Source organism: endosymbiont of Acanthamoeba sp. UWC8 (genome assembly GCF_000730245.1).
Lineage (GTDB): Bacteria > Pseudomonadota > Alphaproteobacteria > Rickettsiales > Midichloriaceae > Jidaibacter.
The window spans coordinates 1,211,103-1,266,039 of the sequence record NZ_CP004403.1; the positions used below are offsets into that span (position 1 = coordinate 1,211,103).

Below are 54,937 nucleotides of genomic sequence, written 5' to 3' on the forward strand. Positions count from 1 at the left end.
CCGGAGAGAAAGAGGAGCTAAGCTTAGAAGCTGCAATTAATAAATTAAGGCAATGTTAGTACTCGGGATTGAAAGCAGCTGTGATGAAACATCAGTTGCAATAGTAAACCATAATAAAGAGATTTTATCACTGTTTACACTCTCTCAACTTGAGGAGCACCGACCGTTCGGCGGTGTAGTGCCGGAAATTGCTGCAAGAAGCCATATAGAACAAATCATCAATCTAGTACAAAAAGCTCTTATTAATGCGGCTATTTCACTCAAAAATATCGATGCTTTCGCAGTAACCGCCGGCCCCGGGCTTATCGGGGGTGTACTGGTCGGAGTGATGACGGCAAAAGCTCTGGCAAGCGTAGCTAAAAAACCGTTTATTGCGGTAAACCACCTGGAAGGGCACGCATTAACGGTTAGGCTTACTTTGGATATTGAGTTCCCCTACCTTATGCTGCTGGTTTCCGGTGGGCATTGTCAAATATTGGAAGTTTTAGGGGTAGGTAAATATAAAAGATTAGGTGCAACTTTAGATGATGCAGTTGGCGAAGCTTTTGATAAAGTAGCAAAGATGCTGGGGCTCGGTTATCCGGGAGGGGTCGAAATCGAGAAATTGGCTAAGCTCGGTAACCCTAATGCTTTCAACTTCCCCAAGCCTTTACTTAATCAAAATAATTGTGATTTTTCCTTTGCCGGTTTAAAGACGGCAGTAAAGCGAACTATCGATCAAACGGATAATATAAATAAAGCTGATGTTTGCGCCTCATTTCAGCATGTGGTAGCTGAGATCCTTTGTAAAAAAGCGGAAAATGCCATAAAGATTTTTAGAGAAAGCCATCCTTATTCCAATAGTTTTGTGATTGCCGGAGGTGTTGCTGCTAACTTATATATTAGAGAAAAGTTACAAGTAGTTTTAGAACAGTATAATTTCAATTTATACGCCCCTCCAGTTCATTTGTGTACGGATAATGCCGCGATGATTGCCTGGGTAGGGGTTGAAAGATTTAAGCTCGGCATTACTGATTCTCTTAACTTTGAACCTCGCTCAAGATGGCCGCTTGAAGAGCTTAACGGCTTTTAACATAACCATTTAACATTATTCAAATTTTTATATTTTGTAAGTAAGCTTAAGGGTTTTTTACCGAAAGCTCACTTACATTATATCAATATTTATAACAGTCTTTTTTATTTAAAATCTTTCATATGTCGGGGCTCTTTCGCTATATGATGCATTATTAATAAATCTATTAGTTATTTCTTTAATATCCGATATAAAGGCTTTCGTTATCTTTTCTTCTTGAGCATTAGCATTGTAAGAAATCACTCCTATTAATGCCGCAGTTGCTAGAGTAGCAAAAAATGCACTACCAAGTAATGCTGCACCGGATAAGAACAATGACGCCCCTCCTATACACACTGCTCCTAATCCTAAAACTATAGGCGCAGCCGAAGGCTCTTTTATTACGCTTAAAACTTTATATAAGACGGTTGGTGACTCATTATGCTTATTTGCAGCAATTTCAATTATTTTTTTGCTATAATAATTTACACATTGAGCAAAATCTTCTAAAGCATATTTTTGCCGCTTGCAAGATTTTTTCAGTTCAGGGTCATCGGCCAGCTTTTCTTTGAACTCATCAGGGTTATGAATAAATGATATTGCATCATTATAGGTAATATTAATGTTAATTCTTTTGCTCCTCATATAGAAAGACATAGCATCATATGTTTCCTGACCTAAAATATTTTCTATATCCATATTATCTAAAACTGTAGAAATATCTACATTTAGCTGCTCGCCACATCTCTTTAATGCTGATTGTATGGCTTTATCTATTTTTGCTGAAAACTCCGAATTTGCTGGGGAAGTTAAGTTTTTCCTTTTACTCTCTAATTTTTCATGCAACATAATATCTCCTGATTAATTTGTGGTCATAAAAAAGAATTGTACAGTGTTTTTTTACTATATCAAATTAAATATTACATTGCCTTACAAGCAATATAGCTAATTTTTATACTAAAAGTAACTTTATATTAAATTTAAACATTAAGATATTAATTAATATAATAAATCATATTAACATAGGTAATAATCAATAAGAATTTTAAAGTATAAAAGCAAATATAATAATAAGTTAAGTTTAATATGATTATATATCCTATAACTGAGAAACCAGGTAATAAGAAGCACGCGCTTTGCCGCCATTTATGGCGTGTGCTCGTATAAATGGCATAGTCATTTATAGTAAACTTAACTTAATTTTTTATAGCTCAACTATGCTCCCTATATGTAAGATCTTCCACTTAATTTACTATATAATAAATTAGTTTTTATATTATAGCTCTAATACCATTGCATACTCATCATAATATTTATTATCTACTTTAAGAGCTCGTGGTTCAGTACCGCAAATTTTGAAGCCATGTTTTTGATAAAGCTTAACCGCGCTGTGATTAGCAGTAACACACTTTAAGTTTAATTGCTCAACTGATGACTTAACATAAGAGATAACAGCATCAACTAAACTACCTGCTATGTTTTTGCCTCTATGTTCAGGCGTAACATACATACCCCATAGTACACCTCGGTGCTGTGTTTTAAGTGAATTTAAAACATAAAACCCTACACAACCAATAAGTTGCGCATTAAGAAAAGCACCAAAAATTTTATTTTTACTAAGGAGGGTTTGAAAGTCTTTTTTATCTAAAGTATATACTTCTTCAATAGAAGCTCCAAAAGTATGTGGAGCATTTTGGAGCGCTTCTAATCTTAAATTTTTCCAAGACTGCCAATCATCTTGATCTAATATTTTTATGTTTACCATATTGCACTTTAATTAGTATGAGGGTAATAAAAGGGCTTAGGCAGCACCCTTAGCATTAACATCTCTATCAACTAACTCAATAACTGCCATCGGGGCAGCGTCACCATATCTGAAACCGGCTTTAAGAATTCTGGTATAACCGCCATTTCTTTCTTTATAACGACCTGCAACCGCATCAAACAGTTTTCTGACCTCAGGTGCATCCCCCAGATAAGCAATAGCTTGTCTTCTGGCATGTAAGTCGCCTCTCTTGCTGAGTGAGATTAATTTTTCAACGATAGGTCTTAAATCTTTTGCTTTAGGTAGAGTTGTAGTAATTTGTTCATGCTTGATAAGAGCTTTGCAAAGGTTAGCAAATAATGCTCTTCTATGGCCGGTAAACCTACCAAACTTTCTTCCTTTAATTCCATGATTCATCTTATTGCTCCAAACTGATTTTCACAAAAATTATATTAATTTTGCTCTTCATATTTTCTAACTAGCTCTTCAACATTTTCAGGAGGCCAGCCAACTATATCCATACCAAACTTTAGCCCCATTGCAGATAAGACTTCTTTAATTTCATTTAATGACTTACGGCCGAAATTAGGAGTCTTAAGCATTTCACTTTCAGTTTTAACTACAAGATCACCGATATAACGAATATTATCATTTTTAAGACAATTATGCGATCTCACCGAAAGCTCAAGATCATCAACTTTCTTAAGTAGTTGAGGGTCAAACGGCAATTTCTCTTCTTCAATTTCAATTGCTTCTTCAACTTCATCAAAATTAACAAAAATTTGTAATTGGTCTTGAAGAATTTTTGCAGCTAGCGATAAAGCTAGATCAGGAGTTATCGAGCCATTAGTTTCAATAGTGAGGAATAGTTTATCGTATTCGGTCTCGGAACCTACACGGCTGTTTTCTACCTTAAAAGTTACTTTCTTAACCGGTGAAAATATTGAATCGACAGGAATAACGCCGATCGGCATCTCCATGTACCTATTTTCACTCGCAGTTATATATCCTTTTCCGGTACCGACGCTGAATTCCATATCAAGCTTAGCATCTCTATCAAGATGGCAAATTACTAAATCTTTATTAATAATTTCCATATCATCAACAGTTTGAATCATTGCCGCAGTAACTACACAAGGCCCAACTGCAGATAATCTCATCCGCTTTCTTTCATTACCGCCATACTTAACAACAATTGATTTTATATTTAAAATCATGTCGGTAACATCTTCTCTAACACCTGGAACGCTTGAAAATTCGTGGTCAACACCTTCAACCTTAACAGAAATTATTGCTGCTCCCTGAAGAGAAGATAGTAAAATTCTTCTAATTGCATTGCCAAGAGTAACACCAAACCCCCTCTCAAGAGGCTCCACCTTAAACACTGCAGTATTATTTGAAATACTTTCCAAAAAGTACTGCGTAGGTTTAATTAAAGATGTCCAATTGCCTGAAATGATGTTCTTTGCTCCCTCTGCCATTGTATTCCTTTATTTATGTTATTAATAAAACACTTTATACTCTTCTTCTTTTCGGTGGTCTGCAACCGTTATGAGGAACAGGTGTAACATCCTTAATTGAAGTTACGGTTAAGCCTGCACTTGTCAAAGCCCTAACAGCTGATTCCCGCCCCGTACCCGGACCTTTAATCTTCACTGAAACAGTTTTTAATCCGCATTCCATAGCTTTTTGGGCTGCTTTTTCAGCTGTAATTTGAGCTGCATATGGAGTTGATTTTCTGGAACCTTTAAAACCGTTTGCTCCGGCAGATGAAGATGCAAAAACATCACCTTGCATATCAGAGATGGTTACGGTTGTATTATTAAAGGTAGCTGCAATGTGTACTACACCTACTACTACTGCTCTTTTTTTCTTTACTGGTTTTGTTGCCATCTAAATGCCTACTTATTATTTAGTTACCTTTTTCTTGCCCGCAATTGCTACAGCCTTACCTTTTCTGGTACGAGCATTAGTATGAGTACGTTGTCCTCTAACCGGTAATTTTTTCATATGCCTTAATCCCCTATAGCATTTAGTATCCATAAGGTTTTTAATATTCATAGAAACTTCGCGACGTAAATCACCTTCTACTTTATAACCGGCATCTATAACTTCTCGTAATTTAATAACCTCATCTTCGCTGAGATTATTAACCTTTTTAGTAAAATCCACCCCTGCTTTTTGGCAAATTTCAACTGATTTCTTTCTTCCGATCCCATAAATATAAGTCAAACTAATTTCAACTTTTTTATTTGCCGGGATGTTAATACCTGCGATACGCGCCACCTATAACCTCATTAATTTAGTACTTTTTATCATATGAGTGATCGTGAATAATAACCAATTTTGCATGCAAGTCAATAGTTGTTTATCCTTCTTATCATCCAAATTTAGTAGAACTAAGCACCTTTTCAATTGAAGCTGTAATATTTTCAATTGAATCCATAGCATTAATTCTTTTTAATCTCTTTTGCTCATCATAATAGCCGATCAATGGAGAAGTTTGCTCATTATAAACTTGCAACCTTCTTTTTACTGATTCCTCATTATCATCCTTGCGGAAAGTAAACTCTTTCGCTCCGCAATTATCGCATATACCTTCCTTTTTCGGAGGATTAGATAATTTATGATATCCGGCTCCGCAATTAGCGCAATTAAACCTGCCGCTGATCCTTTTAGTTAATTCTTCGGTATCAGCATCCAAGAAAAGTATAATCGTATTATTGAATTTTAAATTTGTAAGCAGCGCATCTAAAGCCTCCGCCTGGGGGATAGTACGTGGAAACCCGTCTAATATAAACCCTTTACTGCAATCGAGCTTCTGTAATCGCTCTTCAATAATTTTAATCATTATGTCATCGGAAACCAAATTACCGGAGCTCATAATACTATCGACAATTTTTCCGATCTCAGAACCGGACTTGGTAGACTCTCTAAGCATATCCCCGGTAGAAAGCTTAGGTATATTATACATCGAAGCAAATATTTGAGCTTGTGTACCTTTACCAGCCCCTGGGGCACCTAAAAATATTATCCTCATTTAACTCCTCGGAGCTTAGATTTTTTTATAAGTCCTTCATATTGCTTTGTAAGCAAATGTGTTTGTATTTGCGAAAATATATCTATTACAACATTCACTACAATCAGCAAGCTAGTCCCGCCGAGATAAAACGGTATAGAGTATTTTGAGATTAAGATTTCCGGTATTATACATACGGCACATATGTAAGTTGCTCCGATTACTGTAAGCCTTGTTAAAATATAATCAAAATATTCAGCTGTATTTTTTCCTGGTCTTCTGCCTAAAACTATGCCGCCGTTTTTTCTTAAATTTTCAGCAGTTTCATCAGGGTTAAATACTATTGAGGTGTAGAAAAAGCTAAAGAAAACTATAAGTAATATATTAAGCACTATGTAGATAGGCTTACCATGTGAGAAGTTTTCAGCAATAAATTGCCTCCAGCCGCCAACTTCCATTGATTGAGAAAACCCTGCAATGGTAGCCGGAAATAACAGTAAAGAGCTTGCAAATATCGGAGGTATTACTCCGGAAGTATTAATTTTTAAAGGCAAGTGGCTGGACTCCCCGCCATAAACTTTATTACCTACCTGCCTTTTCGGATATTGTACTAAGATCCTTCTTTGAGCTTTTTCCATTAAGACAATAAGAAAGATTAAGCCGAAAACTAATCCGATTATTAACAAAATAACAAATGTTGATAAAGCACCGGTTCTGCCCATTTCAAAAAATGCAGCTATTGCAGTAGGAAGACCGGAAACAATTCCTGTAAATATTATTAAGGAGCTTCCGTTACCGATTCCTTTTACCGTAATCTGTTCGCTAAGCCACATTACAAATAATGTACCTCCTACCAAGCTAAACATCGCAACTACCCTGAAGAAATAACCCGGAAATACTACCACCGAACCATATGAAGTAGTCATCTTCTCAATACCTATTGCAATTCCGTATCCTTGAAACAAAGCAAGGCATACAGTCAAATATCTCGTATATTGAGCAATTTTTTTCCTTCCTGATTCCCCTTCTTTTTTAAGTGCACCGATTTCAGTTGAAATTACCGTCATCAATTGCATAATAATTGATGCAGTTATATAAGGCATAATATTTAGAGTGAATATTGAGAGCCTACCAACAGCACCGCCGGTAAACATATTAAACATACCTAATAATCCACCTGACTGTGAATCAACTAGCTCACCTAATGCAAGAGGATCGATACCAGGAAGCGGTATGTAGCTTCCTATCCTATAAATAACTAAAATAAGAAAAACAAAAAAAATTCTTTTTTTTAGTTCTGCTGCTTTTGTAAAATTATTTAAACTTACATTTCCGGCAAGCTTAGTAGATAATGAGGACATATTGTATCTATAAAAAAATTAGTATATTTACTTTTTATTTTTTGATACTAAAACTACCTTACCACCAGCTTTAGTTAGAATTTCTTCAGCAGATTTAGATACTGCATCAACTTCAATATTAAATTTATTTTTAAGTTCGCCATCGCCGAGTAATTTAACTTTTAATGATGACTTACCTTTCACAAGGCCTGCTTTTCTAAGTGCATCAAGAGTGACATTATTCGGGTCAATAGCATTTTTTTCTACTAACTTTTCTAAATCATCAAAATTGATCGCAAAAAACTTATCATGCAAGCTATTAAACCCTCTTTTCGGCAGCCTTCTATATAAAGGCATTTGACCACCTTCAAACCCGGCCAGCGCTACACCACTTCTCGCAGTTTGACCTTTGCCCCCGCGTGCACAAGTTTTACCTTTGCCTGAGCCTATTCCTCTGCCAAGTCTTTTACTTTTTCTTCTTGCACCACTACTATCTCTTAACTGATTCAACATGACTCTTACCTTTAAATTCCAATCAAATTACTTTAATTAAATGCTTAACTTTATTGATCATACCTCTAACTGCAACCGTATCTTCTAACTCTACTTCACGATTGATTTTATTAAGCCCCAAGCCTTTTAAGGTGGCGATTTGCTTTTTCAGCCTTCCTGCACCGCTTGCAATTTGCTTAACTTTAACTGTACTCTTAACTAAAGCTTTATTATTTTTAGCCTTTACTTCTTTATCTGGAGCATTTTGCTTTACAGCTGCGCTCACTGAAGTATCTTGCTTTACAGCTGTCACTTTAGCGGTTTTAGAAGCACTTTCTTTTGTATTATTTTTTTTTGAAGCCTTAGCTTTCACTTCTGTATTATTTTCCTTAACCATTATAAGACCTTTTTACAAAGTTATTCTTGTGTATCTTTTTGTTGTCTATCTCTTCTACTAACTATTTCCCCGATCTTCTTACTTCTTTTTTCTGCAATGAATCTTGGAGATTTAATCTCTATAAGTGCTTTTAAAGCTGCTTTAATCATATTATGCGGGTTTGTAGTTCCAACAGACTTAGCAACAACATCTTTAATCCCTAATACCTCTAATAACGCCCTTACCGGCCCACCAGCAATTATTCCCGTACCCGCAGGAGCTGACCTCATTACTATATTACCTGAGCAAAAAGTGGCCGTAATATCATGGTGAAGAGTTCTACCGTCTCTAAGGGGTATTTTAACCATATTTTTTCTAGCTACTTTAACAGCTTTTTCTTTTGCATCCATAACTTCAGTTGCTTTCCCAAGCCCAAGTCCAACTTTACCTTTTCCGTCGCCGGTAACTACAATTGCTGCAAAGCTGAATCTTCTACCGCCTTTAACAACTTTTGCACATCTGCCGACGTATACTAGTTTATCACTTAATTCTTGGTTACTTGTTTCTGCTCTTACTGACATAGTTTATAATCCTTTGTTAAAACTTCAATCCGCCTTCTCTTGCTGCGTCAGCAAGTGCCTTTATTCTTCCTTGAAATAGGTAGCATCCGCGATCAAAAACCACTGTAGAAATATTTTTATCAACCGCTCTAGTTGCAATTAATTTCCCGACTTCCGCAGCTGACTCTTTAGTTACCCGCATTTTTTTACCTTTAAACTCTTTATCTTTAGTAGATGCTGCAGTTAAGGTTACACCATTAATATCATCTATAATTTGTGCATATATATGATTATTTGATCTAAAAACAGAAAGCCTAAGTTTACAATTCGCTCTTTTCTTAAGAGCAAATCTTACCCTGTTTTTTCTTTTATCTAAACTTTTCTTACCTTTTAACATTTTACCGCCCTATTACTTCTTCTTACCTTCTTTGCGTCTTATCTTCTCATTTTCATACTTAATACCCTTACCTTTATAAGGCTCAGGCTTCTTAAGCGATCTAATTTCCGACGCAATTTTACCTACCAACTCTTTATCACAACCTGAAATCGATATCAGGGTAGGTTTTTCACATACTACTGCGATATCTTTCGGTATTGCATAAATTATATCATGACTGAATCCAAGCGAAAGAACTAACACACTATCAGAAAACGATGCTTTAAAACCAACACCGCTAATTTCAAGTTTTCGAGTAAATCCCTCAGAAACACCTTTTACCATATTAGATATAAGTCTTTGCGTTAAACCCCACATAGCTCTGGCTCTGGAAGTATCTTCAATCGGAGCTACCTGGACTTGATTCTCACTATACTTAATGCTAACCTCAGGAGCAAAAGTTCTTTTTAAACTTCCCTTAGGACCACTAACATCAAGCGTCAAATGATCTAAGTTAACTTTTACACTACCTGGGATAGTTACTGGTAATTTACCTACTCTAGACATAAACAATCCTTAACTAAAACACATTACAAAGAATCTCACCACCAACATGGTGTTTTCTTGCTTTATCATCAGACATAACACCTTTAGGAGTTGAAACAATACAAATCCCTAAACCACCAAAATATTTCTTCATTTTTTTAATTTGAGTATATATTCTTCTTCCGGGTGTAGAAACTTTTACAATTTTATTTATTACAGGCTGACCTTGATAATACTTAAGATCAATCTTAATTAAATTGATTCCTTTTTTCTGTTCAAACTCTTCATAACCAAGGATATAACCCTCATCCTTCAACACTTCTAAAACATCTTTAACAAGCTTAGATGACGGAACCGTTGCAAATGCATGCTTTGCTAATTGTCCGTTTCTTATCCTAGTTAATGCATCTGCTAATAAATCTGTTAATGCCATATCAAACCATACCTATATAAAAATTACCAACTAGCTTTAACAACGCCAGGAAGCTTGCCTTCATTTGCTAAGGCTCTAATACAAATTCGAGAAAGTTTAAATTTACGATAATAACCTCTCGCTCTTCCTGTTAGCTCACATCTATTTCTGATTCTAGTCGGAGCTCCGTTCCTTTGCAATTTAGCAAATTTAAGGGTAGCTTCAAATCTCTCAGCAATAGGAAGAGATTTATCCATAACAATGGCTTTTAATGCTTGACGCTTAGAAGCATCTCTTTTTGCCATTTTCATTCTTTTTAAATTTTTTTGTATTGAACTTAGCTTTGCCATAAATACCTTTAAACGCTTATTTTGTAAATGGGAAATCAAATGTTTCTAATAAAACTTTTGCTTCCTCATTTGTTTTAGCTGTTGTTATAATCGCAATATTCATTCCACGAATTTTATCAATTTTATCATAATTGATTTCCGGAAATACAATTTGCTCTTTTAAACCTAATGAATAATTACCTCTTCCATCAAATTGCTCCGCATCTAAACCTCTAAAATCTTTTACTCTAGGTAGAGCAATATTTACCAGCCTATCAACAAATTCATACATCATATGTCTTCTTAAGGTAACTTTGCAGCCTATCGGCATACCTTCCCTAAGTTTAAATGTAGCAATTGATTTTTTTGCTTTTCTTATAATGGGCTTTTGCCCGGTAATCAACATTAATTCTGCTGCTGCCTGCTCAGGTATCTTAGAATCCTGCACAGCATCTTTAAGCCCCATACTTACAACAACTTTAATTATACGTGGAACTTCCATCGGGTTATGATACCCAAATTTTTCCTGTAGAACTTTACGTCCTTGTTTTTCATAATTTTCTTGCAATCTACTCTTGTACATAGCTATACCAAATTATTTCAAATTATCAATTACTTCACCGGAGCGCTTGGCATACCTAATTTTTTTGCCGTCAGCCAAAAACTTAAATCCTACTTTAGTCGGCATATCTGTCTTTGGATCAATATGCGCAACATTAGAAATGTTTAAAGGCATTTCTTTAGGAATAATTCCACCCTGAGGATTTGTTTTCGATGGCTTAACATGCTTGTGAGCAATATTCAACCCTGAAACGACAACTTTATTATCAGTAGGTAATACTTTTATAACTTCGCCTTTTTTTCCTTTATCTTTTCCGGTGATAATAATTACCTTATCACCTTTTCTCATTTTTAATTTTAACGCCATAATTATAATACCTCAGGAGCTAAAGAAATTATTCTCATAAAATTTTTAGACCTCAATTCTCTTGGAACAGGACCAAAAACACGAGTTCCTATTGGTTCGTGCTGCTTATTTAGTAACACTGCGGCATTAGTATCAAACTTAATAACACTGCCGTCAACGCGCTTAATTTCTTTTCTGGTTCTAACTACTACTGCTCTGTGCACATCACCTTTTTTCACTTTACCTTTAGGCATAGCATCTTTAACAGAAATAACTATAACGTCACCTACTCTTGCCGTGTTGTTATGGGTTCCACCTATAACTTTAATACATTGAACCTTACGGGCTCCTGAATTATCAGCAACTTCCAGGTTAGTTTTCATCTGAATCATAATCTTCTCCTAACTAAAATCTATCTAGCATCTATTTTTTTTACAAGGTGCCATCTTTTAGTTTTAGAAATTGGTTTACTTTCAACAATCTCAACACGGTCACCGATGGCGCATGAATTTTCAGGATCATGCACAGCATATTTTTTGCTTTTCTTAAAAATTTTGTGGTAAAGGGGATGCCTATAAGTTTTCTCTACCAAAACAGATATAGTTTTATCCGTTTTATCACTTACAACCAATCCTTCTAATACTTTTCTAGGCATTCTTATTTGCTCCAATCACTTAATTAGCAGTATTTTTTCTTTGGGTTATTACAGTTTTATATCTGGCAATTAGTTTGCGCACAACTTTAAATCTCGAGGGGTTAGTAAGCTCACCGGTTGCTTTATGAAACTTTAAATTCATCGATTCTCTTTTCAGATTATGAATATCAATTAAAATTTCTTTATCAGTTTTTGCAATTATTTCAGACATTTTCATATTAACTTTCCTCGCCAAGTCGCTTAATAAACTTTGTCTTAATAGGCAGCTTAGCAGAAGCTCTTTCAAAGGCTCCTCTTGCTAACTCTTCATTTACACCATCAAGCTCAAACATAATTCTACCGGGTTTAACACGCGCAGCATAAAATTCCACCGCACCTTTACCGCTACCCATTCTTACTTCAGCTGGCTTTTTTGATACAGGAATATCCGGAAACACTCTTATCCAAAGTTTACCGACTCTTTTCAAGTGCCTGGTTATTGCCTTTCTAGCAGCTTCAATTTGCCTTGCTGTAATTCTTTCAGGCTCCAAAGCTTTTAGGCCGAAAATACCGAAGTTTAACTCAGTACCGCCTTTGGCAGCACCATGAATTCTACCTTTAAATGCTTTTCTATATTTTGTTTTCTTAGGAACCAACATAAAAATCAACCTGCTGTATTAGTATTTCTTTCTTCTTTCTGCTTTTCGATTTTATCGCCTTTGTATACCCATACCTTTATACCAATAACACCATAAGTAGTATTAGCTCTCGCTATACCATAGTCTACATCAGCTCTTAAAGTATGTAATGGCACCCTTCCTTCTCTGTACCACTCGGTTCTTGCAATCTCTGCTCCACCTAGTCTTCCCGATACATTAACCCTAATACCTTTAGCTCCCATTCTCATCGCAGTTTGAACCGCTCTTTTAGCAACTTTTCTAAATGCTGCACGCTTAACTAACTGTTGAGCAATTGATTGAGCTATAAGAATCGCATTAGTTTCCGGCTTTCTTTCTTCAACAACATTGATAGAAACTTCATTATTGGTAATCTTCTCAATATCTTTCTTGATCTTCTCAATACCTGAGCCTTTATTGCCGATAATTACGGCAAGCCTGGAAGCATAAATTATCACTCTTGTTTTATTAGCAGGACGCTCGATTTTAACATTACAAACGCCGGCATGAGCTAAGTTTTTTTCAACTTGTTCTTTTATCTTTAAATCCTGAAGTAACTTATCAGCATAGTCCTTCTTTGCATACCATAAAGAATCCCATGTTCTAATAATACCTAAACGTAAACCTAATGGGTTAACTTTCTGTCCCATACTAATTAACCTCTCTCTGATACAAAAATTGTCATTTTACTAAAAGGCTTAAAAATCTTTCCTGCTCTTCCTCTTGCTCTTGCGTGAAATCTTTTAAGAGTAAAAGCTTTCCCAACCAAAACTTCAGATACAAACAGTCTGTCAATATCTAAATTATGATTATTCTCAGCATTAGAAACAGCAGAATTGAGAACTTTACTAACTTCTCTAGCTATACGTTTCTTGCTGAATTGCAATTGCATGAATGCCTGATTTATATCCATACCTTTAATCAAATCGACTACCAAACCTAACTTCTGTGGACTTGTCTTAAGAGCCGCAGCTTTAGCATAAGCAGTTTTACTTTGATCCAAATGTCTTCTTCTAGTTACTACTGTCATCTTATTTACGCTCTATTTGCCTTTCTGTTAGCACCATGCCCCATAAATGTCCTGGTAGGAGCAAACTCGCCCAATTTTTTACCTACTATTTGCTCAGTCACTAGAACCGGAATGAACTTTTTACCGTTATATACAGCAAATGTCAAGCCCACAAAATTAGGCAAAATAGTCGACCGCCTCGACCAAGTTTTAATAACATTATTTTTACCTGAAGCAACTACTTTCTCAACCGCTTTAAGTAAATGACTATCAATAAATGGCCCTTTCCACACAGATCTTCTTCCCATATTCGTTCCTTTGATTAGTTATCTCTCTTTCTAATGATAAACTTAGAGGTACGTTTATTATTCCTTGTCAATTTACCTTTTGTAGGTTTGCCCCAAGGTGTAGCTGGGTGTCTTCCACCATTTGTTCTACCACCATGCGGATGATCTACCGGGTTCATCGCAATACCTCTAACTGAAGGCTTAACTCCAAGCCAACGGTTTCTTCCAGCTTTACCAATAGAAATGTTTTGATTATCAGGGTTAGAAACAGCACCAATTGTAGCTCTACAAGTTGATTCTACTATTCTTAACTCACCTGACCTTAGTTTCAATTGAGCGTAACCTCCATCTTTACCGACCAGCTGAACATAACTTCCGGCCGCCCTCGCAAGCTGCCCGCCTTTACCTGGCTTCATTTCAACATTATGAACAATAGTACCTACCGGTATATTTTTCAAAGGTAAAGAATTACCTATTTTAATATCAGAATTACTTCCGGAAACAACTTTATCACCGATACTCAGCTTTTGCGGAGCCAAGATATAAGATAATTCACCGTCTTCATACTTAATCAAAGCGATGAATGCCGTCCTGTTAGGATCATACTCAAACCTTTCAACGGTAGCAAATTGATCATCTTTCTTATTTCTTGTAAAATCGACGAATCTATATCTTTGCTTATGACCACCACTCTTTCTCCAAGCAGTAGTTCTACCAGTGTTATTCCTTCCACCGTTTTTAGTCTTACCTTTAACTAAAGATTTAACCGGATCGCCTTTCCATAATGATGATTTATCAACTAATACTAACTGTCTGGTACCAGGCGTAACCGGGTTATATTTTTTAAGTGCCATATTTATTTAGCCCCCCCTGCAAAATCTATAGTTTTACCTTTCTCTAAAGTAACAATAGCTTTTTTATAATCGGATCTTTTTCCTTTAACACCCTTAAAAATCTTTTTCTTACCTTTACAATTAATAACATTAACTTTTAAAACTTTTGCATTAAAAATCTTTTCTACTGCATTTTTAACCTGAGCTTTAGTTGCATTGCCACTTATTTTGAAGCTGGATTTTGATTGCTCGGCATGTATTGTACTTTTCTCGGTATATAATGGACAAATCAATACATCGTATAAATACTCTTGAATCATGCTAACCTCTCTTTAATCGCATTTAATGCATCAACAGTTATTATAAGCTTTTCATGCCTTATAATATCATACACGTTTATACCTGCTACAGGTAAAACGTTTATTGTATGTATATTAGCACAAGATTTCTTCACATTTTCATTAACATTGTTATCAATTATCAAAATTGACTTAGCATTAAAGTTACCTAGTTTTTGCTTTAAATCAGCAGTCTTATGAGAGCTTAAATTAAATTCATCCATTATCGTTAAATGAACTTCTTTTAATTTACTCGATAAAGCAAACTTCAATCCTAATTTTCTAACTTTCTTGTTAATTTTATATTCATGAGACCTAAAGTGCGGACCGAATATAATTCCACCGCCTCTAAATTGAGCACCTCTGATTGCCCCATGTCGAGCTTTACCAGTACCTTTTTGTTTATAAATCTTCCTGGTAGAACCTCTTACATCCCCTCTTTCCTTGACTTGATGCGTACCCGCTCTTCTCTTAGCTAATTGCCAATGGATAATTTTATATAAAATATCCTCTTGTGGCTCAAGACCAAAGATTTCCGGATGAAGATCTATTTGTCCGGTTATATCGTTATTCAAATTTATTATATCTAATTTCATAACTATCACTTAGTTTAATTACTTTCTGCATAAGCTGCTGGGAAATTAGCGCTCACTGGAACTGCTTTTTTAATCGCATCAACAATGTACACTATACTTCCTTTATTTCCTGGCACTGCACCACGGAGTGCTATTATATTCATTTCTGAATTAATATCAATGATTTCTAAGTTTTGAATCGTAACTCTTTCATCTCCTAAATGGCCGGCCATTTTTTTATTCTTGAAAACCTTTCCCGGATCTTGTCTTTGCCCGGTAGAACCATGCGATCTATGGCTAACTGATACACCATGCGAAGCTTCAAGCCCACCGAAATTATGGCGCTTCATAGCTCCCGCAAAGCCTTTACCGATACTAGTTCCTTTTACATCAACTAATTGACCTAGCACAAAGTGTGATGCAATTACTTGCTTACCGACTTCAAGCTGAGCTCCGCCGGAAACTCTAAATTCTCTAATATGTTTAACAGGCTCAACTTTAACTTTGCTGCACTGACCCTTAACAGGTTTTGATACTCTATTAGGCTTTGCTTTCCCATACCCTAAAATCACCGCATCATAGCCGTCTTTGTTTTTTTCTTTATTGCCTAACACAAAGTTAGAATCAACATGCATTAATGTTACAGGTATAGCTTCTCCGGTCGCATCAAAAACTTGAGTCATACCGATTTTGGTCGCAATTAAACCAGTCCTTCTAACGGTTTCCATTACTGCTCATCTCCAATCAATTTAATTTCAACATCCACACCTGATGCTAAATCTAACTTTGATAAGGCATCAACTGTTTGGGGAGTAGTAAGCTCTATAATCATTAATCTTGTGTGATTTCTAATCTCGAACTGCTCTCTGGATTCTTTATCAACATGCGTAGATCTGTTTACAGTGAATCTCTCAATTTTTTTTGGCAAAGGAATAGGTCCTTTAATTGTAGCTCCTGTTCTTTTTACAGTTCCGACTATGTCTTTTACAGCTGCATCTAAAACTCTATGATCAAATGATCTCAGTTTTAGCTTTATCTCTTGTTGACTCATATTTTACCTATTCCAATTTACTCAATTATTTCAGCTACGACGCCAGCACCTACAGTTCTGCCACCTTCACGGATAGCAAACTTAAGACCCTTGTCCATAGCAATCGGAGATATTAACTCAACCGTTATAGCTGTGTTATCTCCAGGCATAATCATCTCCACTCCTTCAGGTAACGCGATAGAACCCGTTACATCAGTAGTCCTGAAGTAAAACTGAGGTCTATAGTTACTAAAGAACGGTGTATGTCTTCCACCCTCATCCTTATTCAGTACATATATTTCAGCCTTAAATTTCTTATGCGGCTTTATAGTTCCGGGCTTAGCTAAAACCTGCCCTCTCTCTACATCTTCTTTACCTACTCCGCGTAATAACACACCAACGTTATCACCCGCCTGTCCTTGATCAAGAAGCTTACGGAACATCTCAACTCCCGTACAGGTCGTCTTAACATTAGGCTTAAGACCCACTATCTCAATCTCTTCTCCAACTTTAACTACTCCCTGCTCAACTCTCCCGGTAACTACAGTTCCTCTTCCGGAGATAGAGAATACATCTTCAATCGGCATTAAAAACGGCCTATCAATCGGACGATCTGGTAACGGGATATATGCATCAACCTGCTTTAACAACTCTCTGATCGCATTCTCCCCAAGCTCAGGATTACTTCCCTCAAGCGCACATAATGCAGATCCTCTGATAATCGGAATATCATCACCCGGATAGTCATACTTGCTTAACAAGTCTCTTACTTCCATCTCTACCAGCTCAAGCAACTCAGGATCATCTACCATATCTACTTTATTTAAGAACACTACAAGTGCAGGTACACCAACCTGGCGTGCTAATAATATGTGCTCTCTGGTTTGTGGCATAGGTCCGTCAGCTGCGCTAACCACCAATATCGCTCCATCCATTTGTGCAGCACCGGTGATCATGTTCTTAACATAGTCAGCGTGCCCAGGACAATCTACGTGCCCATAGTGCCTATTCTCAGTCTCATATTCAACATGCGCGGTATTAATTGTAATACCTCTTTCTCTCTCTTCAGGCGCTTTGTCAATATTATCGTAACTTACAAAATTTCCGAAAAACTTCGTTATCGCTGCCGTTAAACTCGTCTTCCCATGGTCAACGTGCCCTATCGTCCCTATATTAACGTGCGGCTTATTCCTTTCATACTTCTGTTTGGCCATTTTTTATAACTCCTTTCTCAATATCAAACTAAGCTGACTTAGCAATTATTTCAGTTGCAACGTGTTGCGGTACATGTTCATAGTGGGCGAATTGCATAGTATATTGCGCCCTGCCTTGAGTCATAGATCTTAAGGTATTAACATATCCGAACATAGTAGCAAGAGGCACTTCAGCATTAATAACTTGCGCGTTTCCTCTAGCATCCATACCCAATATCCTGCCGCGGATACTATTTAAATGCCCTATTACATCACCCATAAATTCATCCGGGGTAATGACTTCTACTTTCATCACCGGCTCAAGTATAACAGGACTTGCTTTTGCTGCACCTTCTCTAAATGCGGCTTTCGCTGCGATTTCAAATGCAAGCGCACTTGAATCAACATCATGGTAAGCTCCATCAAGAAGAGTTGCTTTAAAATCTATAACCGGGTATCCGGCAAGTATCCCGCTTTGCCTAATTTGGTCGATACCTTTTTGAACAGCAGGTATATACTCTCTTGGCACGTTCCCGCCGACAACCTTACTTTCAAACACAAAGTTCTCACCTGGCTGCAATGGTTCAAACAAGATCTTAACCTTAGCAAATTGGCCAGCACCACCTGATTGCTTTTTATGAGTATAATCTATCTCGTAAGCTTTATTGATAGTTTCTCTATATGCAACTTGTGGAGCACCTACGTTTGCTTCAACTTTAAATTCACGCTTCATTCTATCAACGATAATTTCCAAGTGAAGCTCACCCATTCCCGCCAGCACAGTCTGGCCTGATTCATGATCGACCTTCATTCTAAGCGACGGATCCTCTGCTGCTAAACGCGACAAGGCTAAACCCATTTTTTCTTGGTCAGCTTGAGTCTTAGGTTCAACTGCAACTTCAATAACCGGCTCGGGAAATTCCATTCTTTCCAAAACAATAGCACTACCTTCTTCGGTCAGAGTGTCTCCGGTCGTAGTATTTTTAAGACCTGCAATCGCAACTATATCTCCAGCTTGAGCTTCCTTGATATCTTCACGATCATTAGCATGCATTAACAACATCCTGCCGACTCTTTCCTTATTGTCTTTAACCGTGTTAATCACACTGGTACCGGCCTTTAAAACCCCGGAATATATACGGATAAAAGTAAGCGTACCAACATACGGATCATTCATGATTTTAAATGCAAGCGCCGCAAATTTACCCTTAACATCAGCAGCAATCTTTATCTCTTCACCATTATTATCATTAATAGCACTAACGGGAGGAATATCAATCGGACTCGGAAGGTAATCAACAACTGCATCAAGCAGAGGCTGCACCCCTTTATTTTTAAACGCACTACCGCAAAGAACCGGCACAAATTTACCGGTTACCGTACCCTTTCTTAAACATTTCTTAATTGTATCTACGGAGATCTCTTCTCCACCCAGATAAGCTTCCATGGCCGCATCATCCATCTCTACCGCAGCCTCAACAAGCTTAACACGATATTCTTCAGCCTGCTCTTTCATATCCGCGGGGATTTCAGTATAATTATACTTAGCACCTAAAGACTCATCTTCCCAAACAATAGCTCTCATTTTAACCAAGTCGATTACTCCGACAAATACATCCTCAGAACCGATCGGAAGCTGAATAACCACAGGGGAAGCCCCAAGCCTATCAACCATCATATCAACACAACGATAAAAATTTGCGCCCGTTCTATCCATTTTGTTAACAAAACACATACGCGGAACACTATATTTATCCGCCTGACGCCATACAGTTTCAGACTGCGGCTCAACACCGGCCACTCCATCAAATACTGCTACCGCTCCATCAAGAACCCTCAAAGATCTTTCTACTTCAATAGTAAAATCTACGTGCCCAGGTGTATCAATAATATTAATTCTATACTTGGTTTTATCTTGCTCATCATCTTTCTGCCAAAAACAAGTAGTAGCCGCTGAAGTGATCGTGATCCCTCTTTCCTGCTCCTGCTCCATCCAATCCATCGTAGCTGCACCCTCATGCACCTCACCAATTTTATGCGACTTACCAGTATAATACAACACTCTCTCAGTGGTTGTGGTTTTTCCGGCGTCAATATGAGCCATTATCCCAATATTTCTGTAATTCTTAATTTCAGTATTCGAACTCATATATTCCGCCCCTTCCTAATTACCATCTATAATGAGCAAACGCCCTGTTTGCTTCAGCCATTCTATGCGTATCTTCTCTCTTTTTATAAGCAGCACCACGCTGATTTATTGCATCTAGAAGCTCGGCCGCAAGCCTTGTAGCCATTGTTCTTTCACTTTTTCTCTGCCTTGCAGCATTGATGATCCATCTCATAGCCAAAGCTGATTGTCTATTCTTCCTTACTTCAACAGGGACTTGGTAAGTTGCACCTCCAACCCTTCTAGACCTAACTTCAAGTAAAGGCTTTACATTTTCCAACCCTTTCTCAAAAGCTTCCGCAGGCTCAAGACTTAACTTTCCCGCTATCGACTCGACCGCTTCATAAAATATCTTTTCTGCTACAGATCTTTTGCCATCACACATCATGTTGTTTATAAACTTAGTAATAACAACACTACCGTATTTTGCATCCGGATTCACTACTCTTTGCTCTGCTGTTCTTCTACGCGACATATTTTCCTCTAACTATTTTGGTCTCTTCGCACCATATTTTGACCTAGCTTGCTTACGATTCTTAACACCTTGAGTATCAAGAACTCCACGAAGCGTATGATATCTAACACCTGGTAAATCTTTAACCCTTCCACCGCGAATCAATATTACCGAGTGCTCTTGAAGGTTGTGCCCCTCTCCCGGAATATAGCTAGTAACCTCAAAACCATTTGTTAGTCTTACCCTGCACACTTTTCTAAGCGCTGAGTTTGGTTTTTTAGGAGTAGTTGTATACACCCTTGTACACACACCTCTCCTTTGCGGACATCTCTCTAAAGCAGGAACCTTTGTTTTAACTGACTTATCAGTCCTTGGTTTCCTAATCAATTGGTTTATTGTTGGCATCTTACATCATCTCCATGCACAATATAATCTGATTATACTACTTAAATATATAAGTTAGTTGACGGATAATATTTATAACCATGCTTAGAGTCAAGACTTTTTTGAATGTTTACAAATTATTTAACAACTATTCCAACCTAAAGTGAGTTATTGCAATTTTAGTATAATGTTTATAATCTCTTATAAGATATTATTACTTATAGAGAATCTTATGAATGATTGCTGCACGATTACAATTTCACAACAAAAAGGCGGTAGCGGCAAAACTACTATAGCAGCACATCTTGCAGTAAGCTTAAGCCAAATGAATAAAAGGGTTGCGGTAATTGATATCGATCCACAGGGAAGCTTAAGCCGCTGGCATAGCATAAGGCAAGAAAGATACGGCGACGGGTTTACAGGTATTAATCTTATCTCCAAAGCTGGGTGGAAAGTTCAAAATGAAATCTTTTCTCTTAAAACGAAATACGATTATATTATAATAGATAGCCCTCCTCACAATGAAACAGATGCAAAAACAGCAATACGCACTTCAGACTTAGTTATTATACCTATGCAGCCAAGCCCTACCGATTTATGGGCAACGGATAACACCACTTCGTTTTGTAAACAAAATAATATTCCTTATCAAATATTATTAAACCGTGTTCCACCCAATTCTAAGATTTTACCGACTTTAACTAAAAATTTAGAAAACATTCTAAAAACCACCATTGGAAATAGAGTGGCATTCTCCTCCTCATTCTTAGACGGCAAATGTATTACGGAAACCCAACCGAACTCACCGGCCGCTAAAGAGATTAAGGAATTGGTAAATGAAATCATTACAGCCATTAAAATAATAAAATCAGGTCAAGTTGCGGTATAATCGATTCTTTAAACATATTTATCCTTTTGGTAATTAAAGAACAAAATTCTAAAACTTGATTATAAACAAATATTATTTATAATTATTTAATTCACACATCTTTTCTAAAGCCTGAATTTGTAATAGGCTATTAAATAGAAATTTATGTATAAAGTTTTAAGCAATTATATTTATGCTTAAAAATTTTAATAGAAATTCAAGGGGCATTGGAAGCACATGAGAATAAAAGTGACAAAACCTATTGTATTAGTCGGCATAATGGGAAGTGGTAAAAGCACTATCGGTAAAAAGCTGGCTAAAAAGCTACATATGCAATTTTATGATAGTGATCAAGTAATTGAAGAACGCGAAGGATTAAAAATAGTTGATATTTATGATTACCGCGGTGAAGAATACTTTAAAAAACAGGAAGAAAGTATAATAAAGGAAGTATTAAGATACGGAACTATCATTCTTTCTACCGGAGGAGGAAGCTTCGCCAATGAAGAAGTAAGAAATCTAATTAAAGAGAAGGCAATTTCTATTTGGCTTTATTCAGATATAGATACCATCTACGAAAGAATCTCGCGAAGAAATACGAGACCCGGATTAAACGGCGAGAATAAACTGGAAGTGCTTGAAAGCCTTATTGAACAACAATACCCTCTTCTTGAGCAAGCAGATATTAAAATAAATAGCGGAAATGCGGATGCGCATTATATAGTGGATAATATTTTAGTAAAACTTAAAGAACTTTGCTAAGTTATAATATTTATAATATATAATTATTGTTATTTCTTTGACCTTAAAAGTTGTTAAGCTACTTTATTCTTTCAACTTAACAATTTTTTAAGGTATAAAAATAAGTAAATAGCTATAAAGTATAAGTCTAAATTTTTTGTATATAAATTAATTACCTTCCTACTTATAAGTTTAAGTATCAGCTTCTATTCTAATTTTAAACCCTAAACCTTTTATTATAGCTCCAATAATGTCCAGCTTCGGATTTGCAGTGGGACATAATGCTTTATGTAAGCTTTGCCTATTAAGTTTAGTTTTCTCAGATAATTCCGCTATTCCCCCATGCACTACGGCTACCTCCCTTAAAGCGCGCAGAAAAATTGCCTTATCCCTATCTTCAATAAACTCTTCAAGTGCCGTTTCCAGATGCTGCTGTGCTTCCTTTTCCAACATAAGCCTTTCCAATAAAAGCTCATCATATTCGCGATAATAACTATAACCTTTCCTTTTAGTGTGCTCAGCCATATATTCCTTAGCTTGCTCAATAATACTTTCTTTCCTGGATAACTCTCCGCCGTAAAGTAGCAAAATAGTATCATTTTCTAAGTTGGTATAATAGATATAATACCCTTCTCCATAATTTATTTTAAGCTCAAATAGCCCGTTACCCAAATCTTTAAGATCTTTACACTTTTTGAATTTTACCCGATCCAATTTTCTTAAAATTTTAATTCTGGCTTTTATATCTTCGAGGCCTTCCAACCAATCAGTAATGAACTCTTTCTCATCTTTACCATAGATCTTAATAGTTCTTATACTTACTTTATCCATATACAAACCTCCAAATACACTAACCAAACTTTAGGTTGAGGAAGTGAAATAGTCAATAGTAATAAAATTAAGCAATCTTTTTTCTTTATTTTTAAAATACTTAAGAGTTATTTGCATTAATTTACTAATAATAAATCTTTAATAACGGCAACTAATGGCTCTTCTGGATTAAAATATTTATTTGTTATTATTTAACTATAAAAAAATTAAGTAAAATATGTAAAGTTTGTACCCCAAGCCTAACTCTAAGGTCATAGTATTAAAGCAACAATAAAAGCAGTTATATAAATTTACCAAATAAAAAAAGTGATATATAAAAAACATACCACCTGTACCGGTAGACTCTGAATCATAAAAATTTTAGTAATTAACAAAAGATTGCCGGCAGCATTAATAATAATGTTTTTTCCCTAATGGGTTATTAAAATATAACCCTAATATATGACTGGTTAGCTGTGAATAATAGATCTTTTGCTATTTCAATTTCTTCAGTTCTAAGTAACCCCAGTCCTTGGCTTCCAACAAAGCCTAAAGTTTGGCCAACTTTTTTCTCTCCTAAATATATATTTGTTTTAGGCTCCAATTGCTCCCCATCAATAACCTCAATTCTATATATGTTCTTTCTTACTACTCCTCTATAATGAGTTCTAGCTGTCACTTCCTGCCCGACATAGCAGCCTTTTTTATAATCAATTGCATTTAATTCATCTAAATGTAATTCCAAAGGGAAATAAGTACCTGAGTCAAGATCACTAACCATGTCTGGGATTAGTAGCTCCATTCTTTTTAAGTCATACTTCCTAATATCCAGAGGAGCGCCGATAAGCGAAATGGAAGGATTAATAATTGCCCTAAAACCTAATTCCGCATTCCTCGGATCCTGTAAAAAAAGATTGTTAAGCTTAGAAAAGCTGGCATAAATTTTATGGTCAATTAGCCGACTTATATTAATATCCGATCGTAATTTATAAACATTAAATTTCTTTACAATTTCTTCAACAAAAGGTTTCGGGCAATCAAGTAAATAGCTATTATCTCTTTCAATTATAAAAAAATCATATAAAAGCTTACCTTGCGGTGTTAGCATCAAAGCATAAATATAAGAATCAAGGTTAATCTTACCGATATCATTGGAAATAATACCTTGTAAAAACTTTCCCCTGTCAGTGCCTGAAATAGCAATTACTTCTCTATTCTCTAATAAAAAATATTCCATTAATTGCTGCCTCAATCTCAAATGAATCTATTTATAACAAAATCCCGGCTAATATTAAATTTATTTATTTAATATTTTAGTAAATCGGGAATCTTTCACATAAATTTTTAACTCGGATCCTTGTTTTTTGCTCTATATCAGAATTATCTTCAGGGTTGCTTTTTAACCCGTCAAGCACGTCTGCAATCATGTTACCTATCTCTTTAAATTCAATTTTACCGAATCCTCTGGTAGTGCCTGCAGGGGTACCTAGCCTTATTCCGGAAGTAATGGTAGGTTTTTCAGTATCAAAAGGGATTGAGTTTTTATTGCAGGTAAGATGCGCCCGTTCCAAACTGGCATCAGCCGCTTTACCGGTAAGTTTTTGCGGTCTCAAATCAACTAATAATAGATGGCAATCAGTACCCCCGGTAAAAATAGAATATTCTCTTTCAACTAATATTTCTGCAAGTGTTTCTGCATTATCTACAACGTTTTGCATATAATTCTTATACTCAGGTTTTAATGCTTCCCCGAAAGCCACTGCTTTCGCAGCAATTACATGCATAAGAGGCCCTCCTTGAATTCCAGGAAAAACTGCCGAATTAATTTTTTTAGCGATTTCTTCATAATTAGTTAAGATTAGCCCGCCTCGAGGTCCTCTTAAAGTTTTATGGGTTGTGGTGGTTACAATATGGGCAAATTCAGCCGGATTTGTATAGAGGTCTGCTGCTACTTGACCGGCAAAATGCGCCATATCAACTAATAAGTATGCATTTACTTTATCAGCAATCTCTCGACATTTTTTAAAATCAATAAATCTTGGATAAGCGGAGCAACCTGCAATAATTAATTTGGGTTTATGCTCCTTTGCCAAGTCTAACATTTTGTCGTAATCTATGTAGCCCGTCTCTTTCACTACATCATAAAAATAAGATTCAAACCATTTTCCGGAAATATTTACTTTTGATCCATGCGTTAAATGTCCTCCGGAATCTAAAGATAATCCCAGTATTTTATCTTTTGGCTCCAATAGTGCACAAAACACGGCCTGGTTAGCTTGAGAACCTGAATGCGGTTGCACGTTTGCGAACTCTACATCAAATAATTTTTTAGCTCTTTCAATAGCTAGCTTTTCAATCTCATCGACAAATTCACAGCCGCCATAGTAACGTCTTCCCGGATAGCCTTCGGCATATTTATTTGTGAGTATTGAACCTTGTGCCTCTAATACTGCACGGCTAACAATATTTTCTGAAGCAATAAGTTCAATTGAATCTTGTTGCCTTTTAAGTTCTTTATTAATAAATGAAGCAATCTCTGGATCGCAACTCTCTAATGGTTGTTTGAAAAAATTATTAAGAAAATTAAGGGATAAATCTTTAGGCATATCAGCCTCACTAAATTATTTTTTGTGAGTTTAATAATATTTCTTTAAAAGACAATCAAAGATCTATTAGTTTTTGCACTCTTTCTTTATGCCTGCCCTGTAAAAATTCCGTGGAAAGAAAAACATCTACCATTTCAAGTACATCCTTTTCCTGTAAAAACCTAGCTCCAAGCACCAAAACATTAGCATCATTGTGCTCACGAGCAAGTTTTACATATGAAGCATTATGGCATAGTGCAGCTCTTATTTTTGGGTTTCGATTGGCAGCAATCGACATACCTATTCCGCTTCCACAAACTAATATTCCGATTCCTCCCTCACAGGCGGCAACATTATCGCTCAACATTTTGGCAAAGTCAGGGTAATCTACGGATTGATTACTATTAGTACCCAAATCAATTAGCTTATATGTTTTGCCACTAAGATGTTCAGCTATCTTCTCTTTTAAGCTAAACCCTGCGTGATCCGCACCCAAATATATTTTTTGCATAACAATCATCCTATAATTTCTTCTTGGTAGACTCCCCAAAGATTAATTTTTTTAATCCAGCCTGTATATTCTTCAATTTTAATTTTACACCATTCTCTATCACATTTCTTAATATTCCCAATTACCCCAAATTCAACTTTTACAATAGGATGTGAGTTCTCATCCGGATATCTAAGTAAAATCATTTCTTGTTGCTTTAGCTTATATTTATCCAAGTTTAATTCAAATTTATTTCCTATAATGACCACGTTTCTACGACCGGTAATTAAATTCTCGTTAATCCAGCCTTCTGTTCCATCAATATCTTTTAGTTTTCTCCAATTTTCAAACTCAGCCACTACTTCCATCGGATATCCTTTTTTCAAATACGTCCATTTGATGGCATTCTTTATCCCTGCACCGTTTCTTAAATTAGATTTATTCGACTTCAAAACCACAAAACGCGGCAGCGGTAAACCGGTTTCTTTTCCGACCTCTCTTGCCAACACATTCAGGGGCAGCAAACCGGCTAATAAGCAAATAATTAAGAGTCTTTTCATTTCTTACTGTAACGTTCTTTAATTTTAGCTGCTATTTCCTCTGATACGAAACCCTTAAGGTTGCCTCCCAGCCTTGCTATCTCATTTACAAAGCTTGATGAAATAAAATGGCCGTTTTCGGTAGCAGGTAAGAAAACTGTTTCAATATCAGGCGATAATTTATGGTTTATATAGGACATTTGAAACTCATATTCAAAATCAGCCAAGGCTCTTAGCCCGCGAACTATAATCCTTGCTCCCTCAGCCTTAATAAAATCAACTAATAAACCTTTGAATGCTTTAGCCTTGACATTCTCAAGTTTCAGCCTCTTTAGCTCATAATTCAACATATCCACCCTTTCTTCAAATGAGAAATGAGTAATTTTTTTGCTATCCTGTGCAACAGCGACTATTACACCTTCAAAAACTTTGGCTGATCTTGCAATAATATCCAAATGCCCTAAAGTTACAGGGTCAAATGTGCCCGGATAAATAGCAATTTTGTTATTGTCCATTCTCTTATGGTTTTATTTATCTATATATTTGAATATACGGGGTTTTTATTATCTTTACAAGGCAGGCAATACATGTTGCAGTGCTATATTATATAATAAGTTTTCTCTTTTATGAAGATTATAAAAACAGACAAGCTCATAAGCAGATAAATAAACTAATTATTCACGGTAATTTTTCGTGAATTTTCATTTTCAGCAAACTCAATAAATATTTCAATTTTATTTTTTGGTAATATCTCTTCTATAATTTCCGGCCATTCAATAATTGCCAGCTCATTAAAAGCATCTTCGATACCAAGTTCATATACTTCTTCCGCCGTTTTCAATCTATATAAGTCAAAATGCCAAATTTTAAAATTTGGAGCGTTATATAAGTGTACTAAATTAAAAGTAGGGCTAGTAATTTCTAAAGTTTGATTTTGAACGATATGTCTTATTAAGCTTCTTGATAGAGTAGTTTTTCCGGCTCCCAAATCGCCCTTTAAGCAAACCGCCATTCCGGCTTCCAATTTTTGAGCAATCTTTGCAGCAAACTTATCCAGCTCTTCTAAACTATTTACTATAACTTGCATTATTTTTTCGTATTTTTTTCAATTATGCTATCTATGGTTTCTCCCTTCTCCTTTTTACTAAATACTGAAGATAAGAAGTTCATTATAGAATTTGATTTCTTTTCATTACCGGTATTCTCAACTTTTTTCCAAATAGTTCCATGACTTTTTTCTACATTTTTTTTCATAAAGCCTCTCCAGATCTCAGCAGGCAGTCCCCCGCCCATCACTCTTTTCATGGAGGTATTATCATCATTACCTACCCACACGCCAACCGTCAGATAATCGGTAAATCCGATAAAGCATGCGTCCCGATAATCTTGCGTAGTACCGGTTTTACCGAATACTTCAGTTCCTGCCAGATGAGCTTTTTTACCGGTTCCGTTTTGAATTACTTTAGCAAGCATATGTTTAATTTGCTGATTAGCTGAGTCTGATATAACTTTTTTATATGAATTATTTTTATTTAAATATAAGATTTTTCCGCTTCTATCAGTAATCTTTAGTACTGCATAGGGTTTAATGTTATATCCCCCGTTTGCTACTACCGAATATGAGCCTGATAGATCAAGCAAAGAAGTTACTTCCGAGCCCAAAGCGATACTCGGTAGGTTTTTCATCTTATCTTTTATACCGAGCTTGCTTGCGGTATTTATAACTTTTTCTCTACCCAAATTCTCTGACAATTTTACCGCAACCGTATTAATAGATTTAGCAAAGGCTTCTTCTAAAACAACTTCACCTAAGTATTGCCGGTTAAAATTTCTCGGCGACCATTTATTTATTTTAATTGGTGAATCAATTACTATGCTTTCTTTACTATACCCGTTTTCTAAAGCCGTAAGATAAACAAAAAGCTTAAATGCCGAACCGGGTTGCCTTTTAGCACTTGTAGCTCGGTTGAATTGGCTTTTGTTATATGAGACTCCGCCAACCAAGGCAACAATCTCCCCTCGCCTATTTATGGCTACTGCTGCAGCTTCGGAAGCATTGAATTTGCTTTTAGCATTTTTCATATTTTCCAATATTGTTTCTTCCAGCTTTTTTTGTAAATTTAAATCTAAAGTTGTATAGATTTTTATATCCTGATTATTAGCAGTAATATAGAGAGGTAACTGTTCAATCACATAATCGGAGAAATAAGGATTTTGTAAAGCACCTCTGGAATTACCTCGCTCCATAATTAAAGGAGGAATAGCTTTCTTTATATCCGTATGAGTAATATAATTTTCTTCTTCCATAGCGGATAATACTTGTTTTGCACGTTTTATTGATAGCTCATGGTTATTAGCAGGCGCGTATTTGCTCGGCGCTTTAAGCATACCGGCCAATATCGCAGCTTCATACAAACTGACTTTTTCTATATATTTACCAAAATAAAATTTTGCTGCCGCATCAACCCCGAAGTTTCCTTTACCTAAATAAACCCTGTTCAGGTAAATACGTATTATCTCTTTCTTGCTATATTTTTTTTCCAGCTTAATTGCAATCAACGCTTCCTGGATTTTACGTTTAAAAGTTTTTTCAGGGGTTAGAAAAGCAATTTTTGCTAGCTGCTGGGTAATGGTGCTTCCTCCTTGTACAACTTTTCCGGCCTTCTTATTTCTATAAACTGCACGTATTATTCCCCAAATATCTACCCCATTATGATCAAAAAACCTTCTGTCTTCGATTGCTACCACAGCTTGAATTAATGTTTTTGGGATTTGCTCGAATTTTAAATCCCTTCCCTGCAAATCTCCGTAGTTAGCTAAAATCCGGCCATTTCTATCCAATACCGTAAAACTCGGCTGTTTTTTAAATTCATAAACTTGCGCTATATTAGGCAAATCCGAAGAATAGTAGGCAATTATTAAAAAAGTCAAAGAAGCACATATTAGAGAAATAACAAAGCCCACTTTTAAAAGAAGAACTACAGCTCTTTTTCTAATACTCTTTTTGCCGGAGGCTTTCTTTTTATATGGCTTTTTCTTTTTAGTCATTTTTATGAGGAATCTATGCTACTTTCTTATGTGCTTTTTTATACTTATTAATTCTATCTTCAATTTCGCCTCTGAAATGTCTGATCAATCCCTGAATCGGCCAAGCAGCGGCATCCCCAAGTGCACAAATCGTATGACCTTCAATCTGCTTGGTTAAATCAAATAATTTGTCTATTTCTTCAATATCAGCTTCACCCTTAACAAACCTTTTCATAATTCTATAAAGCCATCCGGTTCCTTCGCGACAAGGCGTACATTGCCCGCATGATTCATGCATATAAAACTTCGATAACCTGGCAATTGCCGCGATTATATCGGTTGATTTATCCATTACTATTACGGCCGCAGTTCCAAGCCCGCTATTTACCGCTCTCAAACTGTCAAAATCCATTAACACTTCATCACAAATATTTTTTGGCAGCAGCGGAACCGATGACCCGCCCGGAATTATTGCAAGCAGATTATCCCATCCGCCTCTTACTCCGCCAGCATGCTTTTCTATCAATTCTTTAAGCGGTATTGACATAGCTTCTTCAACATTACACGGCTTATTTACATGGCCTGAAATACAAAATACTTTAGTGCCTGCATTATTGGGCTTTCCTATCGAAGTAAACCATGAAGCACCTCTTCTCAAAATAGTCGGAACCACGGCAATGGTTTCAACGTTATTTACCGTGCTCGGGCACCCGTATAAACCGACCGCTGCGGGGAATGAAGGAGGCTTAAGCCTCGGCATCCCCTTTCTTCCCTCTAAGCTATTAAGTAATGCAGTTTCTTCACCACATATATAAGCTCCCGCTCCTCTATGTAAAATAACATCAAAGTCATACCCTATACCGCAAGCATTTTTGCCGATTAACCCGGCTTCATACGCCTCATCTATAGCTTGCTGCAAAACTACCGCTTCATTATAATACTCACCACGAATATAGATAAATGCAGCTTTAGCTCTAATTGCAAAGCCTGATATTAAACAACCCTCAATCAACTTATGAGGTTCATTACGTATAATATCTCTATCCTTGCAGGTTCCCGGCTCACTTTCATCAGCATTAACCACCAGATAAGAAGGCCTGCCGTCCGGAGTAGACTTAGGCATAAAAGACCATTTTACTCCCGTGGAGAAACCTGCACCACCTCTCCCTCTGAGCCCTGAGAGTTTAACTTCATCAATAATTTGCTCCGGGGTACTCTGTAAAATTTTCTTGGTATTATCCCAATCGCCTCTTTTTTTAGCTTCTTTTAAAGTAAAGGAGGACTCTCCGTAAAGGTTGGTAAATATGCGATCTTTTTCCTGCAACATTTGTAGATGTATGATTTTTATAACCTAATATTTTTTGTACACCAATTAAACTATTATATCAATCTGATTGAGGTGCAGCTTCTTTATTTTCCACTTTTAAATCTTTCATTGCTTCTTCAAGTTCAAAAAATGTCGGCTGATAAACCCCAGGCACGTTACCTCTGCCGATCTCTACCGAAATTTGTGGGGCATTCCCCTTTAGATGTGCAATAATTGTATCTCTGATAATAAATAAAAATTGCAGATCCTGCATATGAATTGCCTTAGCTTTATTCGACATAGGGCCGACAATACAATAAGCTAAAAACACTCCTAAAAATGTTCCGACCAACGCACTACCGATCATCATCCCGAGCACAGAAGGCGGTTGATCAATAGAAGCCATAGTTTTTATAACCCCAAGTACCGCAGCTACGATTCCGATCGCCGGCAACGCGTCTGACATGGTTTGTAATGCATCTGAACCCGCCGTAACCTCATGAGCATATTTATCCAATTGCCTTTGCATGTTATCTTCAATTTGGTAGGGGTCTTCAAGACTCATGGTGACTATCCTTAAAGTATCACATATAAAACTGATAACAAACTTATCAGCTAATATTTTAGGAAATTGACTAAATATAGAGCTCTCACTCGGCTTTTCAATATGCTCTTCAATTACTAATATTCCTTTAGTTTTAATTGTTTTTGTAATCAAAAAGAGTAAGCATAAAAGATCTTGGTAATCTTTCTTAGACCATTTAGTACCTTTAAAGCACTTAACAACATCGGATAAACATTTTTTTAAAGTGCTGGTTTTATTGCCTACAATTGTTGCACCGACTGCAGCGCCACCGATTACTAACATCTCAAACGGTAATGCCTCAAGAATAACTCCTATACTACCGCCATGCAAAGCATATCCGCCGAATACCGCTCCGAGTATGATTATTATCCCTACTATTAAAAGCATTTTTTCTCCCCCCAAACACATTTACTATTTAAAAATGTTGCTTTGCTCGTTTTTTCATTTAAAAATATATTCTTATTTAAGACTTTACTAAACAAGCATAGTTGTCAAGAGTGTAGTCATGATTATCGCATATATAAATATTAATAACACATTGAATAAAGTAGAATTAGAACCGGGCAACACTATACCTGTAGGTTGTGTTTGGCTTGATCTTTTAGAACCTACTATTGAAGAAGAAAAATTTATTGAGAAATCATTAAATATTGATGCTCCGACTCGTGAGGAGATGAATAAATTTGAGGTAATGAGTCCTTTTTATAAAGAGGGAGATGCTTATTATATGACCGTGACTGCTCTTCACAAAGCTGAATCCGAATATCCCGATGCTACGGCCATCACATTTATTATAACTCCGAATTATTTAGTTACTCTAAGATATCATAGGCCACGACCGTTTAATAATTTTGCCGCACGCGCAATGAGGCAACCTGAGATTTGTTCTTCTCCTGAAATTGTTCTTGAAGGATTAATTGATTCATTAATTGATAGAATAGCAGATGCGCTTGAAAAATCCGGAAATGAGCTTGATAGTATTTTAAAAAGTATTTTTGAAAAGAAAGTAGTAAAGGGTAATAATCAAATTAAAGATAATTCTAAATTTTATTATAACAATGTTATAAAGAAAGTCGGGCGCACCGGTAACGTAATTTCTAAGAATCGTGAAAGCTTACTTAGTATTAATCGTATGCTTATTTTTTATAGTCAGATTGATACTTTAAAGAATCCGAGCCGGAAAGAAACGCGTGCTAAGTTTAAAACTATTACCAGAGAGGTTATATCCCTTACCGAGTATGCTAATTTCCTTTCACAAAGAATAAGCTTTTTACTGGATGCTACACTCGGAATGCTTAGCGTTGAACAAAATTCGATAATTAAAGTATTCACAGTTGCAGCTGCCGTATTTATGCCGCCAACCTTAATTGCAAGTATTTATGGTATGAATTTTCATAATATGCCTGAATTGGATTGGACCTATGGCTACCCGATAGCAATTTTATTTATAATCATTTCTGCTATTGCCCCTTATTATTATTTTAAAAAGAAAGGTTGGTTATAGTTCAAAAAGCAACTATTCACATAATTTTTTGTAACTCCCTAATAAATCTCTATAGGTGAGGATCAGATTATGCATTGGGGATTTCATTAAACTCAAACCATTGTTGAACTCCACTAAACTCATTTTAAATTTAGTTCTTCTAGACCACCCATGCTTGACAATTTCTTTGGTAGTCTTCATTGATTTTAAAAATACCCTCTATGTGTGAGCCAAAATTGTGCTTTACTTATGATTAATAAGAAGAAGTTTAGAATTTTTCTCATCAAACAAAGCAAAATAATAAACAGTATGCTTATTAGGTATGTTAGGTTTTAAGGTTTGAGATATTAGACACTACGTTTTTAATCCGCCTGAAGGTATTCTCAATATGAGCTTGCCTAAGTGTGTCTAGTGGAATGATATTTGAAATGGCATATATAATGTGATCGGTTATTGTTTGTTTATTTATAACAGTACTTATCATTTTCACTTTAGAAAAATAATTTTTCAATAACTAAAATTCTTTAAAATCTTTAACCTTTTTGAAAAAAGGTCGGAAGCTCGGAAAAAATGCTGTGTTCTCTAGTTGTCTCATCTAAACTTCAATTAAGAACTATTCTATATTTTGTGTTCGCGTGGCAATTCATAAATGAATATTTTTATTTCGACTATAGGTGCCTTGCTCGCATTAAATAAAAATATACAACATTAGCTATCACAAAAATATTATCTATATTCTTTTAATAAAAAACCTCCTAAAGTTTACCTTTAAGAGGTTTTAAAAATTGACTTGTTATATAGCTTTAGTAAAAAGCTTTATATAAGAGTGTAAGCTTAGCTTGCGACTTGAATAGTAGAAGCTTGTAAACTTGCTTTTCCTTCTTGCTCAGTTCTTGCAATACTAAGAGCAATTTTAGCTTTTACTTCTGCATGAAGATTTAAGGTAACCTCATAAACTCCAATTTCTTTAAACTTAGAAGTAATTACGACACTATCCGGCGAAATCACAATTTCCGATACAACTTTTACTGCATTAACTATGTCTCTGGCAGTAACAGAACCATATAGCCTTCCGTCTTCCGCAGCTTGCCTAACAATAACTACCCCAACCCCGACAAGCTTTTGAGATAATTCTTCAGCAGCTTCCTGTTTCTTTAAGTTCTCTGCTTCAATAGTTGCTCTTTGCTGTTCAACGTAGGCAATATTATCTTTTGTAGCTCTGATTGCTTTTTTGCGTGGAAGGAGATAATTTCTGCCGAAACCATCAGCAACGTTTACTATTTCCCCTATTTTTCCAAGCTTATCTACTGATTCAATTAAAATAACTTGCATGTTTTATCTCTGAACTTAAATGGTTGTGAATGGTAATAATGCGATATTTCTTGCTCTTTTAATCGCATTCTTTAATTCTCTTTGCTTTTTAGCAGAAACTGAAGAAATCCTACTTGGTAAAATCCTACCCTTTTCTGAAATAAATTTTTTAAGCAACTGAATGTTTTTGTAATCAATTTCTGGTGCATCTTTACCGCTTAATGGGCAACGCGAACCTTTTTTACTATATTGCTTTCTATTAAAAAGCACTGAATTTGAAATAATATTATTTTCAGACATACAAACCTTTTTTATTTAAATTTATACTTCGGCCGCTTCACCAAAGCTACCGATATCAGAAGGAGCTTGCATCATAGGCGTCGGTGCATCGTCAATTTTATCAACTTTAATATTAGAGAACATTATAACATTTTCATCAATTTTATAATTTCGTTCTAATTCCTTAATTACATCCGAAGAAGCTGACAACCCGAGATAAACGTAATGACCTTTTTTATTTTTTTTCACAATGTATGCAAGCTGCCTTACTCTCCAATATTCTTTCTTTATAAGAGTAGCGCCTAAGTTTGTAGCAATATCAATAAACTTGCCAGCAATTTTGTGAACATCAGCCTCGGAAATATCCTGCCTTAATATAAAAATTGAATCGTAAAACGCCATTTTTGTCATTTTTATCTCGTACTCCTTGAGCAAATATGCTTTTTATAAATAATTCTTAGAAGGTGCATATTAAGAGAAATATTTATTTTTGCAAGCTTTTATTAATGCTTATGATAAAAGAAAGAATCATTGCTAACAACAAATATTTACAAATCAATTACCATACCGTCGTATGCAGGAATTATATGTTTAGGCAATATTCGCTTCAATTCATCATATTCCATGGTATGCGCCATATGCGTCAGAACGGTAAGCTTCGGGTTTACTCTCGCTACCCAATTCAATATAAGCTCCAGATAAGCATGTGAAGGCATCCAATAATAACGCATGCAATCTAAAATCCACACCTCTGTACCTTCCAATAATTTGTAACTCAATTCAGGTATTTTGTTAAGATCAGTAGAATATGTGAGTTTCCCGAATTTAAAGCCTAAGGAATGTATACCGCCATGAATTTGAGGCAAGCTTTGCACCCTTATATCTCCAACCATAAAATTTTCATCTGTTTTTATAATATTCGGAGTTAAGCGAGGAGGATAAAGTGGGCTGAATTGTCTAAATATATAGGGGAATCTCTGCATTAAAAAAGTATGTGTCCTTTCATCCATATATGCAGGGATAGGCTTTTTATCTTTACTTAATAATTTTATATCATCAATTCCTGCGACATGATCCGCATGATCATGAGTGTATAAAACAGCATCAACGTGCTTTATTTTATTATTCAGTGCCTGCTGCCTTAAATCAGTGGAAGTATCTATTAAGATTTTTGTATTGTCTGATTCCACTAATATTGATACGCGCGTGCGGTTATTTTTAGGATTTTCTGATTTGCAGACTACGCATTCACATCCGACTTCAGGCACACCATTTGAACCACCGCATCCTAAAATCGTAAACTTCATATCTCACCTCAGCTTCAATTTAATTTAGCCTTGTTAAACAGCTTGAAAAAATTTTGTGTAGTCTCTTGGCAGAAATGCTCAAAATTCTCCCCCCTTAAATCAGCTAAAAATTCTGCTGTATGCTTAACAAAGCTAGGCTCGTTTCTTTTACCCCTTAGAGGTGTCGGCGCGAGATAAGGTGCATCGGTTTCAACTAAAAGCTTTTCCAGCGGAATCTTTTTAAACAATGAATGCAAATCGTGCGCATTTTTAAAAGTGACAATTCCTGAAGCAGAAATATAAAATCCTAGCTCTAAGCTTTCCATGGCAAGCTTCTCTGAGGAAGTAAAGCAATGTAAAACTGCACTAAAGTCTTTTTGCTTTTTGTATTCTCTTAAAATATTTATAGTATCCGAATCAGCATTTCTAGTATGTATAATAAGAGGCAATCCGGTTTCTTGTGCCGCTAATATATGCTCAACAAATGATTCATGCTGCAAAGCCTTATGCTCGGTATCATAATAGTAATCAAGGCCGGTTTCGCCGATTCCAATTACTTTGCTGTTATTGCATATATCTGCAATTTCATTTGCTTTATAAATCCTAGTATCCTTAATATTCAAAGGATGTGTGCCGACTGAGCAAAAAATAGGAAAGTCATTTTTGGTTAGCTTATGAATTTCTTCCCACTGGTCAAGGTTCGTACAAATAGTCTGCATTGCAATAACACCTGCTAATTTTGCACGCTTAATTACATCTTCAAAATCAGCTTTAAATTCATTAAAATCCAGGTGGCAATGTGTATCAATAAGCATTTATATTTTTTATGAGATTAAATGTATATTGTCATTTATCCTCTTTTTTAGCTTAGGTGCAACTTTAAATTTCACAACTTTCCTAGCCGGGATGGTTGCCTCTTCCATAGTTTTAGGGTTACGCCCCAATCTTTCTTTTTTAGATTTAGAAATAAAAGATCCGAAAAGCCTGATTTTAATTTCATAGTCTTCACAAATTCTGGAAATCAAAAAATTAATCAGCTGATCAACCATCTCAGAAGATTTAGTTATATTAATTCCACTTTCCCTTTTTATAGCTCTGGCTAAAAATTCTCTGGTTATAGTGCTTTTATTTAAACATGAGATCATCTTATTTACTTTCAATAATTAATGTTATATTGAAGTAATTTTACGAACAAAACACTGATAAATCAATTATTTATAAGTTAAAGTTTTATTAAATAAAAACTAAGATCAAAAGAATGCAAAGGCTACCCAAAACCTGACAAACCCAGCACCCAAGCAGCAAAAGGAGTATTTTCATCTTAACTAACTTAAAATATAATAGGTATATATAACTAAAAATATGATCATTGTTGACTTTTTAATATAACTTAATATTGTTATACGGCTATAGATACTCTCGGTACCGGTATTGAAAGAATTAGAGGATAAAATCAAGCAAATAAAACAAAAAGAGGATAGCTCAAATAATCCTGAGAGATTTGATTATTCACGATTATTGGTTGACCTTTTTTCGGGCTTGATTGTTGGAGCATCGCTAGGATATTTCATTGATAAATCCTTAGGAACTTTGCCTCTGACATTGTTTATATTCACTATATTAGGCACTGCCGGCGGTTTCTATAATTTTTATAAGCATTTTAAAAAATTTGAAATTAATAAAAAATAATTGAGAAAATAATGCATAGCCCATTAGAACAGTTTAAAATTCAGGAACTATTTCACTTAGAACTTTTTGGAATAAACGTATCATTTAATAACTCAGCCCTTTTAATGTTAATCACCCTAATAACTTGTGTACTCTTTTTAAGCTTAAGCATAAGAAAGAAAGCGCTCATTCCCGGCCGCTTACAAACTTCGGCAGAAATGCTATATGAGCTCGTTGACGGCATTATAGAAGGCACTACCGGCTCGGAAGGCAAAAAATATATGCCGATTATTTTTACTACCTTTATATTTGTGCTCTTCTGTAATTTACTGGGGATGATTCCTTATAGCTTTACAATTACCAGTCATATTATCGTAACCTTTGCAATAGCTGCCAGCATATTCATAGCTATAACTATCTTAGGTTTTATAAGACACGGGTTCCATTATTTTTCATTATTTTTACCCGAAGGAACCCCTTCTTTACTTGCCCCGCTTATGATATTAATTGAACTTTTCTCCTACCTTTCAAGGCCGGTTAGCTTAGCCGTGAGACTTGCAGCAAATATGACCGCTGGGCACATTGTAATGAAACTCCTTGCCTCCTTTACTATTATGGGTGGGCTTACTTTAGGAATTTTTCCATTTGCGTTCTTGACAATAATGCAAGGATTTGAAATATTCGTCGCTGTACTACAAGCATATATTTTTACAATTTTAAGCTGCGTGTACTTAAATGATGCCATTAACTTACATTAATAAATTTTAGGAGTAGAATATGGAGACTGAAGGAATTAATATCGGATTAAAATATATAGGGGTTGGTTTATCAGCTTTGGGAATGTTAGGTGCGGCGCTTGGTGTTGGTAATATCTTCGTGGGCTTGTTAAACGGTATATCCAGAAATCCTTCCGTAGAGTCTAAACTTACCAGAAGTGCGTTTATCGGAGCTGCTTTATCTGAAGCTATGGGACTATTTGCATTCTTGATCGCATTAATGCTGCTTTTCGTAGTATAAGTATATATCTCGATAAAAAATAGTTTATTTATTGCTAAAGCAGTAATTATTTTGTATAATTTGGTTTTTGGAAAATTTTATGCCTCAGCTTGATATAAGTTCATTTTCATTACAATTATTTTGGCTGGCTGTAATCTTTCCATTGCTTTACTTGTTTATCGCTAAGTTTTTCTTACCGACAATAAGTGAAGTAGTGAAAAATAGAGCATTAAGAGTGAAGATAGATTTAGTTGAGGCTGAAAAAATGATTACAAATCATAAGGCTTTAAAATCCGAAATTGCCGTTACGTTAAGTGAAGCTAGAACTAAGGCTTTAAACTTAAAAGCAGACGTTGTTTTAGATGCTAAAAAAGCGAGCGATAAGGAAATCAAAGAATTTGAAACAGCCCTTGCCGAAAAAACAACTGAAAACCTTAATAAGTTAGAAGTTATAAAACTTCAGTTAAAAAGTGAGCTGCCAGCTGTAGTAAAAGATCTAAGTGAAGAAATTTTTAAAACTGTTCTAGATGAGTTTCATAACAGCTCACAAAAAGTAAATTAAGGTAGATAGTATGTTCAATGAAGGTTTTTGGGTTTTAGCATCTTTTATAATATTTGTTGGCGCCATATTTAAGCCGGTAAAGGCAATTGTATTAAAAACTTTAGATGAGAGAACAGATAAAATTATACATGATTTGAACGAAGCTGCTAAAATTAAAGAAGATGCATTAAACATGCTTCAAGCGATCGAAATTGAACATAATAATATTAAACAAAGCGCCAAAGATATTCTTGATAAAGCTCACCTTGAAGCTAAATCCATATTAGAAGAATCAAAAAAGCAAGCTGAGAAAATTACTCAGAAACGCTTAGAGCTTACTATGCAACGAATTTCCCAACAAGAGCAGCAAATTATCAGAGATATTAAAACTGAAGCAGTCGATTCTGCCCTTGCGATCGTACAACAAATGCTAGTTGAAGACTTAGATAAAAACATTAAATTAGATTTAATTGATGATAGTATAAAATCTCTAAAGAAATTTGTTCATTAAATTATATATATAACTAACATAACTATTTATAAAATCAGGCTGTATTGAATAGCCTACTCCTTGTAAGTTGGATTAAAATAAATATTTGTTCAAATGGCTTTATAACTCTTCAGAATCAAGCAATATAATAAGCAGAGTTATACTGCTTTATAAAATAAATCCGACTATCTCTTTCACTTGATTTATAGTCTTTGCTGCAATTTCATTTGCCTTCTCTTTACCACTTTCAAATACACTTAAGAGATAATCTTCATTTTTAACTAAGTCGTTAATATTCGTTCTAATCGGAGAAAGCTTCTCAATCAAAAGTTCGCTTAATGCATCTTTAAATTTCGCATTATTAAACCCGGAAAGTTTAGCGCTAACTTCCTCAATAGATTTATTTTCTAAAGTGGCATATATGGTTAAGAGATTAGAAATTTCAGGGCGGTTTTCTTTATCATAATAAATTTCCCCTATTGCATCGGTTTTTGCTTTCTTAATTTTTTTGGCAATAGTATCATTATCATCAATTAAATTGATTCTTGCCAGGTCTGATGGGTCGGATTTACTCATTTTCTTAGTTCCGTCCTGCAAACTCATAATACGGGTTGCAATTTTGTGAGTAATCGCATTAGGAAGCTTAAAATACTCGTTCCCGAACCTGCGGTTAAAAGCCCCGGCAATGTCCCGTGCAAGTTCAATATGCTGAATTTGATCATCGCCGACAGGTATGTGTGTTGCATGGTATAATAATATATCAGCAGCCATTAACACCGGATATGAATATAAACCTAAGGAAGCATTTTCTCTATCTTTACCGGCCTTTTCTTTAAACTGAGTCATACGATTTAACCAACCGAGCGGTGTAATGCAGCTAAAAATCCATGCGAGCTCAGCATGAGCACTAACACTCGCCTGATTAAAAATTATTGATTTCTCCGGATCAAGACCACAGGCAAGATATGCAGCAAGATTTGTAAGTAAATTTTGTCTTAACTGTTTGGGATCATGAGGTAGTGTTATAGCATGCTGGTCTACTAAGCAAAAGATACACTCATATTCATTTTGCATTTTCACCCAATTCATAATTGCGCCTAAATAATTGCCAAGGGTAAGATTACCGGTCGGTTGCAATCCTGAAAAAACTCTTTTAGGTGTATGTGTATGCATAAGCTTTAACATTATATTTTTCAAAATTTATAACATTTATTATGCTACAAGCAAGCGGTAACATGCGTTTATAAGTGATAAAGAACAAAACTTAAATACCAAAAAATACAAAATGAATCTTTACTTTGCTAATTTAACTTATTTTTATTTTAAAATTTATAAAAATTCATAACCTGTTGAGCTTAAAAAATTTGCTCTACAAAGGGCTAATTATATGTTAAGTTTATTTGAATTTAATATTCGGGGATTTATATTTTTATCTATGCAGGTTAGAAAATTATTATTAATTTTGTTTATTTTTTATGGCAATACTGCGTTTGCTAGCTCTGAACACACGCCTGAGTTGAAAAATGTTGATTGGTCTTTTGACGGAGCCCAAGGCACTTTTGATCGACAATCGATTCAGAGAGGATTAAAAGTATATAAAGAAGTGTGCTCAGCTTGCCATTCTCTTAAAAGAATTGCTTTTAGGAACCTCACTGACTTGGGTTTTTCGGAAGAAGAAGTTAAAGCGATTGCTGCAGGCTATAATATTCAAGACGGACCTAACCAGGAAGGCGAAATGTTTGAAAGGCCGGGCAGACCTTCAGATTATTTCCCGCCCATCTACCCGAATGAGCAGGCTGCCAGGGCGGTAAACAACGGCGCATTTCCTCCTGATCTGTCTCTTATGGTTAAGGCTAGAGAAGGCGGAGCTGATTACATCTATTCATTATTGACCGGCTATCAGTCAGCGCCTCCGAAAGGAGTTAAGCTTGGTGAAAACATGTATTATAATCCTTATTTTGTAAATGGTAGCGGGCAGATTGCCATGCCGCCTCCCATCACTACCGATAACCAGGTGGAATATACTGATGGCACGATTGCGACTACTGCGCAGATGACCAAAGATGTGGTTAATTTTCTACAATGGGCATCCGAGCCGGAAATGGAAGAGAGAAAAGGCCTGGGGATTAAAGTTATCATCTTCACTTTAGTGTTTACTATATTGTTTTATTATGCCAAAAAACGCATATGGCGCAGAGTTAAATAAACCTATAGGAAATGATCAATTTTATTGCGAATACTTTTAGATTACTTAAAATTCTTCTAATATTGCTTCTTAGCGGGGTTCCTTATTCTCTGCTAAGATTAGTTCTATTAAACAATTTAAGTAGAGAAAGAACTATCCGAAAGATGGGTAACCAAATTAATAATTTTCTCCTTAGAAGCGGCCCTTCCTTTGTAAAACTAGGTCAGACCCTATCGACAAGGCCTGATATTATCGGTGAAAGTTTATCAAACTCTTTGTCAAAACTGCAAGATAAGGTTCCGCCTTTTAACTTTACGAGTGTAGAAAGAACTTTAGAAAAAGAATTTAAAACCTCTCTCGATAACTTATTTAAAGAATTTGATAAAACTCCCGTGGCAGCAGCCTCAATTGCACAAGTTCATAAAGCAGTAACTTTTGATAATGAGCCTGTTGCAGTCAAAATTTTGCGACCGAATATAGAGAAGAAGTTCAATAATGATTTAAAACTTTTTTACTTTATTACTGAGTTTCTATTATTTTTTTTTCCTCCCATTAAAAGCTTTAAACTGGATCAGGTAGTAAAGACCCTTGAGCATTCAGTGAGCATTGAAACGGATTTAAGGATCGAAGGAGCTGCCGCTGACCAACTCCGGGAAAACTTTGCTAATGATGATTCCGTATATATTCCGCAGATGCGATGGGATTTAACTTCTAAAAGAGTGCTAACCCAGGAATGGATAGATGGAATACCGATTAATGAACGCCAAAAATTAATTAAGGCAGGCCATAACTTACAACAAATTGCTAAAAACTTAGCAATTACTTTCTTCAATCAAGCTTACAGAGACGGGTTTTTTCATGCAGATATTCACCCCGGCAATGTAATGATTAATAATGCAGGAAAAATTGTTCTGATTGATTTTGGGATTATGGGAAGTCTGGAAAAAGAAGATAGAGTATTTGTCGCAAAAATATTATACGGCTTTATCACCAGAGATTATAAAGCAGTTTCCGATATACATTTTGAAATGGGCTATGTTCCTCATACGCAATCCCGTGAAATTTTCGCCTTAGCCTGTAGGAGTGTCGGCGAGCCGATAGTAGGCATGCCGGTAAATAAAATATCTATAGGTAAATTATTGAAGCAATTATTTGAAATCAGTAAAAAATTTGATATGAATATCCAGCCGAAGTTTTTACTCCTGCAAAAAACGTTGGTGACTGTTGAAGGAACAGGTCAGTCTTTGTATCCGGAAGTAAATATGTGGCAATTAGCCGAGCCATGGATTAAAGATTGGGCTCGACAAAATTTCGGGATAAAAGCTAGAATTAAAGATACCAAAGCTAATATAATTAAGTTGTCTCATGACTTGCCTAAAGCAGTAGATAAGATGCTAAGTTTTTTTGATAAAATGGAAAAAAATGTTGATACCCAAGGTTTTAAGATAAATAACCGACCGGAACCTAAAGCTATGCCTTTTAGCTCATTAAAAATTATAGCTATATTTATTGTAGGTATGAGCATTGGATTAATGTTTTAAATCTATCTGAATTGATTTAGAATTATTAAAGAATGTTTAATTATACCATACATCTTGAAAACTCATTAAAATGTATTATATTTAGAAATAATGTTTTAATGATTTACTGGATAACGAAGAGGTAAAAATGGATTATACAAAATTGAATCAAGCAGGCTATACTTCTTCCCAAGCTACATATGATATGGGGCTAAGGGATTATATGGTAGCTATATATAAATATATGGCTTTTGCTTTAATCTTAACCGGGGTAGTTGCATTTACGGTCTCTACTTCAGAAGCAATGATGCAAGCGATATTTGGTAGTCCGCTCGTATGGGTGGTAATGCTTGCCCCTATTGGGATTGTATTTTTTTTAAGTGCATCGTTTCAAAGGTTAAGTTTGCAAGCTGTGCAAACAACTTTTTGGGTTTATGCCGCAACTATTGGCTTATCATTGTCTTCAATATTTATGATGTACACCGGAACCAGTATAGCAAGAGTATTTTTCATTACAGCTTCAGTGTTCGGGGCTATGAGCATTTATGGTTATACAACTAAAAAAGATCTTACCAATTTCGGTTCATTTTTAATTATGGGCTTAATTGGAGTTATCATAGCATCAGTTGTAAATATATTTTTAAAAAGCTCTATGATGGAATTTATGCTATCTTTAATCGGTCTTTTCATATTTATCGGTCTTACTGCTTATGACGTACAAAAAATTAAGCATACATACTATGCTGTAGGCGGTAGCGGAGAAATGGCTTCTAAAGTTGCGGTTTACGGAGCATTAAATTTATATATGGACTTTATCAATATATTTCTTCATTTACTCCGTTTCATGGGCGATAGAAGAGAGTAGTACTAATTTTATAATTAGAAGCGAGGGCAACTTAACAGTTGCCCTTTTTTTATTGAAATATTAATCTTATAAATATAATATTTAATATAATTTTTTTAATGGACGAGTGGTTTTGTGAGGGAAAGTTTTGAGTTTGATAAAATTGTTATAGCGATCGCGATTGCGATGTTTACTATAATAATGAGTGCTAATATAGGAAGTATGTTTTATATTCCCCATCCCTTTCCTTTGAAAAAAGGGTTTAAAGTGGATGTGGCGGAAACTACTGCATCGAATACTTCTGCACCACAAGGTTTGCCTATCACTATAGATATGGCTGCTATTATGTCTGCTGCCAACCCCGAAGCAGGCAAGCAAGTGTTTACAAAATGTGCAGTATGCCACACTATTGCAAAAAACGAGGCTAATAAAGTAGGGCCTAATTTATGGGGTATCGTCGGAGCTCCTACCGCAAGGCATACGGAATTCAGCTATTCTTCAGCGATGCAGAACCATTCTAAAGAGGGTGGTAAATGGGGATTTGAAGAGTTATATCGTTACCTCTATGCACCGAAGCAATATATCCCCGGAACAAAAATGGCGTTTGCAGGTATTAAGAATGATAGTGATAGAGCTAATTTGATAGCTTACTTAAGAACCATGTCTGATAGCCCGCTTCCCATTTCAACTTCTTAAATGATATATAGGTTCTTAAAAAAATATGGAATATTTTACTAAAGAGTTTTGGTTTTTATTAACAGGAATATTTATAGTATTAGAAGTAGTTTTAGGCTTTACTATAGTTTGCTTATTTGCGGCGCTATCGTGTTTTACGGTAGGAATAATGGTTACTTTTGATTTGGTTCCAAATGCTATTCAACAATTAGCTTACTTCTTTGGTTTCACTTTTTTATGGACGATAATCGCTTATAAGCCTTTAGTTAACTTAGTTAAAAAAGCGCCTAAAGACTCATATAACAATATTATTGGCGGTATTGCAGAAGTAACGGAGGGAAATTTAATATTCGGTAAAGTAGGGAATGTTAAGTGGTCAGGCACTATTTTTAAAGCCATGCTTGCAATTGATGCAGAGGAAAAAGAAATTTCAGTAGGTAAAAACGTTACAATTGTTGCAGTAAAAGAAAATATCTTTATTGTTAAATAAAAGAATTATAAATTTCAATGAGTTATTAATATGGAATACGGGTTTTTAATCTTCTTATTTGCTCTGTTTCTTATTGCCTGGATGGGAGTAAAGATTGTCCCGCAGCAACAGGCATGGATAATTGAGCGTTTGGGTAAATATAATAAAACTTTAGAACCGGGACTTACGTTAATAATACCATTTATTGATAAAGTAGCTTATAAGCACTCTTTAAAAGAACGAGCCGTTGACGTTCATGAGCAGGCAGCAATTACACAAGATAATGTTACCCTACTGCTTGACGGCGTAGTTTACTTAAAAATCATTAACCCGGTAGATGCTTCTTATGGAGTTGAAAACCCTTATTATGCCGTAGTGCAATTAGCACAGACTTCCATGCGTTCCGCAATCGGAAAAATACATATGGATAAAACCTTTGAAGAGCGTGAAACATTAAACACTCATATTGTACATGCAATCAATGAAGCAGCATCTACCTGGGGCATACAGTGTATGCGCTATGAAATTAAGGATATAAAGCCACCCACTAATGTTGTAAAAGCCATGGAAATGCAAGTGGCGGCCGAAAGACAGAAGCGAGCGGATATTTTAGAATCCGAAGGTAAAAAACAAGCTCAGATAAATATAGCGGAAGCTAATAAACAAGAAGTAGTGCTTGCTTCGGAAGCAGCAACAATTGATCAAATCAACCGTGCAAACGGTGAAGGAGAGGCGATTCAGACGATCGCAAATGCAACTGCTCAGGGTATTGAAAAAGTCGCTCAGGCAATTCAGGCAAACGGTGGCAAAGAAGCGGTAGCTTTACGGGTTGCCGAGCAATATATAAATGCTTTCGGCTCACTTGCTAAAGAATCAAATGCGGTAATTATTCCCGCTAATACCAATGATGCAAGCGGTATGATCGCACAAGCTTTAACAATATTTAATAATATTAGTAGCAAGATTACGGAAAACAAATCCTGACGGGGGATACGGAATGAAAATTTTAACTATGCTTAACACAAAATTTGAGCTGATTAAAAGCACTTTTAATCAAATTAACTTTAAAGAGTTATCTAACCAAGCTGTAACTATTTTTAAAAATAATTTTCAAGATGTTATTAGCAAAAGCAAAAATATAGCCCAAACTAATTTTGACTTAGGGATGTATCATTATCTGCTGGGCAATAGATCAGATGCAATCCTGCGTTTTAATATAGCAAAATTTATTAACCCTAACTATATTGCTTCAGATTACTACATAGGTCGTTGTTACCTGGAAAGCTTTAAACACCAAAAAGCCAGAGTGTACTTCGAAAAGTACCTAAATTCGAAACATCAGGATTTTATAGAAGAAACTCAATATTGTATAAACCTGCTTAATAACAAAGCGGCTGAGATAAGCTCTATACCCAAAAGTATAATCAAAGCAACCTTTGATATAATTGCTCAAGCACTGGATAATAACAAAATTATTATCCAACAGCAGGATATCATTCCTCAGCAAAGTTTATTCTCCAGTACTATACAATTATTAATGGCGAAGAATAAACCATTTGGAAATGATATTTTAGATATTGGCTCCGGCACCGGTATAATGGGTAAATTTTGCCGTGTTCAAAAAATTGCCAATATTATAATGGGGGTAGATATCTCCTCACTTATGGCGAGGCGCGCATCTTATCTTATGCTGGATGATATGAAAGTTTATAATAATGTTAAAGTTATTGATTATGAATCATATTTAAAAGATCCTAATACATTAAATTTTAACTTCGATATTATATTTGCTTCTGATCTTATAACTTATAATTCTAACTTAGACTTTTTCTTTCAAAATATTTACCCTATTGTTAAAGAAGCAGGTTTGCTTGGTATTACCTTTAAAACAACAAATAATAAAGATGTTGAATTTAAACCATTATTTGAGCAGTTTTATTTTTCTTCGGAATATGTTAAAACTATTGCTGATAAGTATAGTTGGAAGCTGGTTAAGGAAGAGAATACAACCTTTTCCAATAACGAGCAAGGTAAGGTTATTATCTTTAGTAAGTAACTAAAAATTAACTATTTATTTACCTTTGTATTCTAATATAGATTTATTAAATATAAATTAGGATATATAAGTATCATGAGAACACATTTTGGTCTTGCTTTGTTATTAGTATTTAATTTTTTATCTTTTAACGCAGATGCTTCCGATGATTTTGAAGAGGACAGCAGCGAAGAAGAAATATATATCAATAACTCAAATAATATAGCTGCACGAGACCCTTTTGAAAAATTTAATCGGGCAATATTTAAGTTTAATAAAGGTTTGGATAATGTAGTTTTAAAACCTGTTTCCCATACTTATAAAATACTTGTTCCTGAGTTCGGAAGGGATAGAGTACATAATTTTCTTCAAAATTTAACTGAGCCGGTAAATTTTATTAATGGCTTATTACAGTTAAACCCTAAAAAATGTACAACTGCTGTTGCCAGGTTTATAACCAATACTTTTTTAGGACTGGGCGGAATTCATGATGTGGCAGGAGAAGCAGGTTTGAAATATTTAAAAACAGGCTTCAGTGAAACTTTAAGTACTTATGGAGCTAAAACTGGATCATATTTGGTGTTACCATTAATTGGAAGCTCTAGTATTAAAGATGCTTTCGGTTTTGCAGCCGATACATTAGCTGATCCTTTTAATTATGCACTCAACAGAAAAGCAGCCTATGCCAGAACCGGTATAGTTACAATTGATAAGAGAAGCTATTTACTGGATACAACCGATTACTTAGAACAATCTTCTATGGATGAATATGTCACTTATAGAAGTTTATATTTTCAAAAAAATCAATAGAAGGTAAGCCATGCGTATTATTAAACATTTCATATTCATAATAATTGTAAGTATTATTTCGACTCATAACCTTATCGCAAATGCAGCAGCTGATAATAATAATAAAAAAGCTTCCGAATTTGTGGATACTAATGCTAAAAGAGTTATCGGGGTGCTGAGTAATACTGATAAAAATACAAAAAAGCTTGAGTTAATTGCACTCTTTTTAGAAGTAACCGATTATGAGTGGATGGCAAAATTCGTCCTCGGCAGATATTGGTCTACACTATCGGCAGCTGAACAAAAAGAATATACAGATGCTTATAAAAACTATTTAGTTTCCATATATGTTCCAAAATATGAAGAATATAATAAGCAAACTTATAATATTTATGCTTCAACTTCACTAGGCAATGAGCAGTATCAAGTTTCAATGAATATTTCCTCTCCTTCCTCTAAAGAAGCTGTACAAATAGAATATAGGCTTAAAGATTACGGAAGCACTTTCAAAATTAGGGATATCGTGGCTGAAGGAGTTAGCTTACTTGCAACTCAAAGAGCAGATTTTTCAACTTTCCTATCTAATAATAATATAAAAGATTTAATTGATAATCTTAAATCAAAATCCAAATAATAATTTCTGAATTAATTAATAATGAGCCATATAAAATATTAATATTCTTAATGGCTCATTATTTTATAAAATATCCGGATTTTCTATATAATACAAAGGCAACTTTCTTAGTATAAAAAATAAATTGAAGCTTTGTTCTTCTCTTAAGTTGAAGAAATTACATTTTCATGTTAGCTTAATTTAGTATAATTGTAAAATTTCATTATGAATAATAGTATTAAAACTTTAGATATTAAATATGATAATCAAATTGTAAAGCTGTTCACTCTAGCTACGCTTTTTTGGTTGATAGTAGGCTTGGCGGCAGGGGTTTATGTTGCTTTAGAGCTTGCATACCCAAGCCTTAATTTTGGGATTCCCTGGTTAAATTTCGGAAGATTACGGCAAGTTCATACTACAGGTGTTTTATTTGCATTTGTGGGCAATGTTCTTTTCGCAACATCTTTATTCATTGTACAAAGAACTTGTCAAGCTAGGCTTGTCGGTAAGAAGCTTGCCTATATTATGTTTGCCGGGTATCAATTTTTCATAATTATAGCTTTATACGGCTATTGCGTAGGGATTACTCAAAGTCGTGAATACGCAGAGCCTGAGTGGTATGCGGATCTTTTACTTCTATTTGTGTGGCTGATATACCTTTATGTATATATAGGAACAGTAGTAAAACGTAAAGAACCTCACATCTATGTAGCAAACTGGTTTTTCATGGCCTATATTATCGTAGTTGCAATGCTCCATATAGGGAACAACTTATCTATTCCGTTATCATTATTCGGTTCGGAAAGTGTATATTTGTTTTCGGGGGTGCAATCCGCTATGATACAGTGGTGGTACGGTCATAGTATGGTAGGGTTTTTACTTACTACGGGTATTATCGGGATGGTTTATTATTTTATTCCTAAAAGAGCAGGACGCCCGATTTATTCTTATCGTCTTTCTATTATGCACTTTTGGGCATTGATATTTTTATATATTTGGGCGGGTGCTCATCATTTACACTTTACGGCGCTCCCTGATTGGGCACAAACTTTAGGAATGGCTATGTCGATTATCTTATGGCTTCCGTCTTGGGGAGGCATGGTGAACAGTATGATGACTCTATCGGGAGCTTGGTATAAATTAAAAGAAGATCCCGTACTTAGGTTTTTTGTAATAGCATTAGCATTCTATGGTATGAGTACTTTTGAAGGCCCTTTAATGGCAATAAAAACAGTAAATGCTCTTAGCCATTATACTGAATGGACAATCGGGCATGTACACTCAGGAACTTTAGGATGGGTTGGTCTAATTAGTTTCGGTGCTTTATATTGTCTTATTCCCGTGCTTTGGAATAGAGAGGAAATGTATTCAGTTAAATTAATGAGTCTCCATCTGTGGCTCGCATGTATCGGAATAATTTTATACATAACTTCTATGTGGGTAGCGGGAATTACCCAAGGTTTGATGTGGAGAAGCTATGATGAAATGGGCTTTTTGAAATATTCATTTATTGAAGTTGTTTCCGTTTTACATCCTTATTATGTAATTAGAGCGCTGGGAGGAATATTCTACTTATTAGGAACCGTGATAATGGTTTATAATGCCTGGATGACTATTACTTCTAAGCAGCGACAAGAAAAGCTTACACCGGCAACAATATAAAAAGTTGATAATATGGCAAATTTACACAGCAAAATAGAAAAAAATGTTTTTATACTTTTATCTCTGGCTTTAATTACTACTATGATTGGGGGCATGGTTGAGATTTTACCTCTTTTTAAAAAAGAAATTGCTATGGAGAGAGTAGAAGGCATGCGCCCGCATACTCCATTAGAGCTGGCAGGATTTAATATTTATAAGCGTGAAGGTTGTTATAATTGCCATAGCCAACAAATTCGTTATTTACGCGACGAAGTGGAAAGATACGGGCATTATTCTTTAGCAGCCGAAAGTATGTATGATTATCCTTTTATTTGGGGATCTAAGCGTACAGGTCCTGATCTTGCACGGGTAGGCGGAAGATATTCCGATGATTGGCATGTTACCCACCTTATCGATCCAAGGAGCTTAGTTCCGGAATCAATTATGCCTAGCTATCCTTTTTTACACACGACAAAGCTTGATTATTCAAAGATAGCTGATGAAATGAAAACTATGAAAATGATCGGGGTTCCTTATACAGATCAAGATATTAAAGATTATGAGAATGATATTAAAATTCAAACCGGTATAATTACTGAAGATAAACAAATTACCGACTTCCAAAGCCGGTATAATAAAGCAGCAGTTCGCAAATTTGATAAAGAAGCGGAAAATATTACTGAACTGGATGCGTTAGTTGCTTACCTCCAAGCGATCGGTAACAAAGTTGACCTAAAAACCAATCAAGGAAGAAACTGGTGATGGCAAAATATATGAATCCGGAAATACTTATTTTAATATTAATGTTATTAAGCTTTATTGGAATAGTAGCATGGGTTTTTCGCCCTCATTCAAAGAAAAAATATGAAGAATATAGCCAAATTCCATTAAAAGACGAGAAGGGGACTAAACAAGGTGAAAAATAACAAAAACCGAAAAATTGAAGTTCAAGATACCGGTCATGAGTGGGATGGTATAAAAGAATATAATAATCCTGACCCATTATGGTTAAGATACACATTTTATGCTGCATTAATATTTGCTTTAATTTATTGCATGCTATACCCCTCTTCTCCGACACCGAATAATATTGACATACTTAATTGGTCCTCAATTAATGAGCTTGATGAAAAACTTAAAGAAGTAGAAAAAATCAGAGCTGCCTATCAAACTGATTTTGATAAAGCTTCATTTGAGGAAATTTTGAAAAGCCCTACCCTGAAGAAATTCGCTTTAGCCGGAGGGAAATCAACTTTTAACAACAACTGTGCAGTTTGCCACGGAGCCGGAGGAAGCGGTAACATCGGATATCCTAATTTAACCGCAGGTGCATGGCTGTGGGGCGGAAAAATAGATGATATATATACTACTCTGAAACACGGAATAAGATCGGAAGACCCTGAAACCAGAGAATCGGTAATGGCAGCATTTGGCCGCGATAAAATCCTGGCACCTGAGCAAATAGGGAAATTAGCTGATTATGTGATTTCTTTAAGAAATGGTGCGGATACAACTTCAGAAGCTCATAAATTATTTCAGGATAACTGTGCAGCTTGCCACGGAACACAAGGACAAGGCGGAAGAGAATTCGGGGCTCCCGCCCTTAACGATGCCGTGTGGTTATATGGTAGTGATAAACAAACTATATATGATGTAATTTTTAACGGTAGGGGAGGTGTAATGCCTTACTGGGAAGGAAAGTTATCCGACTCTTCAATTAGGCAGGTTGCAATTTATGTGCACCAGCTTGGCGGCGGAGAATAACTATATTTACGCTAAAAATGAAAGTAATGAGATCTTACCGCATTCATTAAAGCATATTATATTATTAAATTTAGTTTTACGGTTAACAACCATTTAATAAAAAAAGGAATTATATTTACATATAATTCCTTTTTTCTAACACTAAATTTTATCATTTAAGAGAATTATATATGAGCTAACCCAAGTAAATTAAATGTATTATTTGTTTTCTTCGCCTTTGTTAGAGTAAGAAGAAGAATGAGCCATTTGTTCTTTACGTGCATTACCACCTTCTTTACCGATAGCCTCATAAAATTCTTTACCATGAGTTTCTTTGGTAGTATTTCCGCCTTTTTGACCCATTGCAGCGTAATTATCGTGCATTTTTTGCTTTTCTTCAGCGCTTAAATTTTCTGTGTTTTTATTTTTATTGTTTTCATTAGAAATAGCCATAATAGCCTCCATTAATTTGTTAATGTTGTCATTTGTGGTATGTCTTTAGTAAAACACAAGTAGCCTTCTTGGGTTACATTAAATTAAATCAATTTTCACTTCAGCTTTTATGCTTATTTTATATATAGTGCTCTCTAACTAATTTGGTTTAATAAATTCAATATTTTAATATTACTGCACTATAGCACGATATTTATTTTATATTTATAAAATATCTAATTAATTTAATAATACATCCTAACATATAACTTTAATACCTCAGCTATATTATGTATTGTTAAACCTATGATAGATAACAAATAGGTTAAATTCTATGGATAAGATCTTATATAAAAAAGATGTAGTTACATGGTTAAAAAGGTTTAATAGAGATTTACCTTTATTTAAATTAGAAGAAATAGCAAATATATTTTTTCAAGAAATCTCTGTAGCATTAATATGCGGTGACAGAATTGAATTAAGAGGATTCGGCTCTATGTTGGTAAAGAAAAGGGCAGCTAAAGTCGGAAGGAACCCTAGAACTAATCAGCAATTAGAGGTCGGGAATAAAGGCTCATTACAATTTAGACCCAGCAAGGAACTTTTAAAAAAACTTAATACCCTAAAAAAACCGGCTAATTTTGCTTAGAACCCGGTTCTCAATTTACCCTATTCCAAAACTAGGTATAGATAAATTAGGGAGTAAAAACTTAACTCTTTTAAGGGTTAGGAAAAAAATAAATCTATTCGGTTTCTTGAAAGAGTTAAAGTAAAGCCTAATTAACAGTGCTTGACCATACCATCAAGGAATTGCCATAATAATTTAGCTCCTTCTAACGCACCTTTCTTAGCTTCTTCCTGTTTTTCAGGAGATAATTTCTCAATCAAGCTTGCACATTCTTCCGAGTGCCATTCATCAGCTGAAATATGGACATTAAAAAATTTCAAGGCTTGTTCTCCTGTGATACCGTAAAATTTCTCTAAGCCTTCAATTTTTGATTTAGCAACTTCTGGCACTTGTCTTTCATAAGAATATAAAGCCCCGAGCCCTTTAGCATAAGATTCACCAGCTAATTTAAAAAACCCGTCAACTAAATCCCTCGTCTCTTGTTTTAACTCGGCATTTTCCACATCGCTGCGCTCAACGCCTAAACCTTCCGCAAACCTAAGCCATAACTCCGGATGATTTTCATCCCCCTTCTCTTCTTCAATTAAATTACCGAGCAACACTTGCCTGGAAGTTATATCATCACATTCAGAATGAATTTTACTTATGTATCGTGGGAAGTTTTTAACTTGGTTATAATACTGCTTTGCATATTCCCCCAAGACTTCTACAGAAAGCTTACCTTCACTCCATGCCTGATAGAAAGGATGTTTTAAAAGATGTATTTTATCCAACTCTTGATTTAGTAAGTTAATCATATGAATACCATATCTCAATAAATTTGAACTTATACTATAACTTTGAACAAGAATTATCAACTTAACCATTGAGCTTAGTTAATAAAAATTTTACGGAAGTTGTTTTGGCGCTTATATAATGGTATATATAAGCAACGATTTTATTTAAACTTAATTTTAATATTATTATGCGATGCGCTTATTACTGCTGCGGGGAATCCTATGATTTACATAAAATTTCCGAGTTCTTTACCAACCAAGGATATATAACAAAATTACATGAGCCTGAAGTGCTGTATGTAAAATTAGTTTTTCCGGATAATATGACTCACGATATTTTTATCTTCAGTTATGGTTGTATAACTTTATGGGGCTTGGATTTTTCCCGTGAACGTCAAGTTATCACCAGTATTTCTCCTTTTTTATCAGAGCCCTCAAGCTCTCTTATCGTTGATTCCTGCAAATACCAAGTTTCCGATGAAGAAACCTTTATTGATGAAGAATCCGACTTAATTAGCTTAGAAACTGATGACCCTTATATAAAACTTTCACTTTCCTATGGTTTGTCCCAGGCTTCAAAACTTGTACAGTTTGAAAACTCCTTAGATAGAACCATTGATTCTACCAAGCATATACCAAATGAAATTATAAAAACCGGTAAAATATCTTTATCCAGAAAAACCTTATCAATAAAAATAGGTCAGCTTTTTGCCGAGCGTAATTCTATAAATTTACACAGCACAATTCTTGATACCCCCGAGTTTTTTTGGAGAAGACCTAAATATCAGCCTTATTATGATATGGCTGTTGAATTTATGGATATTCAT

The 54,937-nt window shown here is 35.2% G+C and carries 77 protein-coding genes (2 of these 77 only partly in view); 25 read left to right on the forward strand and 52 right to left on the reverse strand.

All coding sequences use genetic code 11. The features are described 5' to 3' along the window. Together proS and tsaD are read left to right on the forward strand one after the other, a co-directional pair. Positions 1 to 59, forward strand: partial view of a proline--tRNA ligase gene (proS, locus tag I862_RS05790; protein WP_038539979.1) — the 3' portion only. 1,225 nt of this gene lie to the left of the window's left edge; the window shows 59 of its 1,284 coding nt (coding positions 1,226-1,284); its start codon lies off the left edge, out of view; it ends in the stop codon at positions 57 to 59. Next, on the forward strand, positions 53 to 1,072 hold the full coding sequence (tsaD, locus tag I862_RS05795) for a tRNA (adenosine(37)-N6)-threonylcarbamoyltransferase complex transferase subunit TsaD (RefSeq protein WP_038539981.1): 1,020 nt from the start codon (positions 53 to 55) through the stop codon (positions 1,070 to 1,072). The genes proS and tsaD overlap by 7 nt, the downstream gene beginning before the upstream one ends. A 108-nt stretch (positions 1,073 to 1,180) precedes the next feature. Here tsaD and I862_RS05800 read toward each other — a convergent pair whose 3' ends face one another. From I862_RS05800 to rpsL, 33 genes are all read right to left on the reverse strand, one after another. Beyond that, positions 1,181 to 1,900 carry a hypothetical protein gene (locus tag I862_RS05800; RefSeq protein ID WP_038539985.1) on the reverse strand — a complete coding sequence of 240 codons (720 nt, stop codon included), beginning with the start codon at positions 1,898 to 1,900 and terminating at the stop codon, positions 1,181 to 1,183. A 427-nt stretch (positions 1,901 to 2,327) separates the two neighbouring features. After that, positions 2,328 to 2,816, reverse strand: a complete 489-nt coding sequence (locus tag I862_RS05805) for a GNAT family N-acetyltransferase (RefSeq protein ID WP_052646499.1) — start codon at positions 2,814 to 2,816, stop codon at positions 2,328 to 2,330. A gap of 36 nt (positions 2,817 to 2,852) precedes the next feature. Then, a complete protein-coding gene (gene rplQ / locus I862_RS05810; RefSeq protein WP_038539989.1) occupies positions 2,853 to 3,233 on the reverse strand; it encodes a 50S ribosomal protein L17 in 381 nt (126 codons plus the stop codon). A gap of 35 nt (positions 3,234 to 3,268) precedes the next feature. Further along, on the reverse strand, positions 3,269 to 4,276 hold the full coding sequence (locus tag I862_RS05815; protein WP_038541563.1) for a DNA-directed RNA polymerase subunit alpha: 1,008 nt from the start codon (positions 4,274 to 4,276) through the stop codon (positions 3,269 to 3,271). 55 nt (positions 4,277 to 4,331) lie between these two features. Beyond that, positions 4,332 to 4,709, reverse strand: a complete 378-nt coding sequence (rpsK, locus tag I862_RS05820) for a 30S ribosomal protein S11 (RefSeq protein WP_038539992.1) — start codon at positions 4,707 to 4,709, stop codon at positions 4,332 to 4,334. Between the two features lie 15 nt (positions 4,710 to 4,724). Further along, positions 4,725 to 5,102 carry a 30S ribosomal protein S13 gene (gene rpsM, locus I862_RS05825; RefSeq protein WP_038539995.1) on the reverse strand — a complete coding sequence of 126 codons (378 nt, stop codon included), beginning with the start codon at positions 5,100 to 5,102 and terminating at the stop codon, positions 4,725 to 4,727. A gap of 94 nt (positions 5,103 to 5,196) precedes the next feature. Beyond that, complete coding sequence (locus I862_RS05830; RefSeq protein WP_038539998.1) at positions 5,197 to 5,856, reverse strand: adenylate kinase; 660 nt, start codon at positions 5,854 to 5,856, stop codon at positions 5,197 to 5,199. Continuing rightward, a complete protein-coding gene (secY, locus tag I862_RS05835) occupies positions 5,853 to 7,196 on the reverse strand; it encodes a preprotein translocase subunit SecY (protein WP_038540001.1) in 1,344 nt (447 codons plus the stop codon). The genes I862_RS05830 and secY overlap by 4 nt, the downstream gene beginning before the upstream one ends. A 27-nt stretch (positions 7,197 to 7,223) precedes the next feature. Continuing rightward, positions 7,224 to 7,688, reverse strand: a complete 465-nt coding sequence (gene rplO / locus I862_RS05840; protein WP_038540004.1) for a 50S ribosomal protein L15 — start codon at positions 7,686 to 7,688, stop codon at positions 7,224 to 7,226. A gap of 22 nt (positions 7,689 to 7,710) precedes the next feature. Further along, positions 7,711 to 8,064 (reverse strand): 50S ribosomal protein L30, encoded by a 354-nt coding sequence (gene rpmD / locus I862_RS08865; RefSeq protein WP_075260598.1) that lies wholly within the window; start codon positions 8,062 to 8,064, stop codon positions 7,711 to 7,713. 20 nt (positions 8,065 to 8,084) lie between these two features. Continuing rightward, positions 8,085 to 8,624, reverse strand: a complete 540-nt coding sequence (gene rpsE, locus I862_RS05850) for a 30S ribosomal protein S5 (protein WP_038540007.1) — start codon at positions 8,622 to 8,624, stop codon at positions 8,085 to 8,087. A gap of 16 nt (positions 8,625 to 8,640) precedes the next feature. Further along, positions 8,641 to 9,000: a 50S ribosomal protein L18 gene (rplR, locus tag I862_RS05855; protein ID WP_038540011.1), complete on the reverse strand. Its 360-nt coding sequence runs from the start codon at positions 8,998 to 9,000 to the stop codon at positions 8,641 to 8,643. A gap of 12 nt (positions 9,001 to 9,012) precedes the next feature. Further along, positions 9,013 to 9,546, reverse strand: coding sequence for a 50S ribosomal protein L6 (gene rplF, locus I862_RS05860; protein WP_038540014.1), 534 nt, complete (start codon positions 9,544 to 9,546; stop codon positions 9,013 to 9,015). Positions 9,547 to 9,559: 13 nt separating this feature from the next. After that, positions 9,560 to 9,958 carry a 30S ribosomal protein S8 gene (gene rpsH / locus I862_RS05865; RefSeq protein ID WP_038540017.1) on the reverse strand — a complete coding sequence of 133 codons (399 nt, stop codon included), beginning with the start codon at positions 9,956 to 9,958 and terminating at the stop codon, positions 9,560 to 9,562. A gap of 23 nt (positions 9,959 to 9,981) precedes the next feature. After that, positions 9,982 to 10,287 carry a 30S ribosomal protein S14 gene (gene rpsN, locus I862_RS05870; RefSeq protein ID WP_038541569.1) on the reverse strand — a complete coding sequence of 102 codons (306 nt, stop codon included), beginning with the start codon at positions 10,285 to 10,287 and terminating at the stop codon, positions 9,982 to 9,984. A gap of 16 nt (positions 10,288 to 10,303) precedes the next feature. Next, entirely contained in the window at positions 10,304 to 10,849 is a 546-nt protein-coding gene (gene rplE / locus I862_RS05875) for a 50S ribosomal protein L5 (RefSeq protein WP_038540020.1), read from the reverse strand. A gap of 12 nt (positions 10,850 to 10,861) precedes the next feature. Continuing rightward, positions 10,862 to 11,194: a 50S ribosomal protein L24 gene (rplX, locus tag I862_RS05880; RefSeq protein WP_038540023.1), complete on the reverse strand. Its 333-nt coding sequence runs from the start codon at positions 11,192 to 11,194 to the stop codon at positions 10,862 to 10,864. Positions 11,195 to 11,196: 2 nt separating this feature from the next. Continuing rightward, positions 11,197 to 11,565: a 50S ribosomal protein L14 gene (gene rplN / locus I862_RS05885; protein WP_038540026.1), complete on the reverse strand. Its 369-nt coding sequence runs from the start codon at positions 11,563 to 11,565 to the stop codon at positions 11,197 to 11,199. A 20-nt stretch (positions 11,566 to 11,585) separates the two neighbouring features. After that, positions 11,586 to 11,828, reverse strand: coding sequence for a 30S ribosomal protein S17 (rpsQ, locus tag I862_RS05890; protein ID WP_038540028.1), 243 nt, complete (start codon positions 11,826 to 11,828; stop codon positions 11,586 to 11,588). Between the two features lie 19 nt (positions 11,829 to 11,847). Continuing rightward, on the reverse strand, positions 11,848 to 12,039 hold the full coding sequence (rpmC, locus tag I862_RS05895) for a 50S ribosomal protein L29 (RefSeq protein ID WP_233485239.1): 192 nt from the start codon (positions 12,037 to 12,039) through the stop codon (positions 11,848 to 11,850). Positions 12,040 to 12,046: 7 nt separating this feature from the next. Next, a complete protein-coding gene (rplP, locus tag I862_RS05900; protein ID WP_038540035.1) occupies positions 12,047 to 12,466 on the reverse strand; it encodes a 50S ribosomal protein L16 in 420 nt (139 codons plus the stop codon). 5 nt (positions 12,467 to 12,471) lie between these two features. Beyond that, entirely contained in the window at positions 12,472 to 13,134 is a 663-nt protein-coding gene (gene rpsC, locus I862_RS05905) for a 30S ribosomal protein S3 (protein WP_038540038.1), read from the reverse strand. A gap of 5 nt (positions 13,135 to 13,139) precedes the next feature. Continuing rightward, entirely contained in the window at positions 13,140 to 13,514 is a 375-nt protein-coding gene (rplV, locus tag I862_RS05910) for a 50S ribosomal protein L22 (protein WP_038540041.1), read from the reverse strand. A gap of 5 nt (positions 13,515 to 13,519) precedes the next feature. Further along, entirely contained in the window at positions 13,520 to 13,801 is a 282-nt protein-coding gene (gene rpsS / locus I862_RS05915; RefSeq protein ID WP_038540044.1) for a 30S ribosomal protein S19, read from the reverse strand. A 14-nt stretch (positions 13,802 to 13,815) separates the two neighbouring features. Next, positions 13,816 to 14,634: a 50S ribosomal protein L2 gene (rplB, locus tag I862_RS05920; protein WP_038540047.1), complete on the reverse strand. Its 819-nt coding sequence runs from the start codon at positions 14,632 to 14,634 to the stop codon at positions 13,816 to 13,818. A 2-nt stretch (positions 14,635 to 14,636) separates the two neighbouring features. Further along, positions 14,637 to 14,933, reverse strand: a complete 297-nt coding sequence (rplW, locus tag I862_RS05925) for a 50S ribosomal protein L23 (protein ID WP_038540050.1) — start codon at positions 14,931 to 14,933, stop codon at positions 14,637 to 14,639. Next, positions 14,930 to 15,547 (reverse strand): 50S ribosomal protein L4, encoded by a 618-nt coding sequence (gene rplD / locus I862_RS05930; protein WP_038540054.1) that lies wholly within the window; start codon positions 15,545 to 15,547, stop codon positions 14,930 to 14,932. The genes rplW and rplD overlap by 4 nt, the downstream gene beginning before the upstream one ends. 14 nt (positions 15,548 to 15,561) lie before the next feature. Next, complete coding sequence (gene rplC / locus I862_RS05935; RefSeq protein WP_038540057.1) at positions 15,562 to 16,254, reverse strand: 50S ribosomal protein L3; 693 nt, start codon at positions 16,252 to 16,254, stop codon at positions 15,562 to 15,564. Then, a complete protein-coding gene (gene rpsJ, locus I862_RS05940) occupies positions 16,254 to 16,577 on the reverse strand; it encodes a 30S ribosomal protein S10 (protein ID WP_038540059.1) in 324 nt (107 codons plus the stop codon). Before rpsJ ends, rplC begins: the two co-directional genes overlap by 1 nt. Positions 16,578 to 16,594: 17 nt before the next feature. Then, entirely contained in the window at positions 16,595 to 17,770 is a 1,176-nt protein-coding gene (gene tuf, locus I862_RS05945; RefSeq protein WP_038539026.1) for an elongation factor Tu, read from the reverse strand. Positions 17,771 to 17,798: 28 nt separating this feature from the next. Then, a complete protein-coding gene (gene fusA / locus I862_RS05950) occupies positions 17,799 to 19,898 on the reverse strand; it encodes an elongation factor G (protein WP_038540062.1) in 2,100 nt (699 codons plus the stop codon). A gap of 19 nt (positions 19,899 to 19,917) precedes the next feature. After that, positions 19,918 to 20,391 (reverse strand): 30S ribosomal protein S7, encoded by a 474-nt coding sequence (rpsG, locus tag I862_RS05955; RefSeq protein ID WP_038540065.1) that lies wholly within the window; start codon positions 20,389 to 20,391, stop codon positions 19,918 to 19,920. 12 nt (positions 20,392 to 20,403) lie between these two features. Continuing rightward, the gene (gene rpsL, locus I862_RS05960; protein WP_038540068.1) at positions 20,404 to 20,775 is read right to left on the reverse strand and encodes a 30S ribosomal protein S12; all 372 of its coding nucleotides are present in this window, start codon (positions 20,773 to 20,775) and stop codon (positions 20,404 to 20,406) included. A gap of 211 nt (positions 20,776 to 20,986) precedes the next feature. On the opposite strand from rpsL, the gene parA reads away from it, so the two are divergent. Together parA and I862_RS05970 are read left to right on the forward strand one after the other, a co-directional pair. After that, positions 20,987 to 21,643, forward strand: coding sequence for a ParA family partition ATPase (gene parA, locus I862_RS05965; protein WP_038541572.1), 657 nt, complete (start codon positions 20,987 to 20,989; stop codon positions 21,641 to 21,643). A gap of 216 nt (positions 21,644 to 21,859) precedes the next feature. Further along, a complete protein-coding gene (locus tag I862_RS05970; protein WP_038540071.1) occupies positions 21,860 to 22,384 on the forward strand; it encodes a shikimate kinase in 525 nt (174 codons plus the stop codon). Positions 22,385 to 22,555: 171 nt separating this feature from the next. Here I862_RS05970 and I862_RS07930 read toward each other — a convergent pair whose 3' ends face one another. The 10 genes from I862_RS07930 to motA form a co-directional block, all read right to left on the reverse strand. Then, on the reverse strand, positions 22,556 to 23,194 hold the full coding sequence (locus tag I862_RS07930) for a type II toxin-antitoxin system RelE/ParE family toxin (protein ID WP_052646501.1): 639 nt from the start codon (positions 23,192 to 23,194) through the stop codon (positions 22,556 to 22,558). Positions 23,195 to 23,615: 421 nt separating this feature from the next. Then, the gene (ygfZ, locus tag I862_RS05980; RefSeq protein ID WP_038540074.1) at positions 23,616 to 24,410 is read right to left on the reverse strand and encodes a CAF17-like 4Fe-4S cluster assembly/insertion protein YgfZ; all 795 of its coding nucleotides are present in this window, start codon (positions 24,408 to 24,410) and stop codon (positions 23,616 to 23,618) included. Positions 24,411 to 24,486: 76 nt separating this feature from the next. Next, positions 24,487 to 25,779 (reverse strand): serine hydroxymethyltransferase, encoded by a 1,293-nt coding sequence (gene glyA, locus I862_RS05985; protein WP_038540076.1) that lies wholly within the window; start codon positions 25,777 to 25,779, stop codon positions 24,487 to 24,489. Between the two features lie 55 nt (positions 25,780 to 25,834). Continuing rightward, positions 25,835 to 26,269, reverse strand: a complete 435-nt coding sequence (rpiB, locus tag I862_RS05990) for a ribose 5-phosphate isomerase B (protein WP_038541579.1) — start codon at positions 26,267 to 26,269, stop codon at positions 25,835 to 25,837. A gap of 5 nt (positions 26,270 to 26,274) precedes the next feature. Then, positions 26,275 to 26,808: an SH3 domain-containing protein gene (locus tag I862_RS05995; RefSeq protein ID WP_052646502.1), complete on the reverse strand. Its 534-nt coding sequence runs from the start codon at positions 26,806 to 26,808 to the stop codon at positions 26,275 to 26,277. Next, positions 26,805 to 27,302 carry a pantetheine-phosphate adenylyltransferase gene (gene coaD, locus I862_RS06000; RefSeq protein ID WP_038540080.1) on the reverse strand — a complete coding sequence of 166 codons (498 nt, stop codon included), beginning with the start codon at positions 27,300 to 27,302 and terminating at the stop codon, positions 26,805 to 26,807. Before coaD ends, I862_RS05995 begins: the two co-directional genes overlap by 4 nt. A gap of 155 nt (positions 27,303 to 27,457) precedes the next feature. Continuing rightward, a complete protein-coding gene (tsaE, locus tag I862_RS06005; RefSeq protein ID WP_038540083.1) occupies positions 27,458 to 27,874 on the reverse strand; it encodes a tRNA (adenosine(37)-N6)-threonylcarbamoyltransferase complex ATPase subunit type 1 TsaE in 417 nt (138 codons plus the stop codon). Further along, positions 27,874 to 29,835: a transglycosylase domain-containing protein gene (locus tag I862_RS06010; RefSeq protein ID WP_052646503.1), complete on the reverse strand. Its 1,962-nt coding sequence runs from the start codon at positions 29,833 to 29,835 to the stop codon at positions 27,874 to 27,876. The genes tsaE and I862_RS06010 overlap by 1 nt, the downstream gene beginning before the upstream one ends. Positions 29,836 to 29,848: 13 nt before the next feature. Next, positions 29,849 to 31,141, reverse strand: coding sequence for an NADH-quinone oxidoreductase subunit NuoF (gene nuoF / locus I862_RS06015; RefSeq protein WP_038540086.1), 1,293 nt, complete (start codon positions 31,139 to 31,141; stop codon positions 29,849 to 29,851). A 58-nt stretch (positions 31,142 to 31,199) separates the two neighbouring features. Next, complete coding sequence (gene motA / locus I862_RS06020; RefSeq protein WP_038541589.1) at positions 31,200 to 32,093, reverse strand: flagellar motor stator protein MotA; 894 nt, start codon at positions 32,091 to 32,093, stop codon at positions 31,200 to 31,202. 118 nt (positions 32,094 to 32,211) lie between these two features. Between motA and I862_RS06025 the strand changes: the two genes are divergently transcribed. Next, positions 32,212 to 33,210, forward strand: a complete 999-nt coding sequence (locus I862_RS06025; protein WP_038540089.1) for a magnesium transporter CorA family protein — start codon at positions 32,212 to 32,214, stop codon at positions 33,208 to 33,210. Between the two features lie 813 nt (positions 33,211 to 34,023). Here the strand turns inward: I862_RS06025 and rplI are convergent. The 6 genes from rplI to I862_RS06055 all read right to left on the reverse strand — a co-directional run bounded on the left by rplI (position 34,024) and on the right by I862_RS06055 (position 37,210). After that, the gene (gene rplI, locus I862_RS06030) at positions 34,024 to 34,521 is read right to left on the reverse strand and encodes a 50S ribosomal protein L9 (protein ID WP_038540092.1); all 498 of its coding nucleotides are present in this window, start codon (positions 34,519 to 34,521) and stop codon (positions 34,024 to 34,026) included. Positions 34,522 to 34,536: 15 nt separating this feature from the next. Beyond that, positions 34,537 to 34,800 carry a 30S ribosomal protein S18 gene (gene rpsR / locus I862_RS06035; protein ID WP_052646504.1) on the reverse strand — a complete coding sequence of 88 codons (264 nt, stop codon included), beginning with the start codon at positions 34,798 to 34,800 and terminating at the stop codon, positions 34,537 to 34,539. Between the two features lie 21 nt (positions 34,801 to 34,821). Beyond that, a complete protein-coding gene (gene rpsF, locus I862_RS06040) occupies positions 34,822 to 35,190 on the reverse strand; it encodes a 30S ribosomal protein S6 (protein WP_052646505.1) in 369 nt (122 codons plus the stop codon). A gap of 137 nt (positions 35,191 to 35,327) precedes the next feature. Continuing rightward, a complete protein-coding gene (locus I862_RS06045; RefSeq protein WP_038540096.1) occupies positions 35,328 to 36,086 on the reverse strand; it encodes an MBL fold metallo-hydrolase in 759 nt (252 codons plus the stop codon). Between the two features lie 14 nt (positions 36,087 to 36,100). Further along, entirely contained in the window at positions 36,101 to 36,880 is a 780-nt protein-coding gene (locus I862_RS06050; protein WP_038540099.1) for a TatD family hydrolase, read from the reverse strand. A 9-nt stretch (positions 36,881 to 36,889) separates the two neighbouring features. Next, complete coding sequence (locus tag I862_RS06055; protein WP_038540102.1) at positions 36,890 to 37,210, reverse strand: HU family DNA-binding protein; 321 nt, start codon at positions 37,208 to 37,210, stop codon at positions 36,890 to 36,892. A gap of 286 nt (positions 37,211 to 37,496) precedes the next feature. Between I862_RS06055 and I862_RS06060 the strand changes: the two genes are divergently transcribed. The 5 genes from I862_RS06060 (at position 37,497) to I862_RS06080 (ending at position 39,781) form a co-directional block, all read left to right on the forward strand. Next, the gene (locus I862_RS06060) at positions 37,497 to 37,754 is read left to right on the forward strand and encodes an AtpZ/AtpI family protein (protein ID WP_052646506.1); all 258 of its coding nucleotides are present in this window, start codon (positions 37,497 to 37,499) and stop codon (positions 37,752 to 37,754) included. Positions 37,755 to 37,762: 8 nt separating this feature from the next. After that, positions 37,763 to 38,491, forward strand: coding sequence for a F0F1 ATP synthase subunit A (locus I862_RS06065; protein WP_038540105.1), 729 nt, complete (start codon positions 37,763 to 37,765; stop codon positions 38,489 to 38,491). A gap of 19 nt (positions 38,492 to 38,510) precedes the next feature. Further along, positions 38,511 to 38,750 carry a F0F1 ATP synthase subunit C gene (locus tag I862_RS06070; RefSeq protein ID WP_038540108.1) on the forward strand — a complete coding sequence of 80 codons (240 nt, stop codon included), beginning with the start codon at positions 38,511 to 38,513 and terminating at the stop codon, positions 38,748 to 38,750. Between the two features lie 79 nt (positions 38,751 to 38,829). Next, entirely contained in the window at positions 38,830 to 39,291 is a 462-nt protein-coding gene (locus tag I862_RS06075) for a F0F1 ATP synthase subunit B family protein (protein ID WP_038540112.1), read from the forward strand. A 10-nt stretch (positions 39,292 to 39,301) separates the two neighbouring features. Then, positions 39,302 to 39,781: a F0F1 ATP synthase subunit B family protein gene (locus I862_RS06080; protein ID WP_038540115.1), complete on the forward strand. Its 480-nt coding sequence runs from the start codon at positions 39,302 to 39,304 to the stop codon at positions 39,779 to 39,781. 147 nt (positions 39,782 to 39,928) lie between these two features. Here I862_RS06080 and trpS read toward each other — a convergent pair whose 3' ends face one another. Next, positions 39,929 to 40,933, reverse strand: coding sequence for a tryptophan--tRNA ligase (trpS, locus tag I862_RS06085; RefSeq protein ID WP_038541601.1), 1,005 nt, complete (start codon positions 40,931 to 40,933; stop codon positions 39,929 to 39,931). A 262-nt stretch (positions 40,934 to 41,195) separates the two neighbouring features. Between trpS and I862_RS06090 the strand changes: the two genes are divergently transcribed. From I862_RS06090 to ccoP, 13 genes are all read left to right on the forward strand, one after another. Further along, positions 41,196 to 41,966 carry a cytochrome c1 gene (locus I862_RS06090; protein ID WP_038541604.1) on the forward strand — a complete coding sequence of 257 codons (771 nt, stop codon included), beginning with the start codon at positions 41,196 to 41,198 and terminating at the stop codon, positions 41,964 to 41,966. A gap of 11 nt (positions 41,967 to 41,977) precedes the next feature. Then, entirely contained in the window at positions 41,978 to 43,486 is a 1,509-nt protein-coding gene (gene ubiB, locus I862_RS06095; protein ID WP_052646507.1) for a 2-polyprenylphenol 6-hydroxylase, read from the forward strand. Between the two features lie 127 nt (positions 43,487 to 43,613). Continuing rightward, complete coding sequence (locus I862_RS06100; RefSeq protein ID WP_038540117.1) at positions 43,614 to 44,330, forward strand: Bax inhibitor-1/YccA family protein; 717 nt, start codon at positions 43,614 to 43,616, stop codon at positions 44,328 to 44,330. A gap of 114 nt (positions 44,331 to 44,444) precedes the next feature. Next, the gene (locus I862_RS08555; RefSeq protein WP_038540120.1) at positions 44,445 to 45,005 is read left to right on the forward strand and encodes a c-type cytochrome; all 561 of its coding nucleotides are present in this window, start codon (positions 44,445 to 44,447) and stop codon (positions 45,003 to 45,005) included. Positions 45,006 to 45,030: 25 nt separating this feature from the next. Then, positions 45,031 to 45,474, forward strand: a complete 444-nt coding sequence (locus tag I862_RS06110; RefSeq protein ID WP_038540123.1) for an NfeD family protein — start codon at positions 45,031 to 45,033, stop codon at positions 45,472 to 45,474. Between the two features lie 30 nt (positions 45,475 to 45,504). Beyond that, complete coding sequence (locus tag I862_RS06115) at positions 45,505 to 46,437, forward strand: SPFH domain-containing protein (RefSeq protein WP_038540126.1); 933 nt, start codon at positions 45,505 to 45,507, stop codon at positions 46,435 to 46,437. A gap of 13 nt (positions 46,438 to 46,450) precedes the next feature. Continuing rightward, positions 46,451 to 47,509 (forward strand): methyltransferase, encoded by a 1,059-nt coding sequence (locus I862_RS06120; RefSeq protein ID WP_038540129.1) that lies wholly within the window; start codon positions 46,451 to 46,453, stop codon positions 47,507 to 47,509. Between the two features lie 75 nt (positions 47,510 to 47,584). Next, entirely contained in the window at positions 47,585 to 48,298 is a 714-nt protein-coding gene (locus tag I862_RS06125; RefSeq protein ID WP_052646508.1) for an MlaA family lipoprotein, read from the forward strand. A 10-nt stretch (positions 48,299 to 48,308) separates the two neighbouring features. After that, on the forward strand, positions 48,309 to 48,911 hold the full coding sequence (locus I862_RS06130; protein ID WP_038540132.1) for an MlaC/ttg2D family ABC transporter substrate-binding protein: 603 nt from the start codon (positions 48,309 to 48,311) through the stop codon (positions 48,909 to 48,911). 204 nt (positions 48,912 to 49,115) lie between these two features. Next, positions 49,116 to 50,552, forward strand: a complete 1,437-nt coding sequence (ccoN, locus tag I862_RS06135) for a cytochrome-c oxidase, cbb3-type subunit I (RefSeq protein WP_038540134.1) — start codon at positions 49,116 to 49,118, stop codon at positions 50,550 to 50,552. A 12-nt stretch (positions 50,553 to 50,564) separates the two neighbouring features. Then, positions 50,565 to 51,293 carry a cytochrome-c oxidase, cbb3-type subunit II gene (gene ccoO / locus I862_RS06140; RefSeq protein WP_038540137.1) on the forward strand — a complete coding sequence of 243 codons (729 nt, stop codon included), beginning with the start codon at positions 50,565 to 50,567 and terminating at the stop codon, positions 51,291 to 51,293. After that, on the forward strand, positions 51,293 to 51,457 hold the full coding sequence (locus I862_RS08275; protein ID WP_084173811.1) for a cbb3-type cytochrome oxidase subunit 3: 165 nt from the start codon (positions 51,293 to 51,295) through the stop codon (positions 51,455 to 51,457). The genes ccoO and I862_RS08275 overlap by 1 nt, the downstream gene beginning before the upstream one ends. Further along, the gene (gene ccoP / locus I862_RS06145; protein ID WP_052646509.1) at positions 51,447 to 52,295 is read left to right on the forward strand and encodes a cytochrome-c oxidase, cbb3-type subunit III; all 849 of its coding nucleotides are present in this window, start codon (positions 51,447 to 51,449) and stop codon (positions 52,293 to 52,295) included. The genes I862_RS08275 and ccoP overlap by 11 nt, the downstream gene beginning before the upstream one ends. 198 nt (positions 52,296 to 52,493) lie before the next feature. Here ccoP and I862_RS06150 read toward each other — a convergent pair whose 3' ends face one another. After that, positions 52,494 to 52,727: a hypothetical protein gene (locus I862_RS06150; RefSeq protein ID WP_075260616.1), complete on the reverse strand. Its 234-nt coding sequence runs from the start codon at positions 52,725 to 52,727 to the stop codon at positions 52,494 to 52,496. A gap of 313 nt (positions 52,728 to 53,040) precedes the next feature. Here I862_RS06150 and I862_RS06155 point away from each other — a divergent pair, with 313 nt between their 5' ends. After that, on the forward strand, positions 53,041 to 53,355 hold the full coding sequence (locus tag I862_RS06155) for an HU family DNA-binding protein (RefSeq protein WP_038540145.1): 315 nt from the start codon (positions 53,041 to 53,043) through the stop codon (positions 53,353 to 53,355). Positions 53,356 to 53,486: 131 nt separating this feature from the next. Here the strand turns inward: I862_RS06155 and I862_RS06160 are convergent, their stop codons facing one another. Continuing rightward, complete coding sequence (locus I862_RS06160; RefSeq protein ID WP_095666406.1) at positions 53,487 to 54,137, reverse strand: CADD family putative folate metabolism protein; 651 nt, start codon at positions 54,135 to 54,137, stop codon at positions 53,487 to 53,489. Positions 54,138 to 54,298: 161 nt separating this feature from the next. Between I862_RS06160 and I862_RS06165 the strand changes: the two genes are divergently transcribed. Then, positions 54,299 to 54,937, forward strand: partial view of an RMD1 family protein gene (locus tag I862_RS06165; RefSeq protein WP_038540149.1) — the 5' portion only. Its footprint extends 174 nt past the window's final position; only the first 639 of its 813 coding nucleotides appear in the window; its start codon is at positions 54,299 to 54,301; the stop codon falls past the right edge of the window.

Coding starts and splice junctions, on each gene's coding strand:
- tsaD (WP_038539981.1), top strand. CDS start 53: ATGTTAGTACTCGGGATTGAAAGCAGCTGTGATGAAACATCAGTTGCA.
- I862_RS05800 (WP_038539985.1), bottom strand. CDS start 1,900: ATGTTGCATGAAAAATTAGAGAGTAAAAGGAAAAACTTAACTTCCCCA.
- I862_RS05805 (WP_052646499.1), bottom strand. CDS start 2,816: ATGGTAAACATAAAAATATTAGATCAAGATGATTGGCAGTCTTGGAAA.
- rplQ (WP_038539989.1), bottom strand. CDS start 3,233: ATGAATCATGGAATTAAAGGAAGAAAGTTTGGTAGGTTTACCGGCCAT.
- rpsK (WP_038539992.1), bottom strand. CDS start 4,709: ATGGCAACAAAACCAGTAAAGAAAAAAAGAGCAGTAGTAGTAGGTGTA.
- I862_RS05830 (WP_038539998.1), bottom strand. CDS start 5,856: ATGAGGATAATATTTTTAGGTGCCCCAGGGGCTGGTAAAGGTACACAA.
- secY (WP_038540001.1), bottom strand. CDS start 7,196: ATGTCCTCATTATCTACTAAGCTTGCCGGAAATGTAAGTTTAAATAAT.
- rplO (WP_038540004.1), bottom strand. CDS start 7,688: ATGTTGAATCAGTTAAGAGATAGTAGTGGTGCAAGAAGAAAAAGTAAA.
- rpmD (WP_075260598.1), bottom strand. CDS start 8,064: ATGGTTAAGGAAAATAATACAGAAGTGAAAGCTAAGGCTTCAAAAAAA.
- rpsE (WP_038540007.1), bottom strand. CDS start 8,624: ATGTCAGTAAGAGCAGAAACAAGTAACCAAGAATTAAGTGATAAACTA.
- rplR (WP_038540011.1), bottom strand. CDS start 9,000: ATGTTAAAAGGTAAGAAAAGTTTAGATAAAAGAAAAAACAGGGTAAGA.
- rplF (WP_038540014.1), bottom strand. CDS start 9,546: ATGTCTAGAGTAGGTAAATTACCAGTAACTATCCCAGGTAGTGTAAAA.
- rpsH (WP_038540017.1), bottom strand. CDS start 9,958: ATGGCATTAACAGATTTATTAGCAGATGCATTAACTAGGATAAGAAAC.
- rpsN (WP_038541569.1), bottom strand. CDS start 10,287: ATGGCAAAGCTAAGTTCAATACAAAAAAATTTAAAAAGAATGAAAATG.
- rplE (WP_038540020.1), bottom strand. CDS start 10,849: ATGTACAAGAGTAGATTGCAAGAAAATTATGAAAAACAAGGACGTAAA.
- rplX (WP_038540023.1), bottom strand. CDS start 11,194: ATGGCGTTAAAATTAAAAATGAGAAAAGGTGATAAGGTAATTATTATC.
- rplN (WP_038540026.1), bottom strand. CDS start 11,565: ATGATTCAGATGAAAACTAACCTGGAAGTTGCTGATAATTCAGGAGCC.
- rpsQ (WP_038540028.1), bottom strand. CDS start 11,828: ATGCCTAGAAAAGTATTAGAAGGATTGGTTGTAAGTGATAAAACGGAT.
- rpmC (WP_233485239.1), bottom strand. CDS start 12,039: ATGTCTGAAATAATTGCAAAAACTGATAAAGAAATTTTAATTGATATT.
- rplP (WP_038540035.1), bottom strand. CDS start 12,466: ATGTTGGTTCCTAAGAAAACAAAATATAGAAAAGCATTTAAAGGTAGA.
- rpsC (WP_038540038.1), bottom strand. CDS start 13,134: ATGGGACAGAAAGTTAACCCATTAGGTTTACGTTTAGGTATTATTAGA.
- rplV (WP_038540041.1), bottom strand. CDS start 13,514: ATGACAGTAGTAACTAGAAGAAGACATTTGGATCAAAGTAAAACTGCT.
- rpsS (WP_038540044.1), bottom strand. CDS start 13,801: ATGGGAAGAAGATCTGTGTGGAAAGGGCCATTTATTGATAGTCATTTA.
- rplB (WP_038540047.1), bottom strand. CDS start 14,634: ATGGCACTTAAAAAATATAACCCGGTTACGCCTGGTACCAGACAGTTA.
- rplW (WP_038540050.1), bottom strand. CDS start 14,933: ATGATTCAAGAGTATTTATACGATGTATTGATTTGTCCATTATATACC.
- rplD (WP_038540054.1), bottom strand. CDS start 15,547: ATGAAATTAGATATAATAAATTTGAATAACGATATAACCGGACAAATA.
- rplC (WP_038540057.1), bottom strand. CDS start 16,254: ATGGAAACCGTTAGAAGGACTGGTTTAATTGCGACCAAAATCGGTATG.
- rpsJ (WP_038540059.1), bottom strand. CDS start 16,577: ATGAGTCAACAAGAGATAAAGCTAAAACTGAGATCATTTGATCATAGA.
- tuf (WP_038539026.1), bottom strand. CDS start 17,770: ATGGCCAAACAGAAGTATGAAAGGAATAAGCCGCACGTTAATATAGGG.
- fusA (WP_038540062.1), bottom strand. CDS start 19,898: ATGAGTTCGAATACTGAAATTAAGAATTACAGAAATATTGGGATAATG.
- rpsG (WP_038540065.1), bottom strand. CDS start 20,391: ATGTCGCGTAGAAGAACAGCAGAGCAAAGAGTAGTGAATCCGGATGCA.
- rpsL (WP_038540068.1), bottom strand. CDS start 20,775: ATGCCAACAATAAACCAATTGATTAGGAAACCAAGGACTGATAAGTCA.
- parA (WP_038541572.1), top strand. CDS start 20,987: ATGAATGATTGCTGCACGATTACAATTTCACAACAAAAAGGCGGTAGC.
- I862_RS05970 (WP_038540071.1), top strand. CDS start 21,860: ATGAGAATAAAAGTGACAAAACCTATTGTATTAGTCGGCATAATGGGA.
- I862_RS07930 (WP_052646501.1), bottom strand. CDS start 23,194: ATGGATAAAGTAAGTATAAGAACTATTAAGATCTATGGTAAAGATGAG.
- ygfZ (WP_038540074.1), bottom strand. CDS start 24,410: ATGGAATATTTTTTATTAGAGAATAGAGAAGTAATTGCTATTTCAGGC.
- glyA (WP_038540076.1), bottom strand. CDS start 25,779: ATGCCTAAAGATTTATCCCTTAATTTTCTTAATAATTTTTTCAAACAA.
- rpiB (WP_038541579.1), bottom strand. CDS start 26,269: ATGCAAAAAATATATTTGGGTGCGGATCACGCAGGGTTTAGCTTAAAA.
- I862_RS05995 (WP_052646502.1), bottom strand. CDS start 26,808: ATGAAAAGACTCTTAATTATTTGCTTATTAGCCGGTTTGCTGCCCCTG.
- coaD (WP_038540080.1), bottom strand. CDS start 27,302: ATGGACAATAACAAAATTGCTATTTATCCGGGCACATTTGACCCTGTA.
- tsaE (WP_038540083.1), bottom strand. CDS start 27,874: ATGCAAGTTATAGTAAATAGTTTAGAAGAGCTGGATAAGTTTGCTGCA.
- I862_RS06010 (WP_052646503.1), bottom strand. CDS start 29,835: ATGACTAAAAAGAAAAAGCCATATAAAAAGAAAGCCTCCGGCAAAAAG.
- nuoF (WP_038540086.1), bottom strand. CDS start 31,141: ATGTTGCAGGAAAAAGATCGCATATTTACCAACCTTTACGGAGAGTCC.
- motA (WP_038541589.1), bottom strand. CDS start 32,093: ATGCTTTTAATAGTAGGGATAATAATCATACTCGGAGCGGTATTCGGC.
- I862_RS06025 (WP_038540089.1), top strand. CDS start 32,212: ATGATTATCGCATATATAAATATTAATAACACATTGAATAAAGTAGAA.
- rplI (WP_038540092.1), bottom strand. CDS start 34,521: ATGCAAGTTATTTTAATTGAATCAGTAGATAAGCTTGGAAAAATAGGG.
- rpsR (WP_052646504.1), bottom strand. CDS start 34,800: ATGTCTGAAAATAATATTATTTCAAATTCAGTGCTTTTTAATAGAAAG.
- rpsF (WP_052646505.1), bottom strand. CDS start 35,190: ATGACAAAAATGGCGTTTTACGATTCAATTTTTATATTAAGGCAGGAT.
- I862_RS06045 (WP_038540096.1), bottom strand. CDS start 36,086: ATGAAGTTTACGATTTTAGGATGCGGTGGTTCAAATGGTGTGCCTGAA.
- I862_RS06050 (WP_038540099.1), bottom strand. CDS start 36,880: ATGCTTATTGATACACATTGCCACCTGGATTTTAATGAATTTAAAGCT.
- I862_RS06055 (WP_038540102.1), bottom strand. CDS start 37,210: ATGATCTCATGTTTAAATAAAAGCACTATAACCAGAGAATTTTTAGCC.
- I862_RS06070 (WP_038540108.1), top strand. CDS start 38,511: ATGGAGACTGAAGGAATTAATATCGGATTAAAATATATAGGGGTTGGT.
- I862_RS06075 (WP_038540112.1), top strand. CDS start 38,830: ATGCCTCAGCTTGATATAAGTTCATTTTCATTACAATTATTTTGGCTG.
- I862_RS06080 (WP_038540115.1), top strand. CDS start 39,302: ATGTTCAATGAAGGTTTTTGGGTTTTAGCATCTTTTATAATATTTGTT.
- trpS (WP_038541601.1), bottom strand. CDS start 40,933: ATGCATACACATACACCTAAAAGAGTTTTTTCAGGATTGCAACCGACC.
- I862_RS06090 (WP_038541604.1), top strand. CDS start 41,196: ATGCAGGTTAGAAAATTATTATTAATTTTGTTTATTTTTTATGGCAAT.
- ubiB (WP_052646507.1), top strand. CDS start 41,978: ATGATCAATTTTATTGCGAATACTTTTAGATTACTTAAAATTCTTCTA.
- I862_RS06100 (WP_038540117.1), top strand. CDS start 43,614: ATGGATTATACAAAATTGAATCAAGCAGGCTATACTTCTTCCCAAGCT.
- I862_RS06110 (WP_038540123.1), top strand. CDS start 45,031: ATGGAATATTTTACTAAAGAGTTTTGGTTTTTATTAACAGGAATATTT.
- I862_RS06115 (WP_038540126.1), top strand. CDS start 45,505: ATGGAATACGGGTTTTTAATCTTCTTATTTGCTCTGTTTCTTATTGCC.
- I862_RS06120 (WP_038540129.1), top strand. CDS start 46,451: ATGAAAATTTTAACTATGCTTAACACAAAATTTGAGCTGATTAAAAGC.
- I862_RS06125 (WP_052646508.1), top strand. CDS start 47,585: ATGAGAACACATTTTGGTCTTGCTTTGTTATTAGTATTTAATTTTTTA.
- I862_RS06130 (WP_038540132.1), top strand. CDS start 48,309: ATGCGTATTATTAAACATTTCATATTCATAATAATTGTAAGTATTATT.
- ccoN (WP_038540134.1), top strand. CDS start 49,116: ATGAATAATAGTATTAAAACTTTAGATATTAAATATGATAATCAAATT.
- ccoO (WP_038540137.1), top strand. CDS start 50,565: ATGGCAAATTTACACAGCAAAATAGAAAAAAATGTTTTTATACTTTTA.
- I862_RS08275 (WP_084173811.1), top strand. CDS start 51,293: ATGGCAAAATATATGAATCCGGAAATACTTATTTTAATATTAATGTTA.
- I862_RS06150 (WP_075260616.1), bottom strand. CDS start 52,727: ATGGCTATTTCTAATGAAAACAATAAAAATAAAAACACAGAAAATTTA.
- I862_RS06155 (WP_038540145.1), top strand. CDS start 53,041: ATGGATAAGATCTTATATAAAAAAGATGTAGTTACATGGTTAAAAAGG.